Genomic DNA, 57,671 nt, shown 5'->3' with positions numbered 1-57,671 from the left:
CACGGGGTGTAAAGCTTTGAGGGGCGTCAGAGTTGCGGTCGTTTTCAGCCATTATCTGGTCCTTTTAGTTGTAGTCAGGGTAGGTAGGAAAGTGTCCCACGCCACTAATTCGCGGGGCCACTAAGCAGGTTACAGCGTCAACCCAAAATTTATCCATCTCTGACGCAGCTCACCCCTTCGCAACGTCGCGGCCCCTACCGAGTCAATTCATTCCACGCACGTTATGTATGGAAAACCACTTTCACTATTCCAATGTGATAAATCGAGAAAATTCGAGTTAAAGTAGTGGGAGCGAAAAAATAGGTTTATTAGAAAGGTAGGCGGGCAGTGGCAGACGTAGACCCCTATCCCCCATTCCAGCAATATGCGCACCCAGAGCGGCTTGTTTCCGCTCCGTGGCTGTCCGCGCGCCTAGGCATTAAAGGGTTACGCGTTATCGAGGTCGATGAAGACTCTCTTTTGTACGATATCGGGCACATTCCCACGGCGACGCGGATCAACTTCCGCACCGAGCTAATAAGCTCGCTCACGCGCGACTTTATCAACGGTGAGGAATTTACCCGCTTGATGCGGGAAAAGGGCATCCACGAAGACGATACCGTTGTCCTGTACGGCGATAAGTCCAATTGGTGGGCGGCCTACGCACTATGGGTATTTACCCTCTTTGGCCACAAAGACGTCCGCCTCCTCGATGGCGGACGCGATGCGTGGATGTCAGAAGAGCGCGATACCTCCTTCATGGTCCCAGAATTCCCCGAATCCAACTATCCAGAGGTAACCCGGGACGACTCCCTCCTGCGCGCCTTTGTCGCCGACGTACACGAGGCAACCGGCTCCCTGGTTGATACCCGGCCGCCGGAAGAATTCGCAGGTGAAGCGACAGAGTTCGACCCCAATGGAAACTCGCCTTATGGCACCACCATGTGCCACGGGCACATTCCGGGTGCGATCAACTTGGAATGGGATCGCGCAACCTACCCCAACTCCTGTTTCCGCAACGTTGATGACCTGAAGGTCAACTACGGCATGCTGGAACCTGATACCCACACCATTTTGTATTCCCACCTAGGAGCGCAGGCCGCGTTCACGTGGTTCGTGCTCACTTACCTTTTGGGCTTTAAAAAGGCGCAGGTCTACGATGGGTCATGGTCTGAGTGGGGCAACATGGTCAATATGCCGATTGAAAAGTAGATTTTCGTCCGGCCAATAATTACCCACATCACAGCGATGTGGGTTTATTTTTGTTTAAACGTAACAATCATTGCCAAACGGACGACTTTATATTTTGGTGTGCAACAATAGATCCCGTAGTAAACGAAGTGTATTCAGGAGGTTACTGCCGTGGCAGTAGAAACCAAGAAGATCTCCAAGGTTCTCGTAGCGAACCGAGGTGAGATCGCCGTACGCGTTATTCGTGCTGCTCGCGATGCCGGGATCTCCTCCGTCGCCGTTTATGCCGAGCCGGACGCGCAGGCACCCTTCGTCACGCTGGCCGATGAAGCTTTTGCCCTCGGCGGTTCTACCTCTGCTGATTCTTATCTTGTCTTTGACAAGATTCTGGATGCCGCCGCTAAGTCCGGCGCGGATGCCATCCACCCCGGCTATGGTTTCTTGTCCGAAAATGCCGATTTTGCCCAGGCAGTTATCGATGCTGGCCTGACCTGGATTGGCCCGCCTCCCCAATCCATCCGCGCTTTGGGAGATAAGGTCACGGCCCGCCACATCGCCGAGCGCGCCGAAGCTCCCATGGCCCCTGGCACCAAGGATCCGGTGGCCAACGCGGATGAGGTCAAGGCCTTTGCGGATGAGCACGGCTTGCCCGTAGCCATCAAGGCGGCGTTTGGCGGCGGCGGCCGCGGCATGAAGGTCGCGCACACCGCTGAAGAGATTCCGGAGCTATTTGAATCCGCGACCCGCGAGGCCACCACTGCCTTTGGCCGCGGCGAGTGCTTTGTCGAGCGCTACCTCGATAAGGCCCGCCACGTGGAGGCCCAGGTTTTGGCAGATAAGCACGGCAATGTGGTGGTCGTCGGCACGCGCGATTGCTCTCTGCAGCGCCGCTTCCAAAAGCTCGTAGAAGAAGCGCCGGCGCCTTTCCTGAGCGACGAGCAGCGCGCCTCCATCCACGAGTCCGCCAAGCGCATTTGCCGCGAGGCTGACTACTGCGGTGCCGGCACCGTGGAGTATTTGGTCAGCGCCGATGGCCTGATTTCCTTCCTCGAGGTCAATACCCGCCTGCAGGTGGAGCACCCCGTTTCGGAGGAAACCACCGGGCTGGACCTCGTGCGCGAGCAGTTCCGGATTGCCCAAGGCGAAAAGCTTTCGCTCAGTGAGGATCCAGCACCGCGCGGGCATGCCTTTGAGTTCCGCATCAACGGCGAAGACGCCGCGGCCGACTTCATGCCCGCTCCCGGGACCATCGTCAAGTACTCCGAGCCCGCTGGGCCGGGCGTCCGCGTGGACTCGGGCGTCGTCGAGGGCTCCGTCATCGGCGGGCAATTCGATTCCATGCTGGCCAAGCTCATTGTCTGGGGTTCGGACCGCGAAACCGCCCTGCGGCGCTCCGCCCGAGCCCTGGATGAATACCAGGTTGAGGGCCTGCCCACCGTGCTGCCCTTTGACAGAGCCATCGTTGCAGATCCCGCCTTTACCGCGGAAAATGGTTCCTTCGATGTCTACACCAAGTGGATCGAGGAGGCGTGGGATAACCAGCTGACGCCGCACGATGATTCCACCGATGCGGAAGCCGGCGCGCCCGAGGCCTCGCAGGTCCACACCGTGGAAATCGACGGCCGCCGCATCGAGGTAGCATTGCCCGCCACCTTTGGCATTACCGGCGCGCGCAAGCGGAAAAAGCGCAAGGGTGCCGGCACCAAGTCTGCGGTGTCCGGCGATGCCGTGACCGCACCGATGCAGGGCACGGTCATCAAGGTCAACGTGGAAGAGGGCCAAGAGGTAGAAGAGGGCGATATCGTCATGGTCCTTGAGGCCATGAAGATGGAAAACCCCGTCAAGGCCCACAAGTCCGGCACAGTAACCGGGCTGGCGGTCGAGGCCGGCTCGTCCACCACCAAGGGCGCGCAGCTGCTGGAAATTAAGTAGCCGCGCCAGCTAGCCTGGAAGAATGACTGATTCTTCTCTTGGTGTTCGCTTGGCCAAGGAAGAGGACCGCGACTACCTTGCGGGCCTCTTCCCTTCCCATATCGCGGACTGGTCCCCCATCGTTGATGGCGGCGTCATCGCCTTGCCCCTTGCCGCCAACGAGGACCCAACTGTAGAGCCCGTGGGGGCCGCGCTCCTGCGCTACTACCCCGCCGCCGCCAAGGGCCCAGCCTTCCTTGGGGATCCGGGCGCTGACCCGCTTGACGATGCCACCTGGCTCACCCCCTTCGACCCCGAGGACATCCCCGAGCTCATCGTCGCCACGAACGGCACCGGCGACGAAGCAGACCGAGCCCACGACCTGCTCGTTGCTAACGCTATCGATCTCGCGGCCGAGCAAACCGCCCCTGGTATCGCGTCCGCCACGCCACTACCGGGCTTCGAGGAGCTCACCCAGGGTAAGTTCTTCCGCCGCTTCTAATCTGGCGTCTGTCTCTTGCAGGCCTCTGGTTCCAGCAAGAGATGAATTTTAGCTAGAGCCCTTGTGTTTTGCACCACAGCTGCTATTGTTGAGGTCTATGAAGATTTCCGCCTAGTACGACGTCCCTTGCACACTCGTTCTTTAAAGGTGGATTCTTCATGCCGATTTCTTTTTCCCAGCTCAGCCTGTCGTGGCCAGACGGCACGCCCTGCTTTTCCCAACTTTCCGGAACAATCCCTGACTCGGTTACTGGAATGATTGGCGATAATGGATCCGGAAAATCAACCCTTGCTAAGGTCCTGTCCCACCAGATCGCACCATCCTCGGGCACATTCACGGCACCAGAGGTCACGTATCTAGACCAAGATCTTGGCTTGCGTGACTCCTTAACCATCGCCGAAGTATTCGGCGCGGCGGAAAAGATTGCCGCGCTCCACGCACTAGAAGCGGGAAATTACTCCGAGGAACTGCTGAAAACCATTGGTAACGACTGGGATATCGAAGACAGGATTCATGCCTGCCTCCATAACGCAGGCGTTCCCTACCCGCTAGATCGCACCATCGGTACGCTGTCTGGAGGCGAAGCGGTCACCATCGCATTAAACGCCGCCTTTTTTGATCACCCAGACTTTGTCATCCTCGATGAGCCGACCAATAACTTGGACGCAGCAGGAAAATCCAAGGTCATCAACCTTATTTCCAGCGCTTCTACGCCCATTCTTGTCATCTCCCATGACCTAGACCTGCTCTCCCATGTCGAGCACATTGCAGAACTCTACGCGGGAAGTTTGCGGTTATTTTCCGGAAATTATCACGCCTACCGGGAGGCCATAGAAACCGAACAGCGCGCCGCCGAAGCAGAAACTCGCGAGGCCAAAGCCGAACACCGCAAGCAAGTGCGCGAGCGCGAGGCGATGCAGGTGCGCATTTCCCGGGACAATCGCCGCGGCAAAGCCTTCTCGCACAACCGCCGAAAGCCCGGGATGGCGATGGGAAACGATAAGAACCGCGCCCAAAATACCGCGGCTAAGCGGTCGGCTCAGGCATCGGGTTCGGTGCAGGAAGCATTTGCTGCCTATCAAGCTGCGCAACATAAGATCCGCCCAGACGAGCACGTTCACCTTGACCTCCCAGGCACGCAGTTGCCCAATGGCACCCGCGTGCTCACCAGTAACATCGTGGATATAACCGGCCCTGAGCATGTTCGTCTTATGGGTCCAAACGGCAGCGGGAAAACCACGTTCCTTAATGAGGTTGCGCGGGGCGGCGTTGAGTACAGCGTGGACTGTGGATATTTGCGGCAGAAAATCACCTTGCCGGAAGATCGCACAATCTTAGAGATGGTCACAGAGGCCAACCCCACTGCTCCCCCACAACTCATCCGCGATCAATTGGCGCAGCTGTTATTTCGCGATGACCAGGTGCACCGCCGCACCGGCCTGCTATCCGGTGGCGAACGTTTCCGCGCGGAATTTGCCAGGGTGCTTTTGGCCGATCCCAGCCCGCAATTCCTCTTGCTTGATGAGCCCACCAATAATTTGGACATCACCACCATAAAGTGGCTCGTGCAGATCCTCGAGTCCTACAAAGGTGCATACTTGCTGGTCAGCCACAATGAGGGCTTCTGCAAAGAGCTCAGCCTCACGTCGCAGGTGCATATCTAGGCCCCAGTCTCCGCTTTGTATTACCTCCACTAATACAGACTGTGCTACTATTAGTTGCACAAAACTTATTGGAAGGAGGTAGCTCATGCTTATCACGCTCAACCCTGACGCGGATGCGCCGGTCTTCCAGCAGATCCACGATGAAATCGTGCTGGCCATCGCCCGCGGGCAGCTTTTCGACGGCGACAAGCTCGATCCCGTGCGCCAGGTCGCCGCGGATATTGGCATTAACCCGGCCACCGTAAAACACGCCTACGACTTGCTCGTTGCTGATGGCCTCGTCGAAACCGCGGGTCGCTCCGGATCGATCGTCCGTCCCGGCGCGCACACCGCGGCGCAAGAACAGCAGGTTCGGCAACGCCTGTGCCGCGTGGCGACCCTCGCCCGCGCCCAGGGCTTTTCCACTGAGGAGCTCCACGGCTATCTCGATTCCATACTGAAGGAGCTCGCATGATTCTTACCGTCCTCATGGCCGCGACCACGCTGGTCATAACGTGGATAATGACCACGATCCCAGCACTTGCGGCGCCAGGCGCCCCGCTCGGCGTTCGCGTTCCCCAAAGCCATCTTTCGGATCCCGTTGTGGTCGACGCTATTTCTGGTTTTAAGACTCGGACGTGGGTTGTGGGCATCGCAGCGGCGGTTATCTCGCTGTTCTACGTCAACCACTCGTGGGTGGCGGCTCTGTCTTCCCTGCTGGTCATTATCGGCAGCACGTGGGCTTACCTCTCCCAGCGCCGCTATATCATCGCGGCCAAGAAGGACGGCGGCTGGTTCGACGGGGTAGAAACCGCGGTCAGCGCCCAGGTAGCGGAGCGGGACGCCGACGCCACACAAGATATTGATGTACCAACGCCGTCTTTTCCCTGGCTGACCATGTTGGGTTCCTTGCTGGTCATCATCGCCGGTGCTCTCATCGTCGCCGCCCATTGGTCCGACATCCCCGATCCCGTGCCAGTGCACTGGGATGATTCTTTGGAGCCGGATAGCTGGAGCGACAAGTCCATCGGCAGCGTCTTTTTCATCACGTTTATCGCGCTGGGAATGTGGTTGCTTTTCGCCGGCATCTGCTGGCTTATCCAACGCACCGCGGTTCGCCCGCGCTCGGAGCGCTCCATCAAGGCGCGGCTACGCAATCAGGCAAACCTTACAGCCTCCAACGAAGCGATGGGCGTCCTGCTGCTTCTCATGTCCCTCGGGCTGTCGTTTATACAGATAACCGGCCCGGTACCGAGCTATCAGGACCTGGCTGGCTTCTCCTTTATCACCATGGTGGTGATGACCATTAGCGGCACCATAGCCATCGTGGCAATGATACTTCGCGCCCAATCGCAGCTCGAGGATCAGCTGCGCGGGGTGAAACTTCCGGATGGAGACAAAGAGTCCCCCGATAATGACGAACATTATAAATGGGGGATCCTGTATTACAACCCCGATGACCCAGCGGTGCTGGTGGACAAGCGCCTAGGCGTCGGAGTGTCCTTCAACTACGCCACATGGCAGGCGAAGGCCTTCCTCGCCGTCATAGCGGTCATCGTCATCGGGTCGATTGCTCTTCCATTAATCCTGATTTAGCCAATGCGGTCCAGGATGATCTGGCGCTCCTTATCCAGCGGGGCGTCGGTAATCTTAAAGCCCTGCTGCAAGGTCTCAAGGGAGCGCTCGAAGCGCTCTGGGGTTTCCGTGTGCAGGGTGAAAAGCTTCTGGCCCTTGGATACCTTTTCGCCCTTGACCGCGTGCAATTCGATGCCCGCGGTTGCCTGTACCGGGTCTTCCTTCCGCGCACGGCCAGCGCCCAGGCGCCAGGAGCTCACGCCGACGGACAGGGCATCAAGCTCGGTAAGGTAACCATCGGATTCAGCGATGACATCGTGGGTATGTGTAGCCACGGGAAGCTTGGCGTCTGGGTCTCCGCCCTGCGCCTTAATCATTTGCTTCCACTTATCCATGGCGCGGCCATCCTTGAGCGCCTTTTCCACGTCGGCATCGTGCACGCCGGCCGCTTCCAGCATCTCGCACGCAAGGGCCAGGGTCAGCTCGACGACATCGCTTGGCCCGCCGCCTGCCAGGACCTCGACGGATTCCTCGACCTCGAGGGCGTTGCCCACCTTTCGGCCCAACGGGGTGGACATATCCGTCAGCAGTGCCGTGGTAGCCGTGCCGGCGTCATTACCCAAGTCCACCATGGTCTGCGCCAGCTCGCGGGCCAAGGTCTCATCCTTCATAAAGGCGCCGGAGCCCACCTTGACGTCGAGAACCAGCGACGAGGTACCTTCAGCGATTTTCTTCGACATGATGGACGAAGCGATAAGCGGAATCGCCTCAACGGTGGAGGTGATATCGCGCAGGGCATAGATCTTCTTATCCGCGGGCGCCAGTCCAGAGCCTGCCGCGCAGATGATGCAGCCCGGGTCCTCCAGGATTTCCATCAATCGTTCATTGGAAATATCCGCCTGCCAGCCAGGGATGGCCTCCAGCTTGTCCAGGGTGCCACCAGTGTGGCCCAGACCGCGGCCGGAAAGCTGCGGAACCGCGACGCCAAAAGCGGCAACGAGAGACGCGAGAGGCAGCGTAATCTTATCGCCAACACCACCGGTGGAGTGCTTGTCCGCAGTCTTCTTGGACAAGGACTCAAAGCTCATTGTCTCACCGGAGGCGATCATCGCCTTGGTCCACTGCGAGATTTCCTCGCGGTTCATGCCGTTGAGGAAGATCGCCATATTGAGCGCGGCCATCTGCTCATCTCCCACGACCCCGCGCGTATAGGCATCGATGACCCAGTCGATTTCCTCCGGGCTAAACACCCCCTTGTCGCGCTTGGTACGAATAACATCTACCGCATCGAATTTCTCGGCCATGACGACTCCTCCTGTACTGATTTGGAAACCGAAACATACAAGCACATAATGTGATTTACTGCACTATATACAGTGGTTGTGCACTCCACCACGTCCAATTATTATTCCCTATAGAACAGATGTCAACGAGTATTTTTCTTTTTGTTCTATTGGAGAATTAACGCAGTCTCTCTTCACCCCCCGTACAAAGAAAGCCCATACCGCAATGAACACCACCCCGGATTCGCCTCCCACCGATGCCGAATTGCTCAACCTCGCAGAAGAAGCAGCCCACCACGCCTGGGCGCCCTATTCCTCTTTCCCCGTCGGTGCGGCTTTGCTGCTTGCCGATGGCCGCATTGTCACCGGCTCCAACGTCGAAAACGCCTCCAGCCCGTTAGGCATTTGCGCCGAACGCAACGCCGCCGCACACATGGTCACCACCGCAGACGTGACGGCCACCGATGGCCACTTGCCCAGCATTCCGCAGATTAAAGCGGTTGCTATCGTCGGTTTGAAGTCCGCACCTTGCTACCCTTGCGGTGCCTGCCGCCAGGTCCTGCGGGAGTTTAACTGCGAGCGCGTCATCGTCTCCGTCGATGGAAAGCCCCGGAGCCATGACTTTGCTGAGATCCTCCCCCTCTCCTTTGGCCCAGAGTCACTCTAATTAAAAAGTCCCTTCAAAGAACGGTCAGAAAATATGGAACGCTTACAAGGATTGCTCGGCATCATCGCCATTCTTGCAGTAATTTACGTCCTGTCGAGCTCGCGTAAAAATATCAAGTGGCGCACCATTGGCGTGGGCCTTGTCCTGCAGGTGGTCTTCTGTTTCTTGGTCCTCGCGTGGGAACCTGGATTCAAAGCCCTCAAGGGCATCGCCAATGGGCTAACTAAGCTCACGGAATTTACCAACGAAGGCACCCAATTCGTCTTCGGCGGCCTCTTCGGTGATGACTTCGTTTTCGCCCTCAATGTGCTGCCCGTGATCATTTTCTTGGGCGCCATCATCGCCGCCCTGTACTACCTCCGGGTTATCCAGTACTTCGTGGAATACGTCGGATCCGCCATCAAGTGGCTCATGGGCACCTCCAAGGTGGAATCGGTCTGGGCCACCACCGTGATCTTCCTCGGCCAATCCGAGGCACCGCTGGTAATTAAGCCCTACCTGCCCAAGCTCACCCGATCCGAGCTTTATACCTGCATGGTCGGCGGCTTTGCCTCCGTGGCCGGTTCCACGTTGATCGGCTACTCGCTCTTGGGTGCGCCCCTGGAGTACTTGCTCGCCGCATCGCTCATGAATGCGCCGGGCTCCCTGCTCGTCGCCAAGGGCCTCATGCCAGAGACCGAAGAGACGAACCTCGACGCTACCGTTAAAGACGTTCGCGATACCGAATCCAAAAACATCATCGATGCCATCAGTAGCGGTGCCATGGCCGGCGGTAAGATCGCCATCTCGGTTGCCTGCTTGCTCATCGCCTTCATCGCCTCGATCGTGATGCTCTCTGCCATCCTCGACGGCATTGGTTCCCTCTTCGGCCAGGATAACTGGTCGCTCGAAGGCCTCTTCGGCATCATCTTCGCCCCAGTGGCCTGGCTTATCGGTACGCCTTGGAACGAGGCCCTCGAGGTGGGTAACTTCATCGGCCAAAAGACCATCCTTAACGAGTTCGTTGGCTACACCGCCTTTGGTGAAAGCGTCGATGAGCTCAGCGATAAGGCCATCTTGATCTCCTCCTTCGCCCTCGCTGGCTTCGCCAACCTGTCGTCCATCGGCATCCAGATTGGCTCCATCGGTGGCCTCATCCCTGAGCGCCGCGGTGAAGTAGCAAAACTTGGCCCGCGCGCACTCTTCGGTGGCTTCCTTACCAATATGCTCAATGCCGCCATCGTCGGCGTCATCGTTGCACCAATGGTTCTCTAACCCGCCCGGCCAGATTCGATAACTAATCACGCCAAAATTTCCCAAAAGCAACCGCGTTTCCACAAAAATCAGGGCCGAAAATGGCCAAACGCGGTTGCTTTTAGACGTTTCCGCGAACTAGGTATGCAGCGACACAATTAATTGGTTGCGTCCTCTAGCTTTATACACCTTGAACCGTACGGAGTTTGTGTCAGCTCACGGCGCAGACGAGCATTCTCAGCGCGAAGATCGGGCTAGCTTAGCCCATCGGAGGATCCTCGGCGTTCGCGCTCATTTTGCCCCACCGGCCTAAAAGAACCTCGGCAGTGGGAGTGTCTAATGGTTTGTGTGTGGCAATCTATCCCGAATCAAATACTGGGCTCGACGAGAAAGAGAAACCTGTGATCCGATTCGCCATGAGAGATTACGGCACCCTAAAACCTCTAGACAGGCTCTTGTGACTTACATGCCAGGCACAAGGAGCCAAGCCCATCAATAGAACAGGAACGCACAATCATACCCAAGGTTTTAATCCAAGATTACTTCCTGAAACAATTGAATCGCATCAAAGCTACCGCCCCCTAGGGCCAGCCACCTGTCTGCTAACCTGGCAACGATGTTGACAATAGATGCAGACTACGGACATTCCGCCGCCTTGGGGCACCTCAATCGCAGCTTTAATGCCGGTCGCGTATACGGCCTAAAAGGCCCGAATGGTGCGGGTAAATCTACGCTGCTGCAGACGTTGAGCGGCGAGATTGCCCCACTAAATGGCACCGTTTTCATCGACGGTGCCGCGCCCGGTAGCGCTGCGGCGGCCGGTTCCGTCATCTCCGTCGGGGACCCAGTCTTCCTCCCCGATCTCACCGTGGGTGAGCACTTTAGCTTGCTATCCCGCCGCTCCGGCGTAAACTTTGCCGAGGTCCATGAGCTCTGAGCCATCGACGACGCCATCCGGAACTCCGCTGTCAGCAGCCTTTCTTCTGGCCAGCGCCAGCGGGTCTACCTCGCAGCCCAGCTTTATCAGCCGGCCAAAGCCTTGCTTATCGACGAACCCGAGCGCCACCTCGACCACACCTGGACCGCCTTCTTGGCCGAGGAGCTACGCCACCTGGCAGCCAATGGCCGCTGTGTGGTGCTCGCTTCCCATTCTCCGGCCATCTTCGCTGCCTGCGACGAAGTAGTGAAGATTTCATGAAACTTCTTCCACAGCTTCCTCAGCCATCTATTACGCCTTCATCGCGGCACTTATCGCGAGCGTCAGCGTCTACGCCTGGCACAATGCTGCAGCGCTTCTGCCCTCGCTAGCACAGCGCACGGCCGCTGCTCTGCCCGCAACCGCGACCATTGGTGCCGGGCTCGGCTCGCTCGCCCTCATCATCCTCCTCGAGGCGCTCTATCCGCTGCGCAGCCTTTCGCTCGGGCGTTGGGTCTATGCGGATAGGCCGCGGGGGCGCATGGGAGGCGTCGATAAGCTGTCTATTGCCCAGCTCGCCGGCGTGAGCCTCCTAGGTCTTGCCCTGTGTGCATCGCTGCATCTTCCACTCTATGCGGCGATAACCCTCCCCCTGCTGCGGTTTGCCATCGGCTGGCGATCCTTCGAACTCGCCTCGCTCCTCCGCGCGGGCCGTACCCGTGCCATCGGCTCGTCCTCCTTTGGGCTACTGGATTCTGAGGTTTCTGCCGATGCTATCGCCTCCCAATCCGCTCGCCTGCGCCCGCGCTCACATGCCACGGCTTCGCTCAGTCTCCTCTTTGCTCGGCGCCTGTTTCGCCGGTGGTACATCCCCCTCGGTGCGGTCGCCGTCATGGGACTGACCCTAGCGCTAGCACCTCAGCTCGGCGGCCTTGCTCTTATTGGATTTGCTGCCGCTTGGACCATTGTCGGCGCCGCTACTGGCCGCGCCGCCTCCTTCGGCCGCATCGTCGATGGTGCGTGGCCCGACTGGGGACTGCCACTGGCTGCCACCGCAGGTGCTGCCGTTGTCGGCACCGCCTTCATCGCCACCGTGTGGAAGCTGTCCCTGTTCACGCTCGCAGCATGTTGTTTGGGGCTTAGTTACACCGCTTTTAAGCGCTCCCGTCCCGCACGCGTTACCACCATGAATATCATCGATACCGGCGGCTTCGGCGCCTCCTTCTCTCCCGAGGTCTTCGGTTACTTCATGCGCGGGAGCTACGGTATTGCTGCCATCGCTGGGGCCCTTTTTCTCTAGTCTCCCTGCCCCGCAACCCAGGTACGTCACTGCATTAAGTCGCAGGTACCTGGGATTCTTTTTGCCCTCTTTTCTGTACCACATAAAATAATACAGCTTGTGTTACAGCAAGTAATACAGAAAAAGATTGGAGGTGACAGATGTTCATTACCCTTCACCCCGAATCTGACGTCCCCGTTTTTCAACAGATTCACGATGAAATCGTTTTGGCTATCGCTCGCGGACAGCTTTCCGATGGCGACAAGCTAGATCCCGTCCGCCGCGTTGCCAAGGATATAGGCATTAACCCTGCCACCGTGAAGAAGGCATACGACCTCTTGGTTTCCGAGGACCTTGTAAAACCGCCGGACGCTCCGGCTCCATCGTCAGGCCTGGTGCTCGCACCACCGCGCAAGAAAAACAACTGGAAGAGCAATTAAGCCGCATAGTCGCACTCGCCCGCGCCCAAGGCTTTAGCCCAGATGAGCTCCACGCTCGACTCAGCTCCACCCTTAATGACCTGGAAGTATCACCATGATTTTCACACTCATAATGGCCGCCACCACCCTGGTTATCACCTGGATCATGGCCACAGCCCCCTCCCTGGCCTCACCTGGCACACCGCTCGGAGTGCGCGTGCCCAAGGCTTATCTTTCTGATCCTGCGGTTACCTCCGCCCTCGCCGGATTCAAGATACGCACGTGGAGCTGCGGCATCGTGGCAACGGCCATGTCCCTCTTTGCCTGGAAACTGCCGTTATTAGCCGCACTACCTTCCCTCGTGGTGGCGCTCGGTGGCATGTGGGCTTATGCGTCCCAACGCCGCCGTATCATCGCGGCTAAAAAGGCGGGCGGCTGGTTCGACGAGGTTGAAACCAGCATCGCTGCCCGTGTTTCCACCACAGCCATTGATGCGCCCGAATTTCGCGGCATCCCTACCCCGACCTTTCCGTGGGTAACCATGCTCTCTTCCCTGCTGTGCATCGCGGCCGGTGCCATCATCGTCGCTTCCCACTGGTCCGCCATTCCGGACCCCGTTCCCGTGCACTGGAATGAATCCATGGAGGCCGACAATTGGAGCGACAAATCAATTGGGAGCGTATTTTTCTCCTCATTCGTCGCTTTAGCATTGCTGGGCCTATTTGCCATTATCTGCTCTTTTATCGCGCATAGTGAGGTGTCCCCACGCTCTGAGCGCAGCATTAAAGCGCGGCTGCGTAACGAAGCAAACCTCGCCCTGACGAACACCGGCATGGGAGTCCTCACCCTGCTCATCAGCGCCGGGATGGCGCTGATGCAGGTAACCGGCCCTATCCCGCATTATCAACGCTTCAACGGCGCCGCGATCACCACAATGCTGATTCTCACCATTGGTGGCAGCATCGGTCTAGTTGTATTTCTTCTCTACAAGCAATCCCGGTTATCCGAACAATTGCGCGGTATTCACTTCGCTGATGAAGACAAAGAATCACCGGACAATGACCACCTCTATAAATGGGGAGTAATATATTACAACCCGGATGATCCGGCGGTACTGGTAGATAAGCGCTTCGGTACGGGAATGTCATTTAATTATGCCCGGTGGCAGGCCAAAGTCTTTTTCGGCCTCGTGGTACTCATCTTGGTCGGCTCGTTAGCATTGCCCGTCATCCTTGGTTAAGGCGAGCCTCCGCCATCCTCGCGAATCAACGATTTCGTCCATCTAGAGCAAGGATTTCGTCGACGGTTGCGGTCATTTGGATGGACGAAATCGTTGATTTTTAGCACAGCTAGACACCAAAGCGCCCCGCTGCCTCGAGATAAATCGAGGGAAGCGGGGCGCTTGAGTGTGCAGACTAGTTGATTACGGCAATGAGGTCGCCGCCTTCCACCTTGGTGGCCTGGCCAATGGCCACGCGTTCGACCACGCCATCCTTGGTGGCGGAAATGGAAGCTTCCATCTTCATGGCCTCGATGACCGCGATTTGGTCGCCGGCCTTGACCTCGTCGCCTGGCTCTGCCGTGGGGTTGACCACACCGGCGAACGGGGCCGCTACGTGGCCGTCATTGGACGGGTCCGCCTTCTCCACCGTGGCCACGGTGGATTCGGCGTTTTCATCGCGCACCTTCATCGGGCGGATTTGGCCGTTGACGTTGAGCACAACATTGCGCATGCCCTTCTCATCCGGCTCACCCACGGCATCGAGGCGCACCACGATCTGCTTAAGGTTGGAGCGATCGGTGGAATCTTCTGGGAAGAAGTGCACTACCTTTTCTTCGCCTTCGGTCAGGCCGTAGAAGAAGGTCGTATCCGTCAGCGCCTCGGTATTGCCATACTTGCGGCGGAACTCGTTGAATTCCTCGAACTGCTTGGGGAAGAGCAGGCGGTTCAGGCTGGCGCGGCGCTCATCCGAGTTATCCGACTCCAGGTGCGGCTGCTCCTCTGCCGGGACATCGTTAATCTGCGCACCGGTTTCGGCGCGGCCATCGAGGACCTTATCGCGCAGCTCCGGCCAGCCACCCGGAGGGGTACCCAGCTGGCCGCGGAGGAATTGATCCACGGAATCCGGGATATCGTACTTCGTCGGGTTCGCCGCAAAGTCTTCCGGAGAAACGCCGGTGCCCACGAGATGGAGCGCCAAATCACCCACCACCTTGGAGGACGGGGTGACCTTGGTGGGGCGGCCTAGCATCTCGTTGACGGCGGCGTAGTTATCCTCGATGACCTCGAAGCGATCCGCCAGGCCCAATGCGACGGCCTGCGCGCGCAGGTTCGACAGCTGACCACCCGGAATCTCGTGCTTGTACACACGGCCGGTCGGGCCAGGAATGCCGTTCTCGAACGGGGCGTATAGCTGACGCACGGCCTCCCAATACGGCTCCAAATCCGAGACCGCTTGCAGGTCGATTCCTGTATCGCGCTTGGAGTTGGAGAATGCAGCGATGAGCGCGGAAAGCGAAGGCTGCGACGTGGTGCCGGCCAGCGGTGCCGAGGCGCCATCGACGATATCGGCGCCGGCGCGCGCCGCCGCGAAGTAGGTAGCGATCTGGCCACCGGCGGTATCGTGCGTGTGGACGTGGACCGGCAGGTCGAATTCCTTGCGCAGCGCGGTCACCAGCGTGTGTGCGGCCTCTGGGCGCAGCAGGCCGGCCATGTCCTTAACGGCCAGGATGTGCGCGCCGGATTCTACAATCTGCTCGGCGAGCTTCAAGTAGTAATCCAAGGTGTAGAGGTCTTCCTTCGGCGAAGAAAGGTCACCGGAATACGCCATGGCTACCTCGGCCACGGTGGTATTCGTCTCGAGCACGGCATCGATGGCAGGGCGCATCTGGGAGACATCGTTAAGCGCATCGAAAATGCGGAAGACATCCACACCGGACTTGGCCGCTTCCTGCACGAAGGCGCGGCAGACCGAATCCGGGTACGGGGTATAACCCACGGTATTGCGCCCGCGCAGGAGCATCTGGATGTTCTGATTCGGCATGGCCTCGCGCAGTAGGTCCAAGCGCACCCAGGGATCCTCGTGGAGGAAGCGCATGGCCACGTCATAGGTAGCACCGCCCCACGCCTCCACAGAGAAGAGGTCCGGGGTCAAGCGCGCCACGGCCTCTGCCGCTGAGACCAAGGCGGTGCTGCGCACGCGGGTAGCAAGCAGGGACTGGTGGGCATCGCGGAACGTCGTGTCCGTAACCATCAATGGTTCTTGGGCACGAATCTTTTCCGCGTACTTCTGTGGCCCTAGCTCCAGGAGATCATCGCGGGAACCGCGCGGGAGCGGCTCTTCCGTGTTGAACTCCGGCAGCTTATCAAACGGGCGCAGCGCGGTGGGCCTATCACCATTGGGCTTATTCACGGTGACATCCGCGATGTAGTCCAGGATACGACCGGACTCATCTACCGCCGGTGGCGCCTTGAGCAGATCCGGGTGCTCGGTAATGAATCCAGTATCGACGCGGGTATTGACGAAGTCAGATTCATTGAGCAACGCGCGCAGGAAGCCGATATTGGTGGCCACGCCGGAGACGTGGAACTCGTTCAGCGCGCGGCGAGCACGGTGCACAGCCTGCTCGAAGGTGGTGCCGCGGCAGGTCATCTTCACCAACAGGGAGTCGAAGTTGGGCGATACCTCAGCACCCACGGAGGTAGCGCCGTCCAAGCGTACACCAGCGCCGCCCGGCGAGCGATATGCGGTCAACGTACCCGTATCTGGGCGGAAGCCGTTATTCGGGTCTTCGGTAGTAATGCGGCACTGCAGGGCGGAGCCGGTAATGGTGATATTTTCTTGCGACAGGTTGATGTCTTCCAAGGAAGCACCGGCGGCGATATTCATCTGCGCCTTGACGATGTCCACACCGGTAACCTCCTCGGTCACGGTGTGCTCCACCTGCACGCGTGGGTTCATCTCAATAAAGACGTGGTTGCCGCGCTCGTCCACGAGGAATTCCACCGTGCCGGCGCCCTCATAGTTAATGTGCTCGCAGAAGTTCACGGCATCCTGGCAGATGCGATCGCGCAGCTCCGGATCCAGCGACGGCGCGGGAGCGATCTCTACGACCTTCTGGTGGCGGCGCTGCACGGAGCAATCGCGTTCAAAGAGGTGAATGACATTGCCCTGGGCATCCGCGAGCACCTGCACCTCAATGTGTTGCGGATTAATCACCGCGGTCTCGAGGTACACGCTGCCATCACCAAAGGCCGCCTCGGCCTCGCGCGAGGCTTCTGCTGCCCGTTCGCGCAGCTCAGATTCCGATTCCACGTAGCGCATACCGCGCCCTCCACCGCCAGAGACGGCCTTAACAAAGACTGGGAAGCTGAAGTCACCGGCGTCTGCCACCAGCTTATCGATGTCCGTAGTCGGCTCCGAGTCCTGCAGCGTCGGCAGCCCTGCTTCCTTCGCGGCGTTAACCGCAGCGGATTTATCACCGGTGAGATCCAGCGTGCTCGGGGTGGGGCCAATGAACTTAATGCCATTATCCTCGCAGGCACGGGCCAAATCGGCGCGCTCGGACAAGAAGCCGTAACCCGGATAGATTGCGTCCGCCTCAGACTTCTTGGCAGCGCGGATGATTTCCTCGATATCGAGGTATGCCTTGACGGGCTGTCCCTCGTCACCAATGCGCACTGCCTCATCCGCAAAGGCGCGGTGGAAGGAGTTGCGATCTTCACGAGGATAGACGGCGACGGTCTTCGCCCCCGTTTCAAAGGCAGCGCGGAAGGCACGCACGGCGATTTCACCGCGGTTGGCTACCAAAATCTTGTCGAACGATGGAAGGGCGGAATTGGCCACTTGGGTGTTCCTTTCAACTTGGAAGACACTGCGTTGCAATGTCCCCACTGGGGTGATCCGTCTCTCAGTTTAGAGATAAAAATAGTTTTTATCATCCCTTTTTTGAACGGAATTTTCTACACTCACCTGCAACTTAAACCCCGCGAAAGCAATTTCTGCCAGTCAACCAGTAATAACAGGCCTAACAATTTTGCAAAGTCTGCAAATTTCATCTGGCAAATTTTTCGCAGCCGGTACCGCAGCCGCAGCTGGATCCGCAGCCGCAGTCGGGGCCGGAGCTGCAGCCGCTACATGCGCATCCTCCTATGCAATACCTGAGGCGAAAATGCAACATCTGAGGGCGCGGGTCGCTCAGTTATACCGTAGAAGGATGCACATATAGCGTAGGAGGATGCGCAAATGCTCCCCACGCAGGCATGGGGAGCATGGACGGCTCACTACCCGGTTACACGGACCGCCCGAACCGCGCGGGAAGCCGAGTGTTTAGAAGGACTTCGGTGGAACGGAGCGCTGGTCTTCGCCGACGTATGCGGACAGCGGGCGAATCAGCGAGTTGTTCTCATTTTGTTCCACGATGTGCGCGGTCCAGCCGGTAATGCGGGCCATGACGAAGATCGGGGTGAAGAACTGAATGTCGAACCCGAGGATGTGGTAGGCAGGGCCGGCCGGGAAGTCCAGGTTTGGCTTGATCTTGATCGAGGTGTTTTCCTCCATGGTCTTGGCCATGATGTCGTACATCTCGATCCACTTGGTCTGGTCGTGCTGCTCCGCCAACTCCTTGAAGGCGGCTTCCATGGTGGGAACGCGGGAGTCGCCGTTCTTGTACACGCGGTGACCAAAGCCCATGACCAGTTCCTTATTAGCCAGCTTGTTCTTGGTCCACTCCTCTGCCTTGGCAGGATCGTCTACCTCGAGGAAGTTCTTCATGACGGCCTCGTTGGCACCGCCGTGCAGTGGTCCCTTGAGAGCGCCAATGGCGGCGACGATGGCGGAGTAGGTATCAGACATCGTGGAGGTAACCACGCGTGCCGAGAAGGTTGAGGCATTGAAGGAGTGCTCGGCATAAAGGATGAGGGACTTATCAAAGGCCTCGATATCGGCGCGGTTTACCGCTGGGGAGCCTTCTTCATCGCCGAAGACCATCCACAGGAAGTTTTCGGCAAAGCCCTTCTTGCGGGACGGCTCGATGTAGCCCTCACCGCGGCGGCGACGGATATCGAGCGCGATGATGGTGGGGATCTTCGCCATGAGCTCGAGCGCGGTACGGCGCACGTGCTCGGAGTCCTTGGTGTATTCCTCCGCATCCTGGGCACCGATGAAGGAAATCGCCGTGCGCAGAACGTCCATTGGGTGGCAGCTTTGCGGCATGGACATGATCAGGTCAATGAGGTGGCGGTCCAGGTGACGCAATGCCTTCTCACGCGCGGAGAAGCGGATGAGGGATTCTTGCCCCGGCAGCTTGCCATTCCACAAGAGGTACGCAACCTCTTCGAAGGAGCAGTAGCGGGCCAGTTCTTGGACCGGGTAGCCGCGGTAGGTCAAGGAGTTGGTCTCAGGAACGACCTTGGAAATGGCGGTTTCATCAACAACGACGCCATAAAGCCCCTTGCGGATTTCTGGGGTTTCGTTTTTCTTATCGGACATGGCCACTGGCTCCTTAGCCTTCAAAAGTGGGTTGATAGTTGTCTTTGGAATAGGTGAATACGGACTGGTCGAACTCGTTGTATTCCTGGTAGCGGACCAGTTCGTACAGGCGGGAGCGGTGCTGCATGCGCTCTAACCACTCAGTCTGGATACCGGTTTCCTGCAAGTCGCGCAGGAATTCTTCGGTAGCGCCCATGGCCACGCGGAAGCTGGAGACCGGCCAGATCACGGCGTTGTATCCCAGTCCGTCGAGGGTCTTTGCTGATTGCAGCTCGGTTTTGCCGAACTCCGTCATATTCGCCAACAGCGGCGTATCCACGGCGGCGCGGAACTTTTCAAAGTCCGCAGGGGAATACAGCGCCTCGGTGAAAATCAGATCCGCACCGGCTTCGGCATAGGCCTTAGCGCGATCGATGGCGTCATCGATGCCATTGACACCGGCGGCATCAGTGCGCGCGCAGATGATGAAATTAGGATCGCGGCGCTCATTGACGGCCGCGCTGATGCGGCGGACCATGACTTCCTTGTCCACCACTTCCTTGCCATCGAGGTGCCCGCAACGCTTCGGGTTAACCTGGTCCTCCAGGTGGCAGCCGGCCAGGCCGGCATCCTCGAGGGCGGCGACGGTGCGGGCGGCGGACATGGGTTCGCCGAAGCCGGTATCGGCATCGACAAGCACGGGCAAGTCGGTAGCGCGCGCGATCTGCCCGGCGCGCTGGGCCACCTCGGTCAAGGTGGTAAGCCCGATATCGGGCAGGCCTAAATCGTTAGCCAGCACCGCGCCGGATACGTAGACGCCGTCGAAACCGCCAATGTCCTGGATAAGACGGGCGGTCAGCGGATTAAACGCGCCCGGCAGCGTGGTAATCGATCCGGATTCGATGGATTTGCGGAAGTTCGCACGCTTTTCAGCGTTGGTGATTGTAGAACCAAATAGTCCAGCCATTAGAAGATTCCCTCCGGTTTCTCGGGCGCGGTGGCGAGGTGCTCATCGCTGACCCGCACGTTGAGTTCGGTTAGATCGGTGAGGTTTTCTAGGTCTTGCACGGCGGTGAGGAAGCGCTCTTGCTCGGCCTCGTCGACGACGCCATCGGCAAGCTTTTTGAACTTGGCAATGTACTGCTCGCGGGCGAAGGGGCGGGCGCCCAGCGGGTGGGCGTCTGCCACGGCGCGCTCGTCCTCGATGACGGTGCCGTCCTTGAAGGTGATAACTGCCTTGCCACCGAAGGCCTTTTCCTCCAGGTCGTTGGAGTGATAGCGGCGCGTCCACTCGGGATCCTCGACGGTGGAGATCTTCTGCCACAGCTCGATGGTCTCCGGGCGGTTGGAGCGCTCAGGGGAATAGGAGGTTTCGTGGTCCCACACGCCATCTTCTAGCGCGACCGCGAAGATGTACATCACAGAGTGGTCCAGGGTTTCGCGAGAGGCGGAAGGATCCATCTTTTGCGGGTCGTTCGCGCCGGTGCCGATGACGTAGTGGGTGTGGTGGGAGGTGTGCAGCACGATGGACTCGATATCCGCCGTCTTGAGGCCCTTGTCCTCTAGCGTCTTTTTCAGCGCAAAGGCCATATCGATGGGCGCCTGCGCCTGGTATTCCGCGGAGTGTTCCTTAGTGTAGGTATCCAGGATGGCGGTCTTGGCCTCCCCGTTTTCCGGCAGGGGCACGGTGTAGGTGCGCTCTGGCGAATGCAGCATCCAGGCGATGAACCCGTCCTCGCCCTCCCAGATCGGCGCCGGGGCACCCTCGCCGCGCATGGTGCGGTCGACGGCCTCGATGGCCATCTTGCCGGCGAAGGCTGGCGCGTAGGCCTTCCACGAAGAAATCAGGCCCTTGCGGGACTGGCGGGTTGCCGTGGTGGTGTGCAGCGCCTGGCCGACGGCCTGGTAAATCGTGTCCCTATCCAGGCCCAACATGGTGCCAAGCCCCGCGGCTACCGATGGCCCCAAGTGCGCCACGTGGTCGATCTTGTGCTCGTGCAGGCACATGCCTTTGACCAGGTTGACCTGGATTTCATAGCCGGTTGCAATGCCGCGGATAAGGTCGCGACCGCTCAGACCCTTGTGCTGCGCTGCAGCAAGGAGCGGTGGAATATTATCGCCGGGGTGTGAATACTCGGCAGCGAGGAAGGTATCGTGGTAGTCCAACTCGCGGACCGCAGTGCCATTGGCCAGTGCTGCCCACTCCGCGGAATACGTGCCATCGATGCCGAAGATGGTGGATCCGCCCTTGTCCACGGGATGGGCTTCTGCCATCACCCGCGCGGAGGTGACGGGGCCACGGGCAACGGAGGCCATAGCTACGGAGGCGTTATCGATGATGCGGTTGATGATCATCTCGGTGGTTTCTTCCGGGACCTCTACGGGGTCCGCGGCCACCTCGGCCACCTTGTACGCCAAGTGCTCCTCGTAGGGGAAGTCCTCGGCGGATTTATGAGTGCGTACCTCATGGTTTTTCACTGGTTGCGTCCTCCTTCATCAAGAATGCGTTGCACATCACAGTAAATGCTTGCATGTGGTGCACGCTATAGGTAATGTTTGTGGAAATTAGCGGACTTCTTTTGTGAAATCTGCAAAACTTGTGATTTTCACAGCGCATGGGCCTTAAAGGAAGGAGGGGGACGCATGACCAAGCACTACGCGGGGGCACGGATTCACGCTTTGCGCAAGCAGCGCGGGCTCACCCAGGTGGCGATGGCGAAGAAACTCGGGCTATCCACGAGCTACCTCAACCAATTGGAAAACGACCAGCGCCCACTCACCGTGACCGTGTTAATGCAGCTAGCCCAGCGCTTCACCGTGGATCCCAGCTACTTCGCCGAAGACCGCGATATCCATACGATTACCGAACTCCGCCACATCTTCCCCGATGCCTCTGAAGAAACACTCTCGGATCTCGCCTCCCGCTTTCCCGAGTTGATGCCGCGGTTTGTCGACGTTGCCTCCCGCGCGCCCGCCGCGGACCCCTCCCCCTTTGAAGTGGTGCGTGATTTCTTTTATGACGCACATAATTACATCCACGAGCTCGATGTGCTCGCAGAGGAACTAGCCGGGCAATTGGGCGATCGCGTTCTGCGCCGCGGCCGGCTCGCCTCCCGGATGCATGAGGATCTGGGGGTTACGGTGCGCTTTTCCAGGCCCGGCCCTCGGCGGAGCTTCGACCCAGACACGCGCGAGCTCTCGCTGCGCGATGGGTTATCTGAGGCACAATTGGTCTTTGAGATGGCCCTGCAATACTGCCTGCTGGCCTACGGCGATATCTGCGACAACCTCGTATCTGAACTGCCCGAAGGTGAATCCCAAGACTTAGCCACCCTGGGCCTTGCGCAGTACTTCGCGGCGGCGGTGACCATGCCCTACCAGCGCTTTCTCAGCATGGCAGAAGATACCCGCTACGATATCGACCTGCTATGCAACTACTTTGGAACCGGGTTTGAAACAACGGCGCAGCGCCTCGCCACGCTCCAGCGCCCAGGGCTAAAGGGCGTGCCGTTTTCCTTCATCCGCACCGACCGCGCGGGCAATATTTCCAAGCGGCAGTCCTCCACTGCCTTTCACTTCGCGCGCTCTGGTGGATCCTGCCCCCTGTGGGTAGTCCACCGCGCCTTTGAAACCCCGAACCGCATTACCCGGCAGGTCGCCGCCATGCCAGACGGCCATGCTTACCTGTGGATCGGGCGTTTCGTGCAGGGAACGGCCAAGTCGTGGGGTACGCCGCGCAAGGAATTCGCTGTAGGCCTAGGCTGCGATATCACCCAGGCGGATCGCATCGTATATGCCGATGCCCTGAACCTAGACATCTCCGCCGCCACCCCGATTGGCCCAGGCTGTACGGCCTGCCCCCGCGAATTCTGTCCGCAGCGCGCCCTGCCGGAGGCAGATAGGCCGATCAAAATCGAGCTCAACCGCACTGCAGAGCAGGCCTACTCCACGTTCTAGGAACGAGGTTTATTCCAGGTCATCGTGGGCCACCAAGCGGCGGGCGGCCTCGGTAATGGTGCCGGAAAGCGATGGGTAGACCGCGAAAGAATCGGCCAGCTGGTTCACCGTGAGCTGGTTGGTCACCGCCATCGCAATCGGCAGGATGAGCTCGGAGGCGGTCGGCGCGACGATGACGCCACCGATCACGCGGCCGGAGGTAGCACGGCAGAATAGCTTGACAAAACCGTGCTGCAGCGAACGCATCTTTGCACGCGGGTTGGTATTGAGCGGCATGGTAATGGCGCGGGCGGCGACCTCACCGGCCTCGATCTCGGCCTGGGTAAAGCCGACCGCGGCGATCTCCGGGCGGGTAAAGACCGCGTTAGCCACGGTCTTCAGGCGCAGCGGCGAGACGCCTTCACCGAGCGCGTGGTACATCGCCACGCGGCCCTGCATCGCGGCCACGGAGGCAAGCGGGAAGAGATCGGAGCAGTCACCGGCTGCGTAAATGCCGGCAATATTGGTGCGCGAGACGCGGTCTACCTGGATGTGGCCAGACTTCGCGGTTTCCACGCCCACGTTTTCCAGCTTCAGGTCCTTGGTATTCGGGACGGAACCAATGGACATGATGACGTGCGAGCCATGGATCTCACGGCCGTCCTGCGTGGTGACCAGCACGTTGCCGTCCTCAGTGCGGTTAACGGTTTCCACGCGGCAGTTCTTTTCCAGCTCCACGCCGCGCTCGCTCAGCACGGTTTCGAGGACGTCGGCGGCATCGGCATCATCATGCGGCAAGATGCGATCGCGCGAGGCCACCATCGTGACCTTGACGCCCAGCTCGGCGAAGGCCGAGACGAACTCGGCACCGGTGACACCGGAACCCACCACAATGAGGTGCTCTGGCAGCTCGGTGAGGTTATATACCTGCTGCCAGGTCAGGATGCGCTCGCCATCCGGCTGGGCGCCGGGCAAAATGCGTGGGGTGGCGCCGGTAGCAACCAAGACGAGATCCGCATCCAGCGTCTCCTCGTGGCCATCCTCGTTGAAGACCGCGGTGACCTTGTGCCCGCCGAAGGCATCGGCCTGCTGATCCTCCGGGAAGTGCGCGCGGCCATCGATAACGCGGGCACCCAGGGAATCCATGGTATTGCGGATATCACCGGATTGCTTAGCCGCTAGGTCCTGCACGCGCTGGTTCAGCGCGCTGATGGAAAGCTGTGCCTTGCCGATGCCCTCGTTCAGCTCCATGTCATCCGCGCGGCGCAAGTCCGTTTTAATATTGGCGCCGGCGATGAAGGACTTGGAGGGAACACAGTCCAAGACCACGCTATTGCCGCCCATGCCTTGGTCTTCGATGATGGTGATTTCCGCGCCGTACTTGGCGCCAGCCAGCGCTGCCTCGTAGCCCGCTGGGCCACCGCCGATGATGACAATTCGCTTGGTCTGGTTCAACACGCAATTGCTCCTTTATAGGCTCCACTTTTAAAGTCGCCTACGAGTCTAACCCGTAGGTAACCCCAGCGCGTTAGTCCGCCTGCGCATTCTCCCCCATAAATTGCTCGACGACGGCCCCAAAAAGCTTAATGCCCACACCAATTGCCCGCTCATCCACGATGAGGTCGCCCATGTGCAGATCGTGCTGCTCCCCCTCCCCGGACCAGCAACCAAGGCGCGCCATGGAACCGGGTACCTTTTCCAAGTACCAGGAAAAGTCCTCCCCGCCGGAAGACTGCGGGGCCTGAACCACGGCCTGCGGGTCGATGGACTGTGCGGCAGAAGCGAGCATGGCGGTAGCGACGTCATCGTTAAGCACCGGCGGGACACCTCGGTTATAGGACAATTCGTGCTCTACCCCTACCGGTGCAAGGATCTGATCCACTAACTCCGCGAAGAGTTCCTGCATCTGGCGCCAGATGGTGATATCGGCGGTGCGCATCGTGCCGGTCAGCATGCCGGTTTCCGGGATTGCGTTAGGGGCGTAGCCGGAATTGACCTGGCCAAAGACCAAAACCGTGCCGGTGCGCGGGTCGACGCGGCGCGACAGCAGCGCCGGCAGCTCCGTAATAACCTTGCCCAGCGCATAGACCACGTCCGCGGATAGGTGCGGGCGCGAGGTATGCCCGCCCGGGCCCTTAATCTTGAGCTCCACTACGTCCGTTGCGGAGGTAATGGCCCCGGCGCGGATTCCGATGCGCCCCACGCGCAACTTCGGCTCGGCGTGGATGGCAAAGATGGAATGCACGCCTTCTAACGCGCCCCAAGAAATAACGTCGGTGGCCCCGCCGACCCACACCTCCTCTGCCGGTTGGAAGATGACGCGAATGCCCAGCTCCAGCTCATTAACCCGCTGAAAATCCGCCAGCGCGCACGCCAAGCCGAGCGCCACGGTAGTGTGCACATCGTGGCCGCACGCGTGCATGGTCCCGGGCTTCTCGGAGGTAAACTCCAGCCCTGTTACCTCCGTGATGGGCAGGGCATCGATATCGGCGCGGAAGGCCAAGCGGCCAAGCTCCGTGTCCGGGCCGATGTCTACCATGAGGCCGGTGTGCGGGAAGCGCTGCGGCTCAAGCCCGTAATCCGCAAGGATATTCGCGATGTAATTGGTGGTTTCCACCTCTTGGTTCGCCGTTTCCGGATTGCGGTGGATATGGCGCCGCCACGCGATGACCTCCGCACGGTGAGCATCGAACCACTCGTTAATAAACTCCGAGATCACGCGCACGCCTCCCTGTTGCTGGACTATCTCTTGGAGGCAGTCTACAACTAGACCATGCGGTTCAGTAAGTCAGGGTGGTTAGCCCCGCGCATTACTAAAGCGCCGCTGGTTGATGTAGTCCTGTGGAAAGGGCGCCACGTCTTCTACCCCGAGCACGGCGGAGTCTGCCAAGTGGCCCTCCACCACGTCCCCACCGGCCGGCAAGAGGACCGCCGGCGGGATTTCTAAAGCCAGCGCCAGCTTGTACACCGTGGATAATTGCGGGTCCGCCATGGTGTGTAGGCCATTTTCATTGCGTTCCAGGTTAGAAATCTGGCTGCGCGATACCCCCGAAATATCCGCAAGCACTTGCTGGGATACCCCGCGCCGCTCGCGCACGCGGCGCAGTTGTTGCGAAAATCCGTAGCCGTAGCTCGACCACATTAGTTGAATAAAACTCACGATCTTTTCCCCCTTTTGAAAGCCACCTTCGGGCTTTCAGGGAGAAATACTAGCTTAAAGATCGATATTGCGCGGGCCGTATAGGCGATCGCCGGCATCGCCAAGCCCCGGCACGATATAGGCATCCGCATTGAGTTCAGGGTCAATGGCGGAGGTGACGAGGCGAACGGGAAGGCCCGATTTCTCCAGCGCATCCACGCCGTTTTGGGCCGAGACCATGCAGATGGCAGTGATATCGGTAGCGCCGCGGGCGGCCAAGAGGCGCAGGGCGTGCAGCAGGGATCCGCCGGTGGCCAGCATGGGATCAACGACGAAGACGGTGCGCCCGGTGAGGTCTTGCGGCAGCGCCTCCAAGTACGGCACGGGCTCGTGGGTTTCTTCATCGCGCGCCATGCCGATGAACCCGACCTGGGCATCCGGAATCATCGACAGGGCAGGATCCACCATGCCGAGGCCTGCGCGAATGATGGGCACGATGATGGGTGGATCCTGCAGGCGGGTGCCTTGCGCTGTGGCAACCGGGGTTTCGCAAGCGAAGTTTTCTACCGCCAAATCGCGGGAGGCTTCATATACGAGCATGGTTCCCAGGTCCTTGAGCGCGGCGCGAAAAGCGGAGTTATCACTGCGCGCATCGCGCATCAGGGTCAGGCGGGAAGCGGCAAGCGGGTGGTCTACGACGTGGATATCCATGCCCACTACTTTAAACTTTTTGGGAACCACTTGGGCCATTGGCCAGTCCAATAGGGCATGAGACCATTTCAGATAGATACCGCCCACGCCCGCCATTTAGCCCGTGACCTGCACGCGAACGCGCAGGGAGACAATCCACCCCACCCGGCATTGCCCGAAGATTCGGCCTTTACCAGGTTCAATGAAGCGGTCCATGCCGCCTTAGACAATATTGGGGCGCGGATGACCATGCTGCGCCACGATATGGGGCACATCGCGCAGTCTTCCTTCCAGATGTCGCGCGAGGCGGAAGACTCCGATGCGGCGTTGCGCGACTCCCTCGGGGCGGCGATCTAAGTGCTTGCTACCGCCATTAAAAACATCGCCGCGCTGCAGCCTTCGCCGCTTCCCGATGTCCAACTTCCCCGCGTCCCAGATCTCTCCGCCGCGCAACCGCTGGCGGATATCGCGCACGGCGATGCCTCGCAGCTTATCGCCGCCGCGAACCTCCTCACCGGCGATAACGAGACCGTCTCCGCAGTACTTGGCCAGGCCCGAGGCCTCGTTACGGCGGCTGCCGGCGATATCTTTGGCATCGGCACGCAGCTTATCCAGGCCGCGGCGCCCATCGCGATGGGATTAATCTCCCTCGATCCCGCCTCCCGCGCCGCAGCGCTTGCGTCCCTTCGCACCGTAATAGACGAGCACATTGGCTTGGCGATGGCCCGAGTCAACCGCCTGAAAGACGAGCTCACCACCACCGCGGCGGCCCTGTTGCCCATCTCCCAGCGGCCGGTGGAATCCGCCGTCGGCCAGCCCCAGCAGGCCACGGCCGCCGCGGCGACGCATAGCGCCGTGGCTCCTCCGGCGGAGCTCGGTGCTGCACCCGCGCCGCACCCATCAGCGGGCGCAGAAGCCGGCTCGGAGGCAGGCCGCGCGGCCGTGGCCGCGGCTAAGAGCCAAGTGGGCCAGCCCTATACCTGGGGCGGAACCGGCAACGGTGGCTTTGACTGCTCGGGGCTTACTCAATGGGCCTATTCCCAGGCAGGGGTGGATATTCCGCGCACGGCGGACCAGCAGGCCATCGGCAAGCAGGTCAGCGCCGATCAGCTCCAGCCCGGCGATCTGGTGGTCTGGGATGGCCATGTGGCGATGTATTCCGGCAATGGCGAGATTGTGGAGGCCGGGGACCCCGTGCAGACCAACCCGCTGCGCACGAATAATATGGGCATGCAATTTAAGGGTTTTTGGCGGCCGACTGCCTGACAAGGCCCCGGCAATTCCGCGCGGCAGCTGGGGCGTTGGGTAGACTAAAAGCTCATGAGTACCCGTGCGATTGTGCCTATTAAGCTCTCCTTGACTGAGGGCGATTTTTATACCCTCTGGGCGCCCAAGTGGCGCGAAAATGGCTCCGAGTGGCAGGCCTTTTTGGGCGACGATGACTCCGTTTTGGTCTTTGATTCCCCCGCTGAGCTGCTGTGCTACCTCGAGTCCGATGCCAAGCATGACCTGCTGGATCACCCGCAGTGGGAGCATTTTTCCGCCCGCCCGGCGCACCGCGTCACCCCGGCCAAGCGCGATGAATACGATCTCATCGGCATGCCAGAAGCCCTCGCCGGCCGCCCCAGCCACGCCAATGTCTCCACCGTGGCGCGCGACCTCGAGGTGGCATCCGCGCTTGCCGATGTCGCCGCTGCCGAACAGACCACCATCTTCTTCGCCACCCACTCCATCCTGCGCAACGTCTCCCGCGGCGCCGACCACTACTCCGGCGAGCAGGGAATGAACGAATGGACCGGCGTCGGGCGGGTCATCTTGACCAACTGGAAGAAGGTCATCGCGGATCTGGATAAGCACGTCCGCGTGGTTCCGAGCGATGAATTCGACGCCGCCGCTATCTCCGATGCCGAAACCCGCATCTCCGAGGCAGCGAGTGCCGCCGACGCTGCCGCCAAGGAAGCCGAAGAAAAGCGCAAGGCCGCAGCAGACGCCGCCGATCCTTATGACGAGTCCCCCTGGGCCGCCGCCGGAATCGACCCGATTAAAATCACCGCGCAGTCCAAGTCCGTCTACACGCTGCGCACCTACCTGGACGGCAAGCCCATCTTCTTGGGCAAGTGGGGCGAAATCTTTACCTTCGATTCCTCCAAGACCCTGGTGCGGTGGCTCATCGATAATGATGACCATGACTTAGCGCGCGTGTCCACCTGGCAGGACGTCGTCACCGCAGCCAACGCCGGCGAGCTAGAGGTGCAGGTCCACCCGGATAACCAATATTCCTTCAATGGCATCGTGCGCGATATTGAAAAGGGGCCCGAAGCGGTCGACTCCGACCAGCTAGCCCGCTGCTACGAGGTCTGCGCCGATGCCGCGGACTGGGCCGGGGACGATTCCATCAACTCCTATATGCTGGCCAATCCGCGCTTGCAGGACTACCTCGGCTACATGCTCGGTTCCACCGAACACGCCGGCTACGTCCCGTCGAAGCCCTATAACGAGCACGCCGAGTCCTGGAAGGGCCTCGAGAACATGCTAATTAAGCGTTTTTCCCGCTTTTAGGCTTTTACTCTGCCCTGCGGACTACCGGCTCTAGCGACCTCAGCTGCCGGTATCGGCCACTAACCGCCAACCGCCCCAGTCCAACCACTCCTCATAGTGGAGCGTGGACTGGGTGACGCGCGACGCTATTTAGTACCGGTAGGGCGGTATCGAGTACCGACCGGTGCGGATATCGGGTACCGGGGGTAGTTTTTAGGCACTCTTTAGTGGACGGCCCACGCAGTGTGTACGCGTGGGTCGCGTTCACGTGGAAGGAGTGATGGTGGTGACGGATTACCGTGCCATCATGTTTGCCTTGGTTGCCGGGAATCGTTCCTGGAACCAGATTCGAGCCGATTTAGGGGTCTCGAAGTCGACGATTGATAAGGCCAGTCGCGTTGTAAGGGACCATCGACTCGATGCTCGTGGGATTGCTGGATTGTCGAATGCCCAGTTAGAGGAGCTATTTCCGGATAACCGGCGTCGCAACGATGCGGAGTTCCTCGCACCGGATTTCAAAAAGGTTGCTGAGCGGATGGTCTCTGGCAAGCGCGTGACGTTGAAAGTCGCGCACGCCAAGTACCTGGAGTTCCCTGTTGGTACTGGTCAGCGTCATTATTCGTATCGACAGTACTGTTCGCTGTTTGAGCATTATGTCGATGTTCATCAGCTGTCAGCGCCACTGAATCACGATCCCGGTGACGAGCTCATGGTGGACTGGTCGGGCGATGGAATGGTCGTTGTGGATCCTGTCTCAGGCCAGCGGGTTACCGCGCACTTGTTTGTAGCTTCATTGCCGCACTCAGGGATGATGCATGTATCGGCGTGGCCGGATCAAAAAATGCGGTCGTGGCTTTTAGCCCACCGTGCGGCTTTGGAGTATTTCGGTGGTTGTCCGCTGCGGTTGATCCCGGATAACGCGCTCACAGCCACGCAACAGATTTCCTGTGGGCTGCGGGGGCGTATCCCGGTTGCGGAGTATTCTACATTTGCCGATTTCTATCAGATAGGTATTACTGCGGCGAAAGGCTACCGGCCGCGGTATAAGGCGAATGTTGAAAAGGCCGTGGATATTGCCCAGCAATGGTGCGTGGAATACCTCGACGACCAGGAGTTCTACAGTTTCGACATGCTCAATAAGGCCCTCGAGGACCAAAGCGATTTCATCAACGATCGCCGTCCCTTCCGCGGGCAGGATATCTCTCGTCGCCAGTTGTTTGAAGACCATGAGCAACAGCTGCTGCGCCCATTGCCCGACCGGCGGTGGTCGTGGTCGCGGTGGAAGAAGTCCAAGGTCGCAATGAACTACCACATCCGGATCGCCAATCACTGGTATTCAGTGCCGTGGAAGCTAGCGGGCAAGTTCGTCGACGTGCAACTTTTTGATGACTATCTGGATGTCTTCTACGACGGTGAGATTGTTGCTTCACATCGTATTGCCCCTGCTAATTATGGCTACTCCACCTTGGATGAGCATGTCCCCGACAACCATAAGGACTTAAACACCCAGTGGAACCGGCAACGCTTGGAAGACTGGGCGAAAAGTATTGGGACCGCGACAGCACAGCTCATCGGCCAGATGTTTAACGCTCGTAAAGTCGAAGCCCAAGCATATTCTAGCGTTCTGGGCGTACTGAACCTATCGAAGGATTACTCCCGAATCGAACTCGAACAAGCCTGTGGTCAGCTGTTATCGCGCAAAGCAGTCCCCAGCGTCAACAAAGTAGCCCAAGAGCTCAAGGATCTAAAACAGGCCGCAGCACAGGCGTATTTGCCCACCGATGTACCACTGTCGACGGCCATCGACACTACGCGTGCGCACCGCCAACAGCCCACGGCGGACACGCCGGACTCTGTGTCGCATGTACGCGGGGCCGGGGCGTTTGCCTTCACTGATAAAGAATGGAAGGTATAGCCATGGCTCTTACCGATGAAGACTTCGAACTGCTCGGTTCTCTTCGCGGGATGCGTGTGTTTGCCACGACGCTGCAGGAGATCGTCAACGATCCCAGTCGTGACTTGGACTCCTTTGAAGACAAGATCAAAGAAGCTCTCGATGCTCAGGTAGCTGCACGTGATTCGAAAGTAATCGAAAAACTCGTCAAAGCCGCCAAGCTACCCAACGCGCTTGCGGCTTTGGAACGCTTTGAAGCACACAGCAACCGAGGGATCACTCCAGACCGTATTGAGCGGTTAGCTACCTGCGACTGGATTACCTACGGCAGAGATCTAACCATCGTGGGAGCTACCGGCACCGGCAAAAGCTTCCTCGCCCAAGGCCTAGCCGTGGCTGCGTGCCGGCATAAACTAACCGCACGCTACTTTAGACTCGCCGACTTAGCCGACGAGTTCGACGCCACAGCCGACGCTGCCTATGAGCGCAAAGCCCTCCTTGAGGAACTGACAAAGCCGGCTGTGTTGGTCATCGACGACTTCCTGGCCACGGACGTATCTGCCTTCGCCTTAGCCCAGGTATTCAACCTCCTGGTCAAGCGGGAGCATTCCTCAACCGTCATCGTCAGCCAGCACGAGCCGGAATACTGGTACAGCGTCTTTAGTGAAAACGCGATCGCCGACGCTGTCCTATCCCGACTTGCAAACAACGGCAGCAAACTCACCCTCATCGGTGAAGACATGCGCACCCGTGACGACTTCCAAGAAGAAAGGGGAACACTTAGCAAACAGCTCAAGCAACGTCAACGGTCCAAACGATAAGCGGGGGTAAAACCGGCTACCGGGCGGCTACCGCCACCCCGGTACCTGGTACCGCCTTACCGGTCCCTAAAACAAGCCCGCGTCAGACTGGGGCGGTTGCTGCATTTTCACCTACACTTCGCGCCACATAAAGTGCGGCTAGAGGTGAGAACCGAGGTGCTCGATAAGATCTGCCAGCATTCTGCGCGACTGGGGCGCACGCGGGCGTACCTGATCGAAGCCGTGATAAGCACCTGCATACACATCAAGTGTGGTCTCGACTCCGGCGTTCTGCAGTGCGGTAGCAAAGGCTACGGATTCATCATGAAAAAGGTCGATGTCTCCCACGCCGATCCACGTGGGCGGCATCCCCGAGTGATCCGAACGCGTCGCCGGCGATGCATACGGTGGCAGCGGGGTTCCTAAATGGTCCTTGCCTAAGTACATATCCCAAGCGCCGCGATTTAAATTCGGAGGACAAATAAACTGCCCCACCGCACCCTCTTTAACAATGGTGCGGTGATCAAGCATTGGATAGACCAATCCAAGCGCTCGAATGGAATGACCTTCATCCACCGTGCGCTGGGCAAGGCCTGCGGCCAAGCCACCGCCGGCGCTATCGCCAGCGACCGCAATGCGCGAAGTATCCGCGCCTAAAAGCTCGCCATTTTCCTGCATCCAGCGCAAAGCGGCATAACACTCTTCCAGATCCGCAGGAAAAGGTTCCTGCGTGGATTTGTGATAGCGCGGTGCGATGACGATGGCCCCCAGCTCCGATGCGATGAGCGAAGTTTGGGGATCATGCATCGCGGGACCACCGAGCAGGTGACCTCCGCCGTGAATCCACATCACCACGGGACGTGGCTCGGCTGGCGCTCCATCTCCGCGTGGAGTAATAACGCGGGCACGGAATGCTTGGCCTTCAAAAGAACAAGATAGCTCTTCGATGTCCACCGGACGCCACTTCGGACGTGCCACGTCCATATTGGCAAATAACCTGCTCGTTCGAGCGAATCGATCACCCGAAAGCAAGTGCAGCGGCAGGTACAGTAATGGGCTGCGAAGCTCAGGAGCAACGCTGCGTAGATAAGGACGGCGGCTCTTTATATATGCCGCCGCCCCTACTACCGCACTACCTGCAGCGAGAGCTTTCAGCGCCCGCATTAAAAGTCGCGCAGGATGCGCTGTGCCAAAGGCTCAGAGGATGCTGGGTTCTGGCCCGTGTAGAGGTTGCGGTCAACCTCGACATAAGGCTGCATCGGATCGGTCTGCTTGAAATCAGCGCCGAGCTCGCGCAGGCGGGTCTCAACAACCCACTTGGCAGCGGCGATGGTCTCCTCGCCCTCTTCGGCGTTGGTAAAGCCGGTCATGGTGTAGCCCTTGAGTGGCCAGTTGTCATTGTCCAGCGCGAGCAATGCAGCCGGTGCGTGGCAGACCAGGGATAGCGCGCGACCGGAGTCGATGCGCTCCTGCAGCAGCTTGGCAGAGTCCTGGTCATAAGCCAAGTCCTCCATCGGGCCGTGGCCGCCGGGGTAAAAGACGAGGTCGTAGTCGGCTTCCTTAACATCGGCCAGGTTCAGTGGGTCTTCCAGGTCCGGGCCGATTTCTGCGAGGTAGTTCTCCTGCTCGGCGCGGTCGCCCTCAGACAATACCTCGAGGCTGTACTCGTCTACTACTGGTGCCTTTGCGTTCGGCGTAGCAAAGTCGATATCCCAACCAGCGTTCTTAAACACGCGGTGCGGAGCGATGAGCTCCTCGGCCCAGTAACCGGTAGGGCGGGCGCTGCCATCAGCAAGCGTCCACTTATCAGCGGCGGTAACAACGAATAGTGCGGAAGGCATGTCTTCCTCCTTTATGTAGATTAACTATCTATTACTCTTCGGAAGCGTTGTCATTCAGGTTCATTGAGAACCCGGAATCTTGGAGCGACTCCTCAGTATCGGGGCCGGCAAGTTCCGGATCGGAGAGGTCCTCGTAGGCCGGAAGGACAACGGTCTCAAGGATACGCTGCCTTGTTTCTTCGGTGTCGAAAATATTCTCAATCGCCTTCACAGTAAGATCGAAAAACTCCTCCAGTCCGTACCCAAAGGTCTCGCTCAAGGCGAGAAACTGCCTGCTCAGCGTGGAATCTCCGGAGGAGACCGAGCAGGTAAAACCAAGCTGCTGTAACAGCGGCAGCGGGTGATCAGTGAGTTCCTCAACATCGTCCACGGGCGAAAATACCAGTGGAATGTGTCGGTCACGGATCCATCCGGAGGCCTTGCCTGGGCGGATTCCATCGACATCGGCGGTGAAATCATCAATCATATTCACCGGTCGCAGCAAACGGTTCACGCCGGCCTGGGCGGCGCTTTCGGTAGCGGCGAAATCCTCGCCCACCGCGATCTGGGTAGGCAGGTACTTCGTGCGGAACTCCGCCGCGGCGGCAGCATTCCCCTCCGGCAGGGTGTAGCCAGCAATGCCCGCAGAGTCCTCGGCATTAGCCGCCGGCTCTGCCGCCTCGAGGACAAACCGTACCTCGAGATCTCCGAATCGTTCCGCGGCCACCTCGCGTACGACTGCGGACGTATCGAAAGAGTAAGCCGCAGGGTTGAGCTGCAGCTCGGCGTAGACCAGGTGGTCATCGGCAAGCTGGGCGCACTGCTCGCGGATATCCGCGTTCAATTCCTCCGCGGTGCTGGCCTGCGAGCGGACCGGTTCCCACAGGGATACCTTTGGAAGTTGTTCCACCACGCTCTCGGCGGAATCCTTATTTTCGGGGCTAATTAATGGTGCATCGTGCATGCGCACCATCGTAGGTATCTGCCCGAAGTTGCGCCATGCGGCGTTCTACTTGCGCGGCTTCCTCTTAACCACTTCGGCGTTTGCGAGATCGTCGTGGGAACCGCGCAGGTTGTTTTCCTCGTTGATGGTGGTCGCGTGCACCACCGCGCCCAGCATGCCCACCAATTGCCCAATGCCAGGGATCACGTTGATAAGGCGCCACCACTGGCGCTTGGCGGACTGGCTAAGGCTGAGCTTTTCCTTCGTATCCACGTCCCGCACGGTATAGCCGGCAAGAATCTTTGCCGGGCTAGCGCCCATCCATACCTCGCTGCCCAGGACGTAAACCACCATCACGATGCAGGCAACAACAAAGGACAACGCTTCCACATCCGCGAGCTCGTCGACGCCCGCGCCAACCGCGCTGCTGATGCCGCCGGCCAAGAAAAAGTCCAAGATGCCCATGCCGATGCGCGTTTCCTGGGACGGCCGTTTCTGCGCTTGGTGCTGGACTGGCGCCGGCGCGGCAGCGGGCGATGGCACCATCTGCTGCTGCGGCGAGGCATGCTGGGCGAATGGATCGCGCGCGTACGGGGAGGCATACGGGCTAGGCTGGGCAAAACCCGGCACCTGCGCCGGGCCCTGCGGTTGATCGTGGAAGCTCGGTTGCGGGCGCGGCGCCGGCGACCACTGCCCCACCGAGCTCAGCGTGCCGAGCTCGCCCCACGTCGGGCGGAGACCAGTGCGCAATGCTTCATCGTATTCGGCCCTCTTCTTCGCCGAACCCAGGATGCTGGCCGCTATGCGCAGCTGGACGCGCCGCGGCTCATCCTGGTTATATCCCTGCTGCCCGAGCTTGATGTCTTTTGCTTCCAATAAAACGGAAAGCTCATCCTCGCCACCATTGCGGTCGAGGTCCCACTTTTCGTAGAAGTCTGGGGCAATATCATCGGCGTTCATAGTGTCCTATCTTAAAGGTATAGCTCGGCGCACTCCTCCCCCGTAGGGAGGATTTTTATTTCCGGCGGAAAAGCTTCGCCACGCCCACGGCCGCAGCGCCCAAAGCGGCACCCACGCCGAAGACCGCGCCGGCCGGTGCGCCCTCGCGCACCTCATTGCGCACGCGAATAACGGCGGGTTCTGGAACCGGCGGGTGCGCATACTTCAGGGATTCTGCGGTCGTCGCAGTCCATGCGGAGATATACAGCACCACGCGCCACACCAGGTACATGACAATCATCAGGACGATGACCGGGCCAAAGACCGCACCGGCCGGGCTGCCGGTGGCAGAGGACATAATCACCGTGGACAGCTGCTTAATGGCCTCGAATGCCACCGCACCAATGGCAGCGCCGATAAAGCCGGACTTCTTAGGCACCTTCGTGCGCGGCAGGATCATAATCAGCCACCACATGACGATGAAGTTGGCGATAAGTCCCAGCAACAAGCCACTGAAGAAGAAGACATAACCCATGCCGGGGAAAGAATCGATACCTAAGAGGTCAAATATCTTCTGCGTAAGGCCGGAGGAACCCGCCGCGGTCACGCCGAAGGCGACGACAAAGGCAATGATCAGGCCGATAAGCCCCAGAAGGTCAGAGAACTTCTTTTTCAGGAAGGAGCCGCCGTCATTGGCATCGATGCCCCACATGGCAGAAATGCCGATGCGCAGGTGGTTCATCCACCCCAGTCCGGACCACAGAGTAGTCAAACCACCAATACCGAACATGGCGCCGCGCTGGTCGATGGCCGTATCCAAAATCTCATTGACCGACTCGCTGAGGTTCCCGTCAATGGAGTCGGTGATATAGGACTGCAAGTCATTGAGCAGGTCCTCACGGTTAGCAAGGACAGCGGCGATGGTGGCCACCAGCAGCATCGCCAACGGGAAGATGGACAGGACCGAGTAATAGGTAATGCCAGCAGAAAACTGGTTGCCGCCTTCTGCGGCATAGCGCTCCTGCATGCGCATGAGGTGGTCAACAAAGGGCGATTTACGCCGTACCTTATCTATCGCTCCCGGATCATCGGCGTTCGCACGCTCGATGCCGTAGTGGTCCGTCTTCTTAGAGGAGGATTGCGTGGTGGTGGACACGTGCTTCCCTTCTTGTTCGCACAGCGCTTATCCCGTATAGCGTAGCTGGCAAACACCCACTTGTCCCTCGGTGGGGTGGGTTAAGGGGTACCTACTACCTGCGCGGGCGAGGAAGGAAGCCGACTTTTTCATAGACGGCATCGACAAGCGGCTGCGCTACTTCCTGTGCGGTCTGGGCGCCGCGCTCCAAGATGCGCTCCAGCTCGCCGCGATCCGCCATGAGCTCGTCATAGCGCTGCTTGAGCGGGGTGGTAAAGGCCTCGAGCGCCTCCGCGGTATCCACCTTCAGGTGCCCGTAGCCCTTGCCGGCGTACTTTTCCACCAAGGAGTCGATGGACTCGCCGGTCAGCGCGGACTGGATGACCAGCAGGTTCGATACGCCCGGCTGGTTTTCCCGGTCGAAGGCGACCGAGCCCAGGTCATCGGTCACGGCGGACTTAATGCGCTTGGCAGAGGTCTTCGGGGCGTCGAGCAGGTTGACCAAGCCCTTGGGGTTGGGGCCGGACTTAGACATCTTGGACGTCGGGTCCTGCAGGTCATAGATCTTCGCCGCGCCCTCTGGAATGAACGGCTCCGGCACGTGGAAGGTCTCGCCGTATTTATTGTTGAAGCGCTCAGCCAGATTGCGGGTGAGCTCCAAGTGCTGGCGCTGGTCCTCGCCCACTGGCACGTAATCCGGCGAATACAGCAGGATATCGGCGGCCATCAGGATGGGGTAGGTAAAAAGGCCCACCGAAGTGCGATCGGCGCCGCGCTTGGCGGATTTATCCTTGAACTGCGTCATGCGGGAGGCCTCACCGAAGCCGGTCAGGCACTGGAATACCCAGGTCAGCTCCGCATGGGCGGGCACATGGGACTGGACGAAGAGGGTGGATTTCTCCGGGTCGATGCCCAGCGCAATGAGCTGCGCCGCACCGGCCATGGTGCGGTTGCGCAGCTCCTCCGGATTCTGCTCCACGGTAATCGCGTGCAGATCCGGGATGAAGTAAAAGGCATCGTAGCCTTCCTGCAGGTCGATCCACTGCTTGAGCGCTCCCAAGTAATTTCCCAAGTGATAGGAATCAGCGGTGGGCTGAATGCCGGAAAGTACGCGGGATGCGGAATTAGATGCAGTGGAATCAGTCATGTCAGGTAATGTTACTCCGTCATTTTTGCTTGTTGATTGGCCGCCCCAAGATGCTGCGCGGCATCATCAAAAATCGAGACCAGCCGGACACCGCGGGTAACGTGCGGCGTCCACGAGGTGTCGATCACGTCATCGAGGTTGTCATCCTCCAGCGAGGACACATACGCCTTGACCTGTTCCAATGCTTCCTGGGTATAGCTGCGGAGCTTGCCAATGTCCTGCGTGGTCACCGCACGCGCTTCCTCCGCCGATTGGCCATAGCCCATGGCATCCGGCAGATCGAGGTCGTAGCGCTGCCACAGCTCTTCTTCCCCGGTTAGTTGCGCAAGCTGCAGGTCCGCCATGCGGCCGGTGTGCCATAGCAGCCACGTGATCGAATTCGGGTGATCACCAAAGTGCGCATTGGCGGTCTCGTTGCTCAGCTCCGGCAATGCGGAGAGCGCATCGAGCGGGCGCTGCGCCATGTCCGTGAGTAGATCGATAGCTTTCATCTCAGACCTTTCCCCTTAGACCTTGCGGGAGGTGGGGCTGACGATGTCCATGAAGATGGCGAAACCGGTCACCATGAAGGCACCGCCGACACCCATGAGAACGATGGGGCCAAGGAAGGCGAAGGACGGTCCGACAGTAGTCCACCACCAGATGCTCAAGGCGAGGATTACGGCGCCAAGGACAAAAGGAATAATTGCGCGAGCCATGAACTTTCTCCGTTGCAGATTTCGAAATTTTTAACGTGTTTATACTAGCACTACTGCTTGTGCTTGGGGGTCCTTTGCCTGCCCACATCCTCCTTGTTGAAGGTCCATTGCTGCTGCGCATCCACTCCCCTCGCCCCAGGTGAGTGCTTGCCGCTGGGGCGGGTAATGGATGAGCGGGCGGTCGGCCGTGCAATCCGGTTGCTATTTAGCTCCTCGAGGCTGAGCGGGGAGGAAAAATCGCTTGCGTTGCGCTTGCTGCGGCCCAGCGGCCGGGTAATCGGGCTGGCGTAGCGGGTGGCCGCGCCCGCCTTCCGCTTTGCACGGCGGGCGCCATCGCGCACGATGCGCGCCGATAGCCGCAGGCGCGGATCCATCTGTTGCTCACCATCGCGGTATTCAAAGACGGGCAGGCCCGTCTTGAAGTAGATAGCCGCAAGGCGCGCAGCGAAGCAGACCAAGGCGGTAATGATCGCCGTGGGTTCCTCCGATAGCCCGGCGCGTAGGAGAATCATGTAGAGTCCGGCCGCGAGGATCGAGATCGCCGCATAAAATTCGCCAGAAAATACCAGCGGAATGCGGTCTGAGAGCAGATCACGCAACACGCCGCCGAAGACGCCGGAGATGACCGCGGATACCGAGGCGATGATGAAGCCGTAGCCCAAGTGCGCGGCAATCTGGGTACCCAGCACGGAAAAGACCGCCAGCCCCAAGGCATCGAGGATGAGGAAGAGGTGGCGGAAATAGTGCATGAGGAAGGACATGCCCACCGTGACGATGGCGGCGGCGATGACGATGACCAGATAGACGGGGTGCTCCACCCAGGTCAGCGGCGGATCCGCGAGCACGATATCGCGGACGGTGCCGCCGCCTAGCGCCGTGATGGAGGCGATCATCGTCACGCCGAAGAGATCGAGCTTCTGCCGTCCGGCCGATAGCGCAGCGGTCATGGACTCGGCGGTAATACCAATGACGTACAGGACGCTAAATAGCGGCGACATCAGGCGTATTCCACCAGGAGCGGCGAGTGATCGGACCAGCGCTGCTCTACGGTCGGGGCCTTATCCACCCAGGTGCGCCGCGCGCGATCGAGTAGCGGCTGAGTTGCGGCTTGGTAGTCGATGCGCCAGCCCGCATCGTTATTGAAGGCCTGACCGCGGTAGGTCCACCAGGTATAGGGTCCATCGGCCTCTGGGTGGAGCCGGCGCGCCACGTCGAACCACTGCGGCGCGGTGGCCGGCTCCCACGGCGTGGTGCCCGCGTAGTCCACGACGCCGAGCCACTCACCCAGGTTCTTTTTCTCCTGCGGCGCCTCATCCGGGAAGCTGCCGAAAACATGATCCATAAAGGCACGCTCTTCCGGCAGGTGGCCGGCCTTCTTCTCGTTGGCCTTATTATTCTTCAAGTCTTGGGCGCGGTGGCAGATATTCCAGTCGCCGCCGATGACCATGTCCTTATCGGCGTTTTCTGCCAGCACGGCATCGAATTCATCCAAGAAGCGGTACTTTTCATCCAGCTTCGGCGAATCGGTATCGCCGGAGGGCAGATACAGCGAGGCCACGCGGATATCGCGGGTGGTAGCGGCAATCCAGCGGCCGGCGTCGGTGAAGGAACCGAAACCGATATCGACATCGGCAAGCGGCGTGCGAGAGAGGATGCCTACTCCGGCGCGGCCCTTAGCGGCGGCATCGGCAAGCTCCAAGTGCCAGCCCGCCTCCAGGGCTGGTGCCAGGGCCTTTCTGGCTTGGTCCGGGGTGGCGCGGACCTCTTGCATCAGCACGATATCGGCCGGGGTCTGTTCCAACCAGGCATTCATGCCGGGGTTATTCTCATTGCGCTGCTTGCACGCGGCGCGGATTCCGTTGACGTTGACGCTAGCGATGGTAAGGCTCATGGTGCTCCAGAATATAGGCGTGTGCGGTGGTAGTTCTAGCCGCGATTGGCAAGGCGTTTTTTATCCCACATTGTTATCGCCCACACAACGCAACCCGCGGCCGCCAAGCCGGCGCCCGCCAGCGCCGGAGCAGAGTAACCCAAGCCCGCGCCGACGACGATGCCGCCGATGGTCGCACCGGCCGCGTTCGCGATATTGAGCGCGGACTGGTTGAGCGCTGCGGATAAGGTTTGGGCATCGCCCGCCACGTGGACCAAGCGCAGCTGCAGGGAGGGAACCAGCGTGGAGCCCATAAACGCCACCATGCCAAAGCAAATGGTGGCCGGGATGGCGTGGCTGGAAAGGAAGTAGAAGGTCGTGAGGATGATGATCAGGCTGGCCAAGGCGAAAATGATGCCGAATTCGAGGTTGCGGTCCGCCAACCAGCCGCCAAAGGCATTGCCTATCGTCATGCCAATGCCGTAGGCCATGAGCACGACCCAAATCAGGCTATCGCTCAGGCCCGCGACCTCGGTCATGGTCCAGGAGATATAGGTATAGACGGAGAACATGCCGCCGAAACCCACCACGCCCATGATGACGGTGAGCCACACCTGGCTGTTTTTAAAGGCGCCGAACTCGGTGCGGATATCCGTTTGTTTCATCTCCGTCATGTGCGGCATGAGAAAGAACAGGGCCACGGCGGTAATAAGGCCGATGACCACAACCACCAGGTAGGCCGCGTGCCAACCCAGCGCGGACCCCAAAGCCTGTGCCGCGGGCACGCCGATGACCGTGGCGATGGCAAGGCCCATGCCCACAAACGCCATAGCCTTGCCGCGCCCGCCGGGAGGGGCCATTGACGCCGCAGACAGGTTAGCCACGGAGAAGTACGCGCCGTGAGGCATGCCGGCGATGAAGCGTGCCACCATGAGCACCCAGTAATTCGGCGCGAGGACCGAGAGCAGGTTGCCCACCACCAAAAAGCCGATGAGCAAGAGGATGAGGCGGCGGCGCGGGAGCTTGCCGGTAAACGCCGCAATCAGCGGCGCGCCGACCACCACGCCGAGCGCGTAGGTAGTAATCAGCGTGGAGGCGGTATCTTCAGAAACCCCGAAGTCCTCCGCGATCAGCGGCAGCAGGCCCATCGAGACGAACTCGGTAGTACCGATAGCAAACGCGCCAAGGGCCATCGCCACCATGACGATGGTGCGGCGCTCGGTAGAAATCTCCGTCTGGCGGGGCAAAGGCCGACGGTGAATACGGTGTTCGTGGGCGCTGCGCGGGCTTAACTGATCGATAATTTTCACGAGGGGCGACGATACACCCCACCTGGGCATAAAGCATGTTCAGGGCGTGGGCAGGTGAAGAGATTTACCCAGCGCATGGCCCCGTGACCGATGCCACCCAGCCCCAGAATGTACCGAGCGCTCCACATGGAGCGGACAAAATCGGTAATCTGGTCATCTGAAGAAATTTTCCCACATTTAATAGGAGAATCATGGCTAAGATTACGTGGACCCGTACCGATGAGGCGCCGCTTCTGGCGACCTACTCCCTCAAGCCCATCGTGGAGGCCTTCGCTTCCACCGCGGGCATTGACGTAGAAACCCGCGATATTTCCCTGGCTGCCCGCATCGCCGCGCAGTTCCCGGAGCGCCTCACCGAGGAGCAGAAGGTGGAAGACGCCCTGGCTGAGCTGGGCAAGATGGCCAAGACCCCAGAGGCTAATATCATCAAGCTGCCGAATATCTCGGCTTCCCTGGTGCAGCTGAAGAAGGCTATCGCCGAGCTGCAGGCCGCCGGCTACGATCTGCCTGATTACCCGGATAACCCTTCCACCGACGAGGAAAAGGACATCGCGGCCCGCTACGATTCCGTCAAAGGCTCCGCCGTTAACCCCGTCCTGCGTGAGGGCAACTCCGACCGCCGCGCGCCGGAGGCCGTGAAGAATTTTGTTAAGAAGCACCCGCACCGCATGGGTGAATGGTCCAAGGATTCCAAGACCAACGTCGCCACCATGGACGATAACGACTTCCGCCACAATGAGAAGTCCGTCATCATCCCTGAGGAAGATACCCTGTCCATCGTGTTGAAGACTGCCGACGGCGAACAGACCCTGCTGCCGGAGCTGCCGGTACTTAAGGACGAGGTCATCGACGGCACCTTCATGTCCGCCAAGGCCCTCGATGAGTTCCTGCTCCAGCAGGTCAAGCGCGCCAAGGAAGAGGGCGTGCTCTTCTCCACCCACCTGAAGGCCACCATGATGAAGGTCTCTGACCCCATCCTCTTCGGCCACGTCGTGCGCACCTACTTCGCCGATGTCTTTGATAAGTACGGCGACGAGCTCATCTCCGCCGGCCTCAACGGCGAGAACGGCTTGGGCTCCATCCTGGAGGGCCTGGACAAGCTCGACAATGGCGAGGAGATCAAGGCGGCCTTCGAATCCGCGCTTGCCGATGGCCCCGATCTCGCCATGGTCAATTCCCACAAGGGCATCACCAACCTGCACGTGCCTTCCGATGTCATTATTGACGCCTCCATGCCGGCAATGATCCGCACCTCCGGCCACATGTGGAATAAGAACGACGAGGAGCAAGACACCCTCGCCGTCATCCCGGATTCCTCCTACGCCGGCGTGTACCAGGCCGTCATCGAGGACTGCAAGGAAAACGGCGCCTTCGACCCCACCACCATGGGTACCGTTCCGAACGTCGGCCTGATGGCCAAGAAGGCCGAGGAGTACGGCTCCCACAACAAGACCTTCAAGGTGCCCGCTGCCGGCACCGTTGAGGTCCGCAATTCCAAGGGCGAGGTGCTCATCGAGCACGACGTCGAGGCCGGCGATATCTGGCGCGCCTGCCAGACCAAGGACGAGCCGATCCAGGATTGGGTCAAGCTCGCCGTTAACCGCGCCCGCCTGTCCGGCATGAAGACCATCTTCTGGCTCGACCCAGAGCGCGGCCACGACCGCAATATCCAGTCCCTGGTGGAAAAGTACCTGAACGACCACGACACCGAGGGCTTGGACATCGAGAGCCAGGATCCGGTCACCGCTACCAAGACCTCCATCGAGCGCATCCGCCGCGGCGAGGACACCATCTCCGTGACCGGTAACGTGCTGCGTGACTACAACACGGACCTCTTCCCCATCCTCGAGCTGGGCACCTCCGCAAAGATGCTGTCCGTGGTTCCACTGATGGCAGGCGGCGGCCTCTTCGAGACCGGTGCCGGCGGCTCCGCCCCGAAGCACGTCCAGCAGGTGCAGGAAGAAAACCACCTGCGCTGGGATTCCCTCGGTGAGTTCCTGGCGCTGGCCGAGTCCTTCCGCCACGAGAACCAGACCAACGGCAACGAAAAGGCCGGCGTGCTGGCCACCACCCTGGACAAGGCCACCGAGCGCTTGCTCAATGAGGGCAAGTCCCCATCCCGCAAGGTGGGCGAGAACGACAACCGCGGTTCCCACTTCTTCCTGGCCACCTTCTGGGCCGAGGAGCTGGCTAACCAGACCGAGGATGCCGATCTCGCGGCCGCCTTCAAGGACGTCGCCTCCGAGCTTTCTGGCAAGGCCGATGAAATCTCCCAGGCTCTTATCGATGCCCAGGGTGAGCCCGCCGACCTCGGCGGCTACTACTGGCCCAACGACGAGAAGACCTCCGCTGTCATGCGCCCCGTCGCACAGTTCAACGAGATCATCGACGGCCTGAAGAAGTAAGAGCTTTCTTCACCAGCTAGATTTCACCGCGCGTTCCCTTTGCAGGGCGCGCGGTGTCGTCGTTTTCGCCCCCCTCGTTTTCACACAACTGAAAAAATTTTTCACCTTCCGGGAACCAGGGTTGCCTAAGTTCCGACTATTAGTGCAGTTGATATCAGCACTCATGCAACTGACCACTAAGCACGAAAGAGAACTATTTTATGAGTCGGACGGCTCTGCGTTCCTTCATCCAACGCATACACTTCTACGGCGGCATGTTCGTCGGCCCCTTTATCCTGATCGCGGCATTGACCGGCTGCCTCTACGCACTGGCGCCCACCCTGGAAAATTTTGCTTACCGCGACGTCATGACCGTCGAGGAAGTAAATAACCCGGTAAGCCTGGAGGACCAAATCAGCGCTGCCCAAAAGGAGCACCCGGAAATGCCGGTCTCCCAGGTGTGGCCGGCAGAATCGGCGAAGGACTCCACGCGCGTGCTGGTGGCGGATCCGGGCATCGACGAGAGCCTGCAGCGCACCGTGTTTATTAATCCGGCCGATGGCGAGGTCATTGGTGACTACCCCACCTATTCTGGCCTGGGCGAAATGCCGCTGCGCCGCTGGATCTCCTCGCTGCATGAAAGCTTCCACCTGGGCCAGCCGGGCGAGCTCTATTCCGAGCTAGCCGCCTCCTGGCTGTGGGTCCTGGCCTGCGGCGGCCTTTACATGTGGTGGATTCGCCGCCGGCCTAAGAAGGCTGCCGCGCCGCTAAAGAACCAGCCGCAGCGCTCCAAACGCTGGAAGGCCACCCGCCTGCACTCCACGATGGGCGCTTGGATTTTCATCGGGCTCATTGGCCTGTCTGCCACCGGCATCACCTGGTCCCAGCTGGCCGGCGGGAACGTCAATTCCGTGGTGGAGAAAATGAACTGGAAGGCCACGCCGGTAGAAACCGCGCTTACCACCGATTCCTCCGCCGATGCCGCACACGATGCCCACGCCGGGCACGAAGGCCACGGCGCCCACGGCGCTCACGGTGGGGATGCGGAAGCTGCGGGCGAGGCACTGGAGCCGGCGGTCATCGCCGAGCAGGCCGAGCGCGTCTATGCCACCGGCCGCGCGGAAGGCCTAACCGGCCCGCTGCGCCTGTACGCGCCGGAAGACACCGACTCGGGGTGGAAGGTCAGCGAGCGCTGGGTCGAGTGGCGCTATACCTCCGACGAGGTCTCCGTCGACGGTTCCACCGGCGAGGTCATCGACCGCCTTCCATTCTCTGAGCTGCCGCTGTTTAGCAAGCTCAGCAGCTGGGGCATCTACCTGCACATGGGCATCATGTTTGGCCTGCCGCTGCAGATTGCCCTCTTCGCACTCGGCCTCGCCATCGCCGCCATGGTGGTGCTGGGCTACTACATGTGGTGGAAGCGTCGGCCGCAATTTGCACCTGGCTCCAAGCGGCACTTCTCCTGGGCCACCACCGGCCTAGGAGCGCTCTTTGCCGCCACCATCGGTGTATTTATGCCACTTTTGGGCATTACCCTTGCCGCATTCCTCGTACTAGACATCATCTTGATGAATACCGGAAAGCGCAAGACCACCGCGCCAAAGAAGCAGGATGAAGACGCGGAGCTCGTTCCCGTGGGCTAGCAATCTTAGTGAATACCATCACACAGGGTGGAGTTAATGGGTACATTGGTCATTTATGACTAATCCATTACTCCACCCTTCATCGTTGCCCTACCAACTCCCGCCGTTTGCGGAGATTAAGGTCGAGCACTACCGCCCCGCCTTCGACGAAGCGCTCGCGCGCCACGACGCCGAGCTTGCCGCCATTACCGAAAACACCGCCGTCCCCACGTGGGAAAACACCGTGGAGGCCCTCGAGCGATCCGGCCAGGACCTCGACCGCGTCATGGCGGTCTTTGGCAACCTTTCTGGCACGGACGTCACCGATGAGATGGAAGTAATCGCCGCCGATATCTATCCGCGCCTGTCCGCCCATTACGATGCGATGTACCAGGACGAAAAGCTCTACCAGCGCATCAAGGACGCCACCCCACCCGCCGGCGATGAGGAGGGCGCGCGCCTGCACGAACACCTGCTGCGCACCTTTGCGCGCCAGGGAGCGGATCTCGATGCCGCCGGCAAGGCCCGCCTCTCCGATATCAACCAGCGCCTCTCCGCCCTCTCGGAGGAATTCGGCCGCAATCTCATGGCCTCCACGCGCGAGCGCGCCGTCGAGTTCACGGAGGAAGAGCTCGAGGGGCTGCCGCCGGAGCGCATCGCCTCAGCCAAGGCGGATGCCAAGGCCCTAGGCCGCGAAGGCTATGTCATCCCGCTCGAGCTGCCCACCGTACAATCGGAGCAGTCCCGGCTGGCGCAGGAGGGGGCGCGCAGAAAGCTCTATGCGGCATCGGCAAGCAGGGGCTCCGAGAACAACATTCCAGGGCTTATCGAGGCCGTCCAGCTGCGCGCCGAACGCGCCGAGCTGCTGGGCTATGCCTCCCACGCCGATTACGTCATCGCGGAAGAAACCGCTGGCAGCGCCGATGCCGCGCGCGACATGCTCGCAGACCTCGCCCCCGCGGCCGCGGCCAATGCCGCCGGCGAACACAAGCTATTAGCCGAGGAAGCCACGCTCAACGAGCAAGACTTCCACGCCGCCGACTGGCCCTACTGGGAATCCAAGGTCCGCGCCCGCGACTTCTCGCTCGACGAGGAAGAGCTGCGCCAGTACTTCCCCCTAGACAACGTCCTTACCCAGGGCGTATTCGCCGCCGCCGAGCGCCTGTACGGCATTACCGTTATCCCGCGCGAGGACCTGGAGGGCTATGCCGAGGGCGTGCGCGTGTGGGAGGTGTTCGACAAGGATGTCGAACACAAAGAACAGGGCGAGCACGGAGATAAGGGAATCGGCCTGCTGCTCACGGATTACTTCGGTCGCCCCACCAAGCGCGGTGGCGCGTGGATGAGCCAGTTCGTGGGCCAATCGGGCCTGCTGGAGCGCAAGCCGGTCATCGTCAACGTGCTGGGCATTACCAAGCCCGCCGATGGTTCCCAGCCCCTGCTGAGCCTGGACGAGGTGCACACCCTCTTCCACGAATTCGGCCATGCCTTGCATGGGCTGCTTTCCGATGTCCACTACCCCACCTTCGCCGGCACCAACGTCCCGCGCGACTGGGTGGAATTCCCCTCGCAGATCAATGAGAACTGGGCGCTGGATAAATCGCTGGTCAAGCAGTACGCGCGCCACGTCGATACCGGCGATCCGATCTCCGATGAGCTGCTCGATGCCGTAACCGCCGCCTCCGAATTTGGCCAGGGCTTTGCCACCTCGGAGTACTTGGCGGCCTCCATTATCGACTTGGCGTGGCATTCGCTCAGCGCCAAGGATGCCGCAGCGCTGGATGCTACCTCGGAGGCGGTGGACTCATTCGAGGAGGAGGCCCTGCGCGCGGTGGGCCTGGATAACCCGCACATCGCCCCGCGCTATCGCTCGACGTACTTCAACCACATCTTCGCCGGTGGCTACTCCGCGGGCTACTATTCCTACCTGTGGGCGGAGGCGCTCGATGCCGATGGTTTTGAGTGGTTCAAGGAGCAAAGCGATCTGCGCGCCGCAGGACAAAAGTTCCGGGACCTCATCCTCTCCCGCGGCGCCTCCCGCGATTTCGGCGCGGCCTACCGCGACTTCCGCGGCCGCGATAAGGACGTCGCGCCGCTGCTCAAGCGCCGCGGCCTATCCGGCACCTAGCGGATACTGGCCAGCCAGGCGGCATGCACGCGCGCCTCATCGTTTTCTTCCGGGTGAAAGCTCAAAGCGGTGACGGTGCCGTGGCGCACGCCCACGACCGCCTCCTCCGCGCCGTCGTGCGGCACGGTCGCGATGACCTCCACGCCCTCGCCCACACGGGTGACCAGCGGGGCGCGGATAAAGCTGGCCTCGATGGGCAGCGTTTCTTCCCCGACCGCGACCGGCACGGTGCGCTCGGCGGAAAAGCGCTGGTTGCCAAAGGCATTGCGCCGCACGGTGATATCGAGCAGCCCCAGGGTCTGCTGGCCCGGCGAGGGGTTATCCAGCTCGCGGGCGCAATAAATCAGCCCGGCGCAGGTGGCGAGCACGGGAAGGCCTGCGGCTACAGCCGCCCGCAGTGGATCGGCCACGCCGAAGGTGCGGGCGAGCTTGTCGATGACACTCGACTCCCCGCCCGGGATCACCAGCCCATCCAGCCCCTCGAGGTCGTGCGGCACGCGCACCCGGCGCGTGTCCGCCCCCAGGCCTTCAAGGATGCGCAGGTGCTCTTCCACGCCGCCCTGCAGCGCGAGCACCCCGATCGTGGCGCTAGCTTCTTGTGGCATGACCACGCGATTACCAGCCGCGCTCGGCTAGGCGGTGCGGTGCCGGCACATCGCCGACATTGATGCCGACCATGGCCTCGCCCAGGCCGCGGGAGAGCTTGGCGAGCTCGGCGGGGTCATCGTAAAGCGTGGCGGCCTTCACGATGGCCTCCGCGCGCGCCGATGGGTTACCGGATTTGAAGATGCCGGAGCCCACGAAGACGCCTTCGGCACCCATCTGGCGGACGAGGGCGGCATCGGCAGGCGTGGCCACGCCACCGGCAACGAAGAGGACGACCGGCAGCTTACCGGTCTCCGCAACCTCCGCAACCAGGTCGTACGGCGCCTGGAGTTCCTTGGCGGCGACGTACAGCTCGTCGCGGTCGAGGTGCTGCAGGCGGGCGATTTCCGCGCGAATGGTGCGCAGATGCTTGACGGCCTCGGAGACATCGCCGGTGCCGGCCTCGCCCTTGGAGCGAATCATGGCCGCGCCCTCGGTAATGCGGCGCAGGGCCTCGCCCAGGTTGGTCGCACCGCACACGAATGGCACATCGAAGTCCCACTTATTGATGTGGTTGACGTAATCGGCGGGGCTGAGCACCTCGGACTCGTCGATGAAATCCACGCCGAGCTCGCCCAGAATCTGCGCCTCGACGAAGTGACCAATGCGCGCCTTCGCCATCACGGGGATGGATACGGCGTCGACGATGCCCTCGATAAGCTCCGGATCGGACATGCGGGCCACGCCGCCCTGGGCGCGGATATCGGCAGGCACGCGCTCAAGTGCCATGACGGCGCTCGCGCCCGCATCCTCGGCGATGCGCGCCTGTTCCGGGGTCACGACGTCCATAATGACGCCGCCCTTGAGCATGTCAGCTAGTCCACGTTTCACGCGCGTGGTCGCAATGTTTTCGGTCATGCGCTCTATACTGCCCTGCCCAAGTGGTACAAGTAAAGAACCATTTCCCGCGTGTTGGGTTGTACCACTTATACTGTTCTTATGCCCCTGCGCCTCGACCCCGCCGATACGCGCGCCCTGCCGGTCCAAATCGCCGCCGCCGTGCGCGCCGATGTCACCTCCGGCGCCCTGCTGCCCGGCGAACCCGTCCCCTCCACCCGCGCGCTGGCCACCCAGCTCGGCGTCTCCCGCGGCAGCGTCGTTACTGCGTATGAGCAGCTCACCGCCGAGGGCTACCTCAGCGCTGAGGTTGGTTCCGGCACCGTCATCAATCCCCGCCTGCCCCACAGCCCGCCGCCGCGCCCCGAGCCCGCGCCGCAGCCCGCTCCCACACCCGACCTGCTGGAATTGACGCCCGGCCTGCCCGATACCGCCGGCATCATCACCCCCGAATGGCGCGCCGCCTGGCGCGATGCCGCCGCCCAGCCGCTTTCCGATGCCCCTCCACTCCCCCACCACATAGCCAACCACCTGCGCCACATGCGCGGGCTGCGGGTGGATCCGCGCCGCATCGTCGTTACCGCCGGTGCCCGCGATGGCCTAGCCTTAGTGCTGCGCACGCTCGGTACCGCGCTGCGCGTCGGTGTCGAATCGCCCGGCTACCCCAGCCTGCGCCGCATCCCGCAGGCGCTTGGCCATGAGTTGGTGAACGTGCCCACCGATGCCGATGGCGTTACCGTTCCCGATACCGACCTCGACGCGCTCATTGTCACCCCAAGCCACCAGTACCCGTATGGCGCCTCGCTGCCGGCCGAACGCCGCGCCGAACTCGTCGCCTGGGCCCGCCAGCATGGCGCTTTACTCATCGAGGATGACTTCGATTCCGAGCTGCGCTACGTGGGTCAACCGCTGCCCGCGCTCGCCGCGCTCGCCCCAGAGCGCACCGTGTTGCTAGGTACGTTTTCCACCGTCATTTCGCCGTCCATCGCCTGCGGCTATGTGGTGGTCCCGGATGGGCTGCGCGGGGGCATCGACAAGCAGCGCGAAATCTTTGGCCAGCCGGTCGGCACCATCCCACAGGCCGCGCTCGCCCATTACCTGGCAAGCGGGGCGCTGCGGCGCCACACCGGCCGCATGCGCCGGACCTATAAGCGCCGCCGCGACCTCGTGGCCGATGCCCTGGGCACTCTCCCCGGCGCGCGCCTGCTGCCCATCAACGGCGGCCTGCACGCGGTTTTGCTCTGCGATCCGGCCATCGTCCCGCGCGCCGCCGCCCGCGGCATCAAGCTGACCCCGCTGCGCGAATACTGGGGCGGAGTGGACGCCGAAGACGGCGTCGTTTTAGGCTTTGGCCACCTAAGCGATGACGACCTGCGCCACAGCCTGAGCGCAGTCGCCGCAGCCCTGCGCGAGTGTTAGCCTGAAATTAAATACCCCCGCACAGAAAGGCGTAAGAATGACGCTTGGCCCGCTCGAACTTCTGCTCATGCTCATCCCGCTAGCTATCTACATCGGACTTATAGCCGGTGTCATTTATTTAATCGTGCAGGTCGCGCGTAATTCCAATGATATTAAGCAAAATTCGCAGGCCATCGCGCAGCTTCGCGAGGCACAGAAAAACGGCCCCTCCGCTGGGCAGGGGCCGCATTCTTAAATGCCTAGTCCGCAGGCTTTTCCGTATTTACCACCTGCGAGAAGTTCTCGCTGAATTCCTTGAACCCCTTATTAAAGGTGCCCAGGTTTTCCATGAAGCCACCCATGATGTCTATGGGCAGCGGAAAAACGATGGTGGAGTTTTGGTCCGCGCCGAGCTCCAGCACCGTTTGTAGGTAGCGCAGCTGCAGCGCCGCCGGAGCCTTGCCCAGCTCCTCGGCGGCCTCGCGCAGCTCGCGGGAGGACTGCAGCTCACCGTGGGCCGAAATAACCTTGGCGCGGCGCTCGCGCTCCGCCTCCGCCTCGCGCGCCAGGGCGCGCTGCATCATCTCTGGGATCTCAACGTCCTTAATCTCTACGATGCGGGTCAGCACGCCCCACCGTTCAGTTTGGCCGTTGATGATCGCCGCCAGGTCCTCGTTGAGCTCCTCGCGGTGGGCCAACAGGTCATCGAGGCTCGCCCGCCCCAAGAGCGAACGCAGGGTGGTCTGGGCAATCTGCGAGGTGGCCACGGCGTAGTTTTCGACCTCGAGGACCGCCTTGCTCGAATCGGTGACCTCGAACATGACCACCGCATTCACGCGCACGGACACGTTATCCTTAGTGATGATTTCCTGCGGCGGAATCGTCAGCGTCACCACACGCAAATCCACGCGCTCCAGCTTATCGATGCCCGGCAGCAAGAAATGCAGCCCCGGCTCCAGCATCGGCCGCAGGTGGCCAAAGCGGAAGGTCACGCCCCGCTCGTACTGCTTAATCACCTTGAGCGAGTAGGACAAAAATACCCCGATGAGGGCGATGATGATGCCGATGACGATCGGCCAGAATACGGGAGCGGACACTTAGACTTCCCCTTCCAGTTCTTGACGCACCGAGCGATAGCGCGTGGATTTTCCGTACTTCGAACCATAGCGGTCAACCTGCGCTGCCAATTCCGCCTCGTGGTTATCCATCTCCGGCACCACCAGCTGCGGCGCGTTCGAGGGAGTATTCCACAGGTGCCGGGCCAGCGGGTACACGCCGAACCCGGTGATGATGAGTACCGTGGCCAGCGTCAACGCCACCTCCGAGGGCGAATGATAGCTAATCAGCGAGGCCAGCGGCAGCAGGTAGCCCATCGCCGCGACCGCCAGCGCGATGCCGCGGTGGAAGCGCCCCGAATCCGAGTGCGGCCACGGGTCCAATTGGCGCGTGACCTCCCGGCCATGGTGCGAGACCGTGCACTGTTGCTTGACTGGGCAGGTATTGCACACGGTCGGGTTCGCACGGTAGCGCATGACGCGGTTTTCCGGGTCGAAGCTGGAGGGCCAGAGCCAGTGATCTTCGGGGCATCGCCAAGCATCGTGGTCTTCCAAGTACCGGAACGTGCCGGATTGGTTGGACATGGTGCGGTTGGCGGTTTGTTGCGCGAGCAAGTCGAATACCCAGGCCACTGCGAGCAGGAAAAGCCCGTAGCACGCGGATAGTACGGTAAATGCACCCGGCATTAGTCGTCCTTCTTATCCGAGCGGTAGGTACCGCCCCACTTGGTGCGCGATTCAAATTCCTGGCGCGGCGCGGTGGCGGAATCGCCGCGCTCGGCATCGGGATCTTCCTCCTCAACGAAGGCACCGCGCTCATCGATGTACCCGTAGCGCCGGCCCGTGGAGCTGCGCTTGTCGACGCGCCCCTTGCCGCCCGAAACCAGCCCCACCGAGGAGCCCACGGGGACCTCGCCCGCGTGGTCGTCCTCGTCCGGGGTGATGATGCTAAACAGCGGGTTGGTTGGGTGTTCCTCCACCGTTGGGATCTCCTTTTTGTAAAGCACGCCGCGCAGCGCCATCCAGAGGAAGGGCAGGACGCCGAGGAGGAACATGACATCACCAGGCAGGCGCAGCCATTCCATGATGAAGTTGCCGGGCTGGGTGATATAGCCCAGCGACCGCGCTTCCACGTAGCCCGATCCGACGGATTCGTAGAGCTGCATGATGCCAAGCGGCAGGAGCGAAATGACCACCATCCACAGCAGGCCCAGGTTTTGCAGCCAGAAAGCCCAGCCCATGGCCTTATCGGACCACTTGTCCTTGGGGATGAGGTAGCGCAGCGCAAAGACCGACAGGCCCACGGCGAGGAATCCGTAGACGCCCATCATCGCGCCGTGTGCGTGGTTGGCGGTAAGCGCCGTGCCGATTTCGTAGTAGGAGACGATGGGCAGGTTGACGAGGAAGCCGAAGATGCCCGCGCCCAAGAAGTTCCAGAAACCGACGGAGACGAGGAACATGACCGCCCAGCGGTGCGGGAAGGGGCGCTCGCCCGAGGCGCGCTGGCGGGAGCCCAGCTGCATGAAGGTCCATGCTTCAACGGTCAACAGGGTCAGCGGCACGACCTCGGCGGCCGAGAAGAATGCGCCCAGGGCCATGTGCTCGACCGGGGTGCCCGAGAAGTACAGGTGGTGCATCGTGCCCAGCACGCCACCGGTGGAATAGAGGATGACGTCCAAGAAGATGATGCCTAGGGCGATCTTTTCGCGGACCACGCCGAGCAGGACGAAGACGTAGGCCACCATGACGGTGGTAAATAGCTCGAGGAAGTCCTCCACCCACAGGTGAACCACCCAGAAGCGCCAGAACTCAGCGACGGAGATGTGGGTTTCCGATCCCGCCAGGTTGCCCACCGCGTAGAACGCTGGGATGGCCAGGCCGGCGTAGAAGAAGAGCCACGGCATATTGGACTTGTGTTCATTTTTCAGGCGGCCGCGCAGCTGGCGGTAGATGATGCCAATCCACACGAACATGCCGATGGTCAGCAGCACCTGGAAGAAGCGCGGCAGGTCCAGATACTCCCACTGCTGAGAAAAGAGCGTGCCCTCTTCGATGTAGCCCATGGTGGAAAGCCATTCAAAGGCCATGGAACCAAAGACCACGACCGCGATGGCGCCGAGCAGGAACCATACGAGCCAATTCTGCTTCTTCGGTTCCTTCTTACCCACGAACGAGGCCAGGAAGATACCGGCTGCCAAGAGCCCGCCGGCGGTCCACAGGAGGGAGAGCTGCACGTGCCAGGTGCGCGAGACGTTATAGGGGAGGATTTCTTGCAGCGGTATGCCAAAGAAGCCGGTTAGCTCCGTGCGATAGTGCTGGCTGGCCGCACCCAGCAGCGCCTGAATCAAGAACAGCAACGCAATGACTAGGACGAACCAGGCCACCACCTTTTGCGACTTAGTCAGCCCGACCTCGCCCGGTTGCTTAAAGTCCAGGTTCGGCGCTTCTTCCGAATGCCAACCGATGGACTTGGACCACCGGCCGTAAATGGCAAAGATCAGGCCGGTACCGCCGATGAGCGCGATGAGCGAGAGCACCGACCACACCACGAGGTCCGCGGTCGGGCCGTTGTCCACGCGCGATTCCGCTGGCCAGTTATTGGTATAGGAATAGTCCTGGCCCGGACGCTCTGCCGCCGAAGCCCACGCGGTCCAGCCGAAGAAACCGACGAGGTTATTGATGTCTTGCTCATCGGTAATAAAGTCCGACGGCAAGCCACTGTTGTGGGAATCCGGGCCAAAGTACTGCGCGTAGTAGTCCTTATTGGCCTCGAATGCCGAAATCTGGTTATCGGTCCACTCCAGTACGCCCGTTTCTTCGTCATAGCGGTTGGTGCGGAATTCTTCTACCACGGCTTCTTCGGGAGTGGCGGAGGAATCAACGAAATCGGGCATACCATTCGCGTCGTTTTCCTCACGGGCATGGTCGAGGGCGCGGCGCAGGTACTCCGCCGTATAGTCTGGGCCCAAGTAGGCGCCGTGCCCCAGCACGGAGCCGTATTGCTGCAGGCCGCGGGCCTGGTACAGCGCCTGGCCGTTAGTGATTTCGTCCTTGGTGAGGACCGTTTCGCCCGTGGATTCGGAGACAATCTTTTCCGGCAACGGCATGGATGCGTCATAGGTGCGGTACGCCAAGAATCCCATGACCAAGAAGCCAAAGATCATCACGAGGGCGATGCCCTGCACCCACACGTTGCTCACCTTGAGGACCGGTTTCTTCCGGTCTTCAACCCCAGTCGTGGTGGTGGCCATAAAGTGTCCCTTTCACAGTTGTAGAGAGTTCGCCATACATCATTATGAACGGGCAAAGCGGTGTTAAATAGTCGAACGGAGCACCTCTACCCCCATTCACCCTCATTAGACGGACCGCACGCGGTCACTATTGGAAAAATCGGTGCACCATATAGCCGGGTTCCGCCCCCAGAATGCCCACCCAGCTTGTTTACCCCCGGTTTTTCCGTAACAATTAATGCATGACATTCGCAGAGCACACCAAGCGCAATTGGCTCATCACGTTCTTCGCCGCGATCTTCCTCGCCGCCATCGTCTGCATGATTTTCTTAAACGATCCGCACCGCACGATGGTGGTCGCCATGGTCTTTATCGCCTCGGCAATCCTGCTCTTCGGCGCGATCCTCGGAATCTGGTACCTATTTCGCCGCAAGGACACCAAAGACCCGCAGTAGTTAGGCTGGGCAGCTTCCCGAAGCCTGCGAGCAGCGGCGCCGCGATCACGATGCCCATCCATGACGCCGCGCTTTCCGATGTCGGCCGCCCCGCCTTCGACACCATGCTCACCAAAGCCGGAGTACAGGGCTATAAGCGGCTAAGCCCAAGCGATTAATTTACCGCTTAGTCTATTTTTATTCTCCGACTACCCTGCGGTTTCGCGCCAGGGTGCTGTACGTTACATACCGCTTGGTCTAGTCTTGCGTGGCATGACGACGAAATACGATAACTCCAACGCAGACTGGTCCTTCGCTACCCGCTCCGTTCACGCAGGCCAAAACCTCGACGGCGCGCACAACTCCCGCAACGTGCCGATTTACCAAACTACCTCGTACGTCTTTGATGACGCCGAGCACGCGGCCAACCGCTTTAACCTCTCCGATGCAGGCCCCATCTACACCCGCCTGACCAACCCAACGCAGGATGCGCTGGAAGAGCGCCTGGCCTCCCTTGAAGGCGGTGTGGCCGCCGTGGCCTTTGCCTCCGGCCAGGCCGCAGAGACCGCGGCCATTTTCAACCTCGCCTCGGCAGGCGATCACATCGTCACCTCCCCGCGCCTCTACGGCGGCACCTCCACCCTCTTTACCGTCACCCTCAAGCGGCTTGGCATCGACGTCACCCTCGTCGAAAACCCGGACGATCCTCAGTCCTGGCAGGACGCCGTGCAGCCTAATACCAAGGCCTTTTACGGCGAGACCTTTGGCAACCCGGTAGCCGATGTCCTCGACATCCCAGCCATCGCCGAGGTGGCCCACACTAACCAGGTCCCGCTCATCGTGGATAACACCATCGCCACCGCGGCGCTGGCCCGCCCGCTCGACTTGGGTGCGGACATCGTCGTGGTTTCGACCACGAAGTTCTACACCGGCAACGGTTCCGCGGTGGGCGGCGCGATTATCGATGGCGGCTCCTTCGACTGGACCGTCGAGCGCGACGGCAAGCCAGTATTCCCCTACTTCGTCACCCCGGACGAGGCCTACCACGGCCTAAAATACGCCGACCTCGGCGCCCCCGCCTTTACACTCAAGGCCCGCGCCGGCCTGCTGCGCGATACCGGCGCCGCCATTTCCCCATTCAATGCATGGCTGACGCTCAATGGCATTGAGACGGTAGGGCTGCGCATCGACAAGCACAATGCCAACGCCCAGGCCGTGGCCGAGTACCTGGAAGGCCACGCCAAGGTGACGAAGGTCAACTACGCCGGCCTGGATTCCTCGCCGTATAAGAAGATTAAGGAGAAGCTGGGTTACTCCTATACCGGCTCCGTGCTGTCCTTCGATATTGACGGCGGGCGCGAGGAAGCATGGGCGTTTATCGATGCCCTGAAACTCCACTCCAACCTCGCCAATATCGGCGATACCCGCTCGCTGGCGGTTCACCCGGCGACCACCACGCACTCGCAATCCGATGATGCCGCCCTGGCCGCGGCGGGTATTGCGCAGTCCACCATCCGTTTGTCCGTGGGCATTGAAGATATCGACGACATCATTGCTGACCTCGAACTGGGATTTAAAGCACTGGCATGAGCTGTATAAGTATCGGCGATTTTCGCACCGAAGCAGGCGCCACGCTTTCCGATGCCCACATCGCCTACCACCGCTTCGGCCATTTCCTCGGCGATCCGCACGGCGGAAATAACGTCATTTTGGTGGAACACGCGCTGACCGGCAATGCCGATGTGGCCGAGTGGTGGTGTGATCTCATTGGCCCAGGCAAGGCGCTGGATACGACGAAGTGGTGCGTTATCGCCATGAACGCACTCGGCGGCTGCAATGGCTCCACCGGCCCCTCCTCCCCGCATGCGGATGGCCGCAGTTGGGGATCGCGCTTTCCGGCGCTATCCATTCGCGATTTGGTGGCCGCGGAGAAAAAGGCGCTAGAAGAGCTGGGGATAACGCGCGTGCATGCGATCATCGGTGGTTCCATGGGTGGAGCGCGCACCTTGGA

Annotated in this window: 50 protein-coding genes and 2 pseudogenes (2 of these 52 only partly in view); 26 read left to right on the top strand and 26 right to left on the bottom strand. The window is 60.5% G+C overall.

Annotation, left to right across the window (positions count from 1 at the left end; all coding sequences use genetic code 11):
• Nucleotides 1–52, bottom strand: partial view of a DUF4282 domain-containing protein gene (locus ACLI1O_RS02825; protein WP_411706933.1) — the beginning only. It extends 872 nt beyond the left edge of the window; only the first 52 of its 924 coding nucleotides appear in the window; the start codon lies at nucleotides 50–52; its stop codon lies off the left edge, out of view.
• Nucleotides 53–327: 275 nt separating this feature from the next.
• On the opposite strand from ACLI1O_RS02825, the gene ACLI1O_RS02820 reads away from it, so the two are divergent.
• The 6 genes from ACLI1O_RS02820 (at nucleotide 328) to ACLI1O_RS02795 (ending at nucleotide 6,822) form a co-directional block, all read left to right on the top strand.
• Nucleotides 328–1,191, top strand: a complete 864-nt coding sequence (locus ACLI1O_RS02820) for a sulfurtransferase (protein WP_239269345.1) — start codon at nucleotides 328–330, stop codon at nucleotides 1,189–1,191.
• Between the two features lie 150 nt (nucleotides 1,192–1,341).
• Nucleotides 1,342–3,102 (top strand): acetyl/propionyl/methylcrotonyl-CoA carboxylase subunit alpha, encoded by a 1,761-nt coding sequence (locus ACLI1O_RS02815; protein WP_239275602.1) that lies wholly within the window; start codon nucleotides 1,342–1,344, stop codon nucleotides 3,100–3,102.
• A 22-nt stretch (nucleotides 3,103–3,124) separates the two neighbouring features.
• The gene (locus ACLI1O_RS02810) at nucleotides 3,125–3,583 is read left to right on the top strand and encodes a hypothetical protein (RefSeq protein ID WP_239275604.1); all 459 of its coding nucleotides are present in this window, start codon (nucleotides 3,125–3,127) and stop codon (nucleotides 3,581–3,583) included.
• Between the two features lie 158 nt (nucleotides 3,584–3,741).
• Entirely contained in the window at nucleotides 3,742–5,247 is a 1,506-nt protein-coding gene (locus tag ACLI1O_RS02805) for an ATP-binding cassette domain-containing protein (protein ID WP_284849743.1), read from the top strand.
• An 85-nt stretch (nucleotides 5,248–5,332) separates the two neighbouring features.
• On the top strand, nucleotides 5,333–5,701 hold the full coding sequence (locus ACLI1O_RS02800) for a GntR family transcriptional regulator (RefSeq protein WP_239270053.1): 369 nt from the start codon (nucleotides 5,333–5,335) through the stop codon (nucleotides 5,699–5,701).
• Nucleotides 5,698–6,822, top strand: coding sequence for a DUF1648 domain-containing protein (locus tag ACLI1O_RS02795; RefSeq protein ID WP_239270052.1), 1,125 nt, complete (start codon nucleotides 5,698–5,700; stop codon nucleotides 6,820–6,822). The genes ACLI1O_RS02800 and ACLI1O_RS02795 overlap by 4 nt, the downstream gene beginning before the upstream one ends.
• On the opposite strand, the gene ACLI1O_RS02790 is transcribed toward ACLI1O_RS02795, so the two are convergent.
• Nucleotides 6,819–8,105 (bottom strand): thymidine phosphorylase, encoded by a 1,287-nt coding sequence (locus ACLI1O_RS02790; RefSeq protein WP_239270051.1) that lies wholly within the window; start codon nucleotides 8,103–8,105, stop codon nucleotides 6,819–6,821. The genes ACLI1O_RS02795 and ACLI1O_RS02790 overlap by 4 nt on opposite strands.
• A 205-nt stretch (nucleotides 8,106–8,310) precedes the next feature.
• Here ACLI1O_RS02790 and ACLI1O_RS02785 point away from each other — a divergent pair, with 205 nt between their 5' ends.
• From ACLI1O_RS02785 to ACLI1O_RS02760, 6 genes and pseudogenes are all read left to right on the top strand, one after another.
• Nucleotides 8,311–8,751: a cytidine deaminase gene (locus ACLI1O_RS02785; RefSeq protein ID WP_239270050.1), complete on the top strand. Its 441-nt coding sequence runs from the start codon at nucleotides 8,311–8,313 to the stop codon at nucleotides 8,749–8,751.
• A gap of 33 nt (nucleotides 8,752–8,784) precedes the next feature.
• On the top strand, nucleotides 8,785–10,005 hold the full coding sequence (locus tag ACLI1O_RS02780; protein ID WP_411706932.1) for a NupC/NupG family nucleoside CNT transporter: 1,221 nt from the start codon (nucleotides 8,785–8,787) through the stop codon (nucleotides 10,003–10,005).
• Nucleotides 10,006–10,600: 595 nt separating this feature from the next.
• Nucleotides 10,601–11,182 (top strand): annotated as a pseudogene (locus tag ACLI1O_RS02775) (ATP-binding cassette domain-containing protein).
• 259 nt (nucleotides 11,183–11,441) lie between these two features.
• Nucleotides 11,442–12,200 (top strand): ABC transporter permease, encoded by a 759-nt coding sequence (locus ACLI1O_RS02770; protein WP_239275612.1) that lies wholly within the window; start codon nucleotides 11,442–11,444, stop codon nucleotides 12,198–12,200.
• A 140-nt stretch (nucleotides 12,201–12,340) separates the two neighbouring features.
• On the top strand, nucleotides 12,341–12,619 hold the full coding sequence (locus ACLI1O_RS02765; RefSeq protein WP_005281564.1) for a GntR family transcriptional regulator: 279 nt from the start codon (nucleotides 12,341–12,343) through the stop codon (nucleotides 12,617–12,619).
• A 94-nt stretch (nucleotides 12,620–12,713) separates the two neighbouring features.
• Nucleotides 12,714–13,760, top strand: a pseudogene (locus tag ACLI1O_RS02760) (DUF1648 domain-containing protein); the annotation flags it as partial.
• A 253-nt stretch (nucleotides 13,761–14,013) separates the two neighbouring features.
• Here ACLI1O_RS02760 and ACLI1O_RS02755 read toward each other — a convergent pair.
• The 4 genes from ACLI1O_RS02755 to prpD all read right to left on the bottom strand — a co-directional run bounded on the left by ACLI1O_RS02755 (nucleotide 14,014) and on the right by prpD (nucleotide 21,546).
• Nucleotides 14,014–17,445: a pyruvate carboxylase gene (locus ACLI1O_RS02755; RefSeq protein WP_284771789.1), complete on the bottom strand. Its 3,432-nt coding sequence runs from the start codon at nucleotides 17,443–17,445 to the stop codon at nucleotides 14,014–14,016.
• Between the two features lie 483 nt (nucleotides 17,446–17,928).
• Complete coding sequence (locus tag ACLI1O_RS02750) at nucleotides 17,929–19,089, bottom strand: bifunctional 2-methylcitrate synthase/citrate synthase (RefSeq protein ID WP_239270045.1); 1,161 nt, start codon at nucleotides 19,087–19,089, stop codon at nucleotides 17,929–17,931.
• 13 nt (nucleotides 19,090–19,102) lie between these two features.
• Nucleotides 19,103–20,035: a methylisocitrate lyase gene (gene prpB / locus ACLI1O_RS02745; RefSeq protein WP_239270044.1), complete on the bottom strand. Its 933-nt coding sequence runs from the start codon at nucleotides 20,033–20,035 to the stop codon at nucleotides 19,103–19,105.
• Nucleotides 20,035–21,546, bottom strand: a complete 1,512-nt coding sequence (prpD, locus tag ACLI1O_RS02740) for a 2-methylcitrate dehydratase PrpD (protein WP_239270043.1) — start codon at nucleotides 21,544–21,546, stop codon at nucleotides 20,035–20,037. The genes prpB and prpD overlap by 1 nt, the downstream gene beginning before the upstream one ends.
• 165 nt (nucleotides 21,547–21,711) lie before the next feature.
• Between prpD and ACLI1O_RS02735 the strand changes: the two genes are divergently transcribed.
• The gene (locus ACLI1O_RS02735; RefSeq protein WP_239270042.1) at nucleotides 21,712–23,025 is read left to right on the top strand and encodes a short-chain fatty acyl-CoA regulator family protein; all 1,314 of its coding nucleotides are present in this window, start codon (nucleotides 21,712–21,714) and stop codon (nucleotides 23,023–23,025) included.
• A 9-nt stretch (nucleotides 23,026–23,034) separates the two neighbouring features.
• Here the strand turns inward: ACLI1O_RS02735 and ACLI1O_RS02730 are convergent, their stop codons facing one another.
• The 4 genes from ACLI1O_RS02730 to upp all read right to left on the bottom strand — a co-directional run bounded on the left by ACLI1O_RS02730 (nucleotide 23,035) and on the right by upp (nucleotide 26,854).
• The gene (locus tag ACLI1O_RS02730; RefSeq protein ID WP_005281545.1) at nucleotides 23,035–24,462 is read right to left on the bottom strand and encodes an NAD(P)H-quinone dehydrogenase; all 1,428 of its coding nucleotides are present in this window, start codon (nucleotides 24,460–24,462) and stop codon (nucleotides 23,035–23,037) included.
• 70 nt (nucleotides 24,463–24,532) lie between these two features.
• Nucleotides 24,533–25,723: a M20 family metallopeptidase gene (locus tag ACLI1O_RS02725; protein ID WP_005277354.1), complete on the bottom strand. Its 1,191-nt coding sequence runs from the start codon at nucleotides 25,721–25,723 to the stop codon at nucleotides 24,533–24,535.
• A 78-nt stretch (nucleotides 25,724–25,801) separates the two neighbouring features.
• The gene (locus tag ACLI1O_RS02720) at nucleotides 25,802–26,164 is read right to left on the bottom strand and encodes a helix-turn-helix domain-containing protein (protein WP_005281543.1); all 363 of its coding nucleotides are present in this window, start codon (nucleotides 26,162–26,164) and stop codon (nucleotides 25,802–25,804) included.
• 54 nt (nucleotides 26,165–26,218) lie between these two features.
• Nucleotides 26,219–26,854: a uracil phosphoribosyltransferase gene (gene upp / locus ACLI1O_RS02715; RefSeq protein WP_411706931.1), complete on the bottom strand. Its 636-nt coding sequence runs from the start codon at nucleotides 26,852–26,854 to the stop codon at nucleotides 26,219–26,221.
• Nucleotides 26,855–26,911: 57 nt separating this feature from the next.
• Between upp and ACLI1O_RS02710 the strand changes: the two genes are divergently transcribed.
• From ACLI1O_RS02710 to ACLI1O_RS02690, 5 genes are all read left to right on the top strand, one after another.
• On the top strand, nucleotides 26,912–27,190 hold the full coding sequence (locus ACLI1O_RS02710; protein WP_239270040.1) for a chemotaxis protein: 279 nt from the start codon (nucleotides 26,912–26,914) through the stop codon (nucleotides 27,188–27,190).
• Nucleotides 27,191–28,099 (top strand): C40 family peptidase, encoded by a 909-nt coding sequence (locus ACLI1O_RS02705; protein ID WP_239270039.1) that lies wholly within the window; start codon nucleotides 27,191–27,193, stop codon nucleotides 28,097–28,099.
• 54 nt (nucleotides 28,100–28,153) lie between these two features.
• The gene (locus ACLI1O_RS02700) at nucleotides 28,154–29,392 is read left to right on the top strand and encodes a hypothetical protein (RefSeq protein WP_239270038.1); all 1,239 of its coding nucleotides are present in this window, start codon (nucleotides 28,154–28,156) and stop codon (nucleotides 29,390–29,392) included.
• A 259-nt stretch (nucleotides 29,393–29,651) separates the two neighbouring features.
• Nucleotides 29,652–31,286: an IS21 family transposase gene (gene istA / locus ACLI1O_RS02695; RefSeq protein WP_239270169.1), complete on the top strand. Its 1,635-nt coding sequence runs from the start codon at nucleotides 29,652–29,654 to the stop codon at nucleotides 31,284–31,286.
• 2 nt (nucleotides 31,287–31,288) lie between these two features.
• Entirely contained in the window at nucleotides 31,289–32,086 is a 798-nt protein-coding gene (locus tag ACLI1O_RS02690; protein WP_349837246.1) for an ATP-binding protein, read from the top strand.
• Nucleotides 32,087–32,224: 138 nt separating this feature from the next.
• On the opposite strand, the gene ACLI1O_RS02685 is transcribed toward ACLI1O_RS02690, so the two are convergent.
• The 11 genes from ACLI1O_RS02685 to ACLI1O_RS02635 all read right to left on the bottom strand — a co-directional run bounded on the left by ACLI1O_RS02685 (nucleotide 32,225) and on the right by ACLI1O_RS02635 (nucleotide 41,927).
• Nucleotides 32,225–33,049, bottom strand: coding sequence for an alpha/beta hydrolase fold domain-containing protein (locus ACLI1O_RS02685; RefSeq protein ID WP_239275584.1), 825 nt, complete (start codon nucleotides 33,047–33,049; stop codon nucleotides 32,225–32,227).
• A gap of 179 nt (nucleotides 33,050–33,228) precedes the next feature.
• Entirely contained in the window at nucleotides 33,229–33,906 is a 678-nt protein-coding gene (locus ACLI1O_RS02680; protein ID WP_239270099.1) for a type 1 glutamine amidotransferase domain-containing protein, read from the bottom strand.
• 31 nt (nucleotides 33,907–33,937) lie between these two features.
• Nucleotides 33,938–34,849, bottom strand: coding sequence for an adenosine deaminase (locus ACLI1O_RS02675; protein ID WP_370657803.1), 912 nt, complete (start codon nucleotides 34,847–34,849; stop codon nucleotides 33,938–33,940).
• 45 nt (nucleotides 34,850–34,894) lie between these two features.
• On the bottom strand, nucleotides 34,895–35,788 hold the full coding sequence (locus ACLI1O_RS02670; protein WP_239270101.1) for an RDD family protein: 894 nt from the start codon (nucleotides 35,786–35,788) through the stop codon (nucleotides 34,895–34,897).
• Nucleotides 35,789–35,843: 55 nt separating this feature from the next.
• On the bottom strand, nucleotides 35,844–36,923 hold the full coding sequence (locus ACLI1O_RS02665; protein WP_239270102.1) for a YhjD/YihY/BrkB family envelope integrity protein: 1,080 nt from the start codon (nucleotides 36,921–36,923) through the stop codon (nucleotides 35,844–35,846).
• Nucleotides 36,924–37,017: 94 nt separating this feature from the next.
• The gene (trpS, locus tag ACLI1O_RS02660; protein ID WP_239270103.1) at nucleotides 37,018–38,049 is read right to left on the bottom strand and encodes a tryptophan--tRNA ligase; all 1,032 of its coding nucleotides are present in this window, start codon (nucleotides 38,047–38,049) and stop codon (nucleotides 37,018–37,020) included.
• A gap of 11 nt (nucleotides 38,050–38,060) precedes the next feature.
• Entirely contained in the window at nucleotides 38,061–38,540 is a 480-nt protein-coding gene (locus tag ACLI1O_RS02655; protein ID WP_239270104.1) for a DinB family protein, read from the bottom strand.
• A 15-nt stretch (nucleotides 38,541–38,555) separates the two neighbouring features.
• On the bottom strand, nucleotides 38,556–38,747 hold the full coding sequence (locus ACLI1O_RS02650) for a hypothetical protein (RefSeq protein ID WP_239270105.1): 192 nt from the start codon (nucleotides 38,745–38,747) through the stop codon (nucleotides 38,556–38,558).
• Nucleotides 38,748–38,797: 50 nt separating this feature from the next.
• The gene (locus ACLI1O_RS02645; RefSeq protein WP_239270106.1) at nucleotides 38,798–39,745 is read right to left on the bottom strand and encodes a trimeric intracellular cation channel family protein; all 948 of its coding nucleotides are present in this window, start codon (nucleotides 39,743–39,745) and stop codon (nucleotides 38,798–38,800) included.
• Nucleotides 39,745–40,638, bottom strand: coding sequence for an exodeoxyribonuclease III (locus ACLI1O_RS02640; protein WP_239270107.1), 894 nt, complete (start codon nucleotides 40,636–40,638; stop codon nucleotides 39,745–39,747). Before ACLI1O_RS02640 ends, ACLI1O_RS02645 begins: the two co-directional genes overlap by 1 nt.
• A gap of 35 nt (nucleotides 40,639–40,673) precedes the next feature.
• Complete coding sequence (locus ACLI1O_RS02635; protein WP_239270108.1) at nucleotides 40,674–41,927, bottom strand: MFS transporter; 1,254 nt, start codon at nucleotides 41,925–41,927, stop codon at nucleotides 40,674–40,676.
• Nucleotides 41,928–42,118: 191 nt separating this feature from the next.
• Between ACLI1O_RS02635 and ACLI1O_RS02630 the strand changes: the two genes are divergently transcribed.
• The 3 genes from ACLI1O_RS02630 to ACLI1O_RS02620 all read left to right on the top strand — a co-directional run bounded on the left by ACLI1O_RS02630 (nucleotide 42,119) and on the right by ACLI1O_RS02620 (nucleotide 48,061).
• The gene (locus ACLI1O_RS02630) at nucleotides 42,119–44,332 is read left to right on the top strand and encodes an NADP-dependent isocitrate dehydrogenase (RefSeq protein ID WP_239270109.1); all 2,214 of its coding nucleotides are present in this window, start codon (nucleotides 42,119–42,121) and stop codon (nucleotides 44,330–44,332) included.
• Nucleotides 44,333–44,532: 200 nt separating this feature from the next.
• Nucleotides 44,533–45,954 carry a PepSY-associated TM helix domain-containing protein gene (locus ACLI1O_RS02625; RefSeq protein WP_284849561.1) on the top strand — a complete coding sequence of 474 codons (1,422 nt, stop codon included), beginning with the start codon at nucleotides 44,533–44,535 and terminating at the stop codon, nucleotides 45,952–45,954.
• Nucleotides 45,955–46,009: 55 nt separating this feature from the next.
• Nucleotides 46,010–48,061, top strand: coding sequence for a M3 family metallopeptidase (locus tag ACLI1O_RS02620; RefSeq protein WP_239270111.1), 2,052 nt, complete (start codon nucleotides 46,010–46,012; stop codon nucleotides 48,059–48,061).
• Here the strand turns inward: ACLI1O_RS02620 and pdxT are convergent.
• Complete coding sequence (gene pdxT, locus ACLI1O_RS02615; protein ID WP_239270112.1) at nucleotides 48,058–48,666, bottom strand: pyridoxal 5'-phosphate synthase glutaminase subunit PdxT; 609 nt, start codon at nucleotides 48,664–48,666, stop codon at nucleotides 48,058–48,060. The genes ACLI1O_RS02620 and pdxT overlap by 4 nt on opposite strands.
• Before the next feature lie 10 nt (nucleotides 48,667–48,676).
• Nucleotides 48,677–49,564: a pyridoxal 5'-phosphate synthase lyase subunit PdxS gene (pdxS, locus tag ACLI1O_RS02610; protein WP_126318381.1), complete on the bottom strand. Its 888-nt coding sequence runs from the start codon at nucleotides 49,562–49,564 to the stop codon at nucleotides 48,677–48,679.
• 81 nt (nucleotides 49,565–49,645) lie between these two features.
• Here pdxS and ACLI1O_RS02605 point away from each other — a divergent pair, with 81 nt between their 5' ends.
• Nucleotides 49,646–50,962 (top strand): PLP-dependent aminotransferase family protein, encoded by a 1,317-nt coding sequence (locus tag ACLI1O_RS02605; protein WP_284849562.1) that lies wholly within the window; start codon nucleotides 49,646–49,648, stop codon nucleotides 50,960–50,962.
• 37 nt (nucleotides 50,963–50,999) lie between these two features.
• Nucleotides 51,000–51,197 (top strand): hypothetical protein, encoded by a 198-nt coding sequence (locus ACLI1O_RS02600; RefSeq protein ID WP_023016815.1) that lies wholly within the window; start codon nucleotides 51,000–51,002, stop codon nucleotides 51,195–51,197.
• A gap of 4 nt (nucleotides 51,198–51,201) precedes the next feature.
• Here ACLI1O_RS02600 and ACLI1O_RS02595 read toward each other — a convergent pair whose 3' ends face one another.
• Genes ACLI1O_RS02595 through ACLI1O_RS02585 form a run of 3 tightly spaced genes read right to left on the bottom strand, consistent with a single transcriptional unit; the run spans nucleotide 51,202 to nucleotide 55,247 of the window.
• On the bottom strand, nucleotides 51,202–52,038 hold the full coding sequence (locus tag ACLI1O_RS02595; RefSeq protein WP_370657789.1) for an SPFH domain-containing protein: 837 nt from the start codon (nucleotides 52,036–52,038) through the stop codon (nucleotides 51,202–51,204).
• Nucleotides 52,039–52,683: a hypothetical protein gene (locus ACLI1O_RS02590; RefSeq protein WP_239275580.1), complete on the bottom strand. Its 645-nt coding sequence runs from the start codon at nucleotides 52,681–52,683 to the stop codon at nucleotides 52,039–52,041.
• The gene (locus ACLI1O_RS02585; protein WP_239268996.1) at nucleotides 52,683–55,247 is read right to left on the bottom strand and encodes a nitric-oxide reductase large subunit; all 2,565 of its coding nucleotides are present in this window, start codon (nucleotides 55,245–55,247) and stop codon (nucleotides 52,683–52,685) included. Before ACLI1O_RS02585 ends, ACLI1O_RS02590 begins: the two co-directional genes overlap by 1 nt.
• Nucleotides 55,248–55,468: 221 nt before the next feature.
• Between ACLI1O_RS02585 and ACLI1O_RS02580 the strand changes: the two genes are divergently transcribed.
• The 3 genes from ACLI1O_RS02580 to metX form a co-directional block, all read left to right on the top strand.
• Nucleotides 55,469–55,681, top strand: a complete 213-nt coding sequence (locus tag ACLI1O_RS02580; RefSeq protein WP_239268998.1) for a hypothetical protein — start codon at nucleotides 55,469–55,471, stop codon at nucleotides 55,679–55,681.
• Between the two features lie 252 nt (nucleotides 55,682–55,933).
• Entirely contained in the window at nucleotides 55,934–57,250 is a 1,317-nt protein-coding gene (locus ACLI1O_RS02575) for an O-acetylhomoserine/O-acetylserine sulfhydrylase (protein ID WP_411706930.1), read from the top strand.
• Nucleotides 57,247–57,671, top strand: partial view of a homoserine O-acetyltransferase MetX gene (metX, locus tag ACLI1O_RS02570; RefSeq protein WP_239269002.1) — the 5' end (the start) only. 682 nt of this gene lie beyond the right edge of the window; the window shows 425 of its 1,107 coding nt (coding positions 1–425); the start codon lies at nucleotides 57,247–57,249; its stop codon lies beyond the right edge, outside the window. The genes ACLI1O_RS02575 and metX overlap by 4 nt, the downstream gene beginning before the upstream one ends.

The sequence above is a fragment of the Corynebacterium sp. LaCa78 genome, from assembly GCF_046717505.1.
In the GTDB taxonomy this organism is placed as follows: Bacteria; Actinomycetota; Actinomycetes; order Mycobacteriales; family Mycobacteriaceae; genus Corynebacterium.
Note: the sequence above shows the minus strand (reverse complement) of the source record. Positions and strands in the feature narration are given on the sequence as shown.

Bases quoted from the DNA above. Each gene is read 5' to 3' on its own strand.
- pdxT (WP_239270112.1), bottom strand. From the start codon at position 48,666: ATGCCACAAGAAGCTAGCGCCACGATCGGGGTGCTCGCGCTGCAGGGC.
- ACLI1O_RS02785 (WP_239270050.1), top strand. From the start codon at position 8,311: ATGAACACCACCCCGGATTCGCCTCCCACCGATGCCGAATTGCTCAAC.
- ACLI1O_RS02625 (WP_284849561.1), top strand. From the start codon at position 44,533: ATGAGTCGGACGGCTCTGCGTTCCTTCATCCAACGCATACACTTCTAC.
- ACLI1O_RS02810 (WP_239275604.1), top strand. From the start codon at position 3,125: ATGACTGATTCTTCTCTTGGTGTTCGCTTGGCCAAGGAAGAGGACCGC.
- ACLI1O_RS02645 (WP_239270106.1), bottom strand. From the start codon at position 39,745: ATGTCGCCGCTATTTAGCGTCCTGTACGTCATTGGTATTACCGCCGAG.
- ACLI1O_RS02655 (WP_239270104.1), bottom strand. From the start codon at position 38,540: ATGAAAGCTATCGATCTACTCACGGACATGGCGCAGCGCCCGCTCGAT.
- pdxS (WP_126318381.1), bottom strand. From the start codon at position 49,564: ATGACCGAAAACATTGCGACCACGCGCGTGAAACGTGGACTAGCTGAC.
- ACLI1O_RS02735 (WP_239270042.1), top strand. From the start codon at position 21,712: ATGACCAAGCACTACGCGGGGGCACGGATTCACGCTTTGCGCAAGCAG.
- prpB (WP_239270044.1), bottom strand. From the start codon at position 20,035: ATGGCTGGACTATTTGGTTCTACAATCACCAACGCTGAAAAGCGTGCG.
- ACLI1O_RS02640 (WP_239270107.1), bottom strand. From the start codon at position 40,638: ATGAGCCTTACCATCGCTAGCGTCAACGTCAACGGAATCCGCGCCGCG.
- ACLI1O_RS02750 (WP_239270045.1), bottom strand. From the start codon at position 19,089: ATGTCCGATAAGAAAAACGAAACCCCAGAAATCCGCAAGGGGCTTTAT.
- ACLI1O_RS02795 (WP_239270052.1), top strand. From the start codon at position 5,698: ATGATTCTTACCGTCCTCATGGCCGCGACCACGCTGGTCATAACGTGG.
- ACLI1O_RS02770 (WP_239275612.1), top strand. From the start codon at position 11,442: ATGGGAGGCGTCGATAAGCTGTCTATTGCCCAGCTCGCCGGCGTGAGC.
- ACLI1O_RS02585 (WP_239268996.1), bottom strand. From the start codon at position 55,247: ATGGCCACCACCACGACTGGGGTTGAAGACCGGAAGAAACCGGTCCTC.
- ACLI1O_RS02680 (WP_239270099.1), bottom strand. From the start codon at position 33,906: ATGCCTTCCGCACTATTCGTTGTTACCGCCGCTGATAAGTGGACGCTT.
- ACLI1O_RS02580 (WP_239268998.1), top strand. From the start codon at position 55,469: ATGACATTCGCAGAGCACACCAAGCGCAATTGGCTCATCACGTTCTTC.
- ACLI1O_RS02675 (WP_370657803.1), bottom strand. From the start codon at position 34,849: ATGCACGATGCACCATTAATTAGCCCCGAAAATAAGGATTCCGCCGAG.
- ACLI1O_RS02780 (WP_411706932.1), top strand. From the start codon at position 8,785: ATGGAACGCTTACAAGGATTGCTCGGCATCATCGCCATTCTTGCAGTA.
- ACLI1O_RS02605 (WP_284849562.1), top strand. From the start codon at position 49,646: ATGCCCCTGCGCCTCGACCCCGCCGATACGCGCGCCCTGCCGGTCCAA.
- ACLI1O_RS02590 (WP_239275580.1), bottom strand. From the start codon at position 52,683: ATGCCGGGTGCATTTACCGTACTATCCGCGTGCTACGGGCTTTTCCTG.
- ACLI1O_RS02685 (WP_239275584.1), bottom strand. From the start codon at position 33,049: ATGGACGTGGCACGTCCGAAGTGGCGTCCGGTGGACATCGAAGAGCTA.
- ACLI1O_RS02620 (WP_239270111.1), top strand. From the start codon at position 46,010: ATGACTAATCCATTACTCCACCCTTCATCGTTGCCCTACCAACTCCCG.
- ACLI1O_RS02670 (WP_239270101.1), bottom strand. From the start codon at position 35,788: ATGAACGCCGATGATATTGCCCCAGACTTCTACGAAAAGTGGGACCTC.
- ACLI1O_RS02765 (WP_005281564.1), top strand. From the start codon at position 12,341: ATGTTCATTACCCTTCACCCCGAATCTGACGTCCCCGTTTTTCAACAG.
- trpS (WP_239270103.1), bottom strand. From the start codon at position 38,049: ATGACTGATTCCACTGCATCTAATTCCGCATCCCGCGTACTTTCCGGC.
- ACLI1O_RS02805 (WP_284849743.1), top strand. From the start codon at position 3,742: ATGCCGATTTCTTTTTCCCAGCTCAGCCTGTCGTGGCCAGACGGCACG.
- ACLI1O_RS02630 (WP_239270109.1), top strand. From the start codon at position 42,119: ATGGCTAAGATTACGTGGACCCGTACCGATGAGGCGCCGCTTCTGGCG.
- ACLI1O_RS02710 (WP_239270040.1), top strand. From the start codon at position 26,912: ATGAGACCATTTCAGATAGATACCGCCCACGCCCGCCATTTAGCCCGT.
- istA (WP_239270169.1), top strand. From the start codon at position 29,652: ATGGTGGTGACGGATTACCGTGCCATCATGTTTGCCTTGGTTGCCGGG.
- upp (WP_411706931.1), bottom strand. From the start codon at position 26,854: ATGGATATCCACGTCGTAGACCACCCGCTTGCCGCTTCCCGCCTGACC.
- ACLI1O_RS02690 (WP_349837246.1), top strand. From the start codon at position 31,289: ATGGCTCTTACCGATGAAGACTTCGAACTGCTCGGTTCTCTTCGCGGG.
- ACLI1O_RS02650 (WP_239270105.1), bottom strand. From the start codon at position 38,747: ATGGCTCGCGCAATTATTCCTTTTGTCCTTGGCGCCGTAATCCTCGCC.
- ACLI1O_RS02700 (WP_239270038.1), top strand. From the start codon at position 28,154: ATGAGTACCCGTGCGATTGTGCCTATTAAGCTCTCCTTGACTGAGGGC.
- ACLI1O_RS02600 (WP_023016815.1), top strand. From the start codon at position 51,000: ATGACGCTTGGCCCGCTCGAACTTCTGCTCATGCTCATCCCGCTAGCT.
- ACLI1O_RS02790 (WP_239270051.1), bottom strand. From the start codon at position 8,105: ATGGCCGAGAAATTCGATGCGGTAGATGTTATTCGTACCAAGCGCGAC.
- ACLI1O_RS02800 (WP_239270053.1), top strand. From the start codon at position 5,333: ATGCTTATCACGCTCAACCCTGACGCGGATGCGCCGGTCTTCCAGCAG.
- ACLI1O_RS02575 (WP_411706930.1), top strand. From the start codon at position 55,934: ATGACGACGAAATACGATAACTCCAACGCAGACTGGTCCTTCGCTACC.